The following is a 56,551-nucleotide window of genomic DNA, read 5'->3' as shown; positions in this document are numbered from 1 at the left end:
TCGATGCTGACGAGCAGCACGAGCTGTTCGGCAAACATGAGGTGCTGCGGGACGAGATCCGCTTCGTGTCCGACCGCCGCTCCACCTCAACGACGCCCTCGCCCGGGCCGCCGCCCGCTGGGCCGTGGACCAGGCCATCGCCGCCCGAGCCACGGTCATCTACCTGGAAGACCTGCGGTCGATGGAAGCCAAGGGCATGGGCCACACCCCCAACACCTGCATGTCCCCGACGGTGCGCGGCCAGATCGCCGACCGCATCGGCACCTCGCCGCCGAAGCCGGTATCGCCGTCGTCACCGTCCCGCCCCGCAACACCTCCAGGCACTGCCCCCAGTGCCTCACCGCGCTGCGGCACCGCAAAGTCCCCGACCGCCCCACCACGGCGGGCTGGAAACGGGCCATCTGCCCTGGTCGGGACTGCGGCTGGCAGGGCGAACGCGACCACGGCGCATGGCAGCGCATCGCCGCACGCGGCCTTACCCACCAGGCCAAGACCGTCACCGACCGGGCCACCGGGCAGATGGCAATCCGCACGGTGGTGGACACACTCGAAACGAAAGCGGTCATAACCCCGACCACCCAGGCCAGCCTGGCCGACCGGTCCGAGACCGGCCCCACCCGGCGCCGAAACACACGCCCCGCGGCCTGGCGGGCAAGCGTCCGGATGGACACGCACCAACGGACCGCAGGACACTGCCCCGCGCAGCCCACCGGAACCAGGGCGTGAAGACGATCAGCACACCCTCCCCCAGACTCGGTCCGGGAGTACCCCCATCCGGCCACCGGCCGCGCGGAGCAGCAGTGGGCGCAGGCTTCTACCGGCACACCCACGCCACCCCTCCACGATGGGCAGATCCCACAGAGACGCTCACACGGGCGACCCGCCGCAACCGACGCATGCTCCTCCACGTCCCACAGGACGTGACCGCCACCTCAGCCGACTCGACCACACAGGTGTGGCCGTACTGCGCGCACGGCTCCGGGGCGGACGGCGTCGGCTGTCGTGGCCGCATCGTCGAGCCGCACCCCGTCTGCCTGGCCCATCTCACCGACGCCGACCGCTCCTCCTACCTCGCCGGGTTGCAGCCCGGCGTAGACCTCGATCACCGTGGCACGTCGTTCACCGAAGAACTGCTGAGCGAACTGCTCGCCGCACTCACAGCCCCTGCAACAGACGAGCCTCACTTGGGCAACGCCGTGTTCGACACGGCGCGGTTCAGCGGCGACGCCCACTTCGACGAGGCGAAGATCAGCGGGAACGCGTCGTTCTATGAGACAGAGATCGTCGGTAACGCCTGGTTCTACGGGACGGAAATCGGCGGCGACGCCAGGTTCGACGACGCGGAGATCGGCGGCAACGCCTGGTTTGTCAGTGCCAAGATCAGCGGTGACGCCGACTTCTACCGGGTGCACATCGGCGGTGACGCGCTGTTCCAAAAGGCGCAGATCGCCGGTGAAACCCACGTCGTTGCGACGGAGATCGGCGGCGACCTTTGGCTCTCCGCTGCGACGATCCGGGGGAGTGCCTCGCTTGCCGGGGCGAAGTTCAACGGCAACGTCCTCTTCCACAGCACGGTGTTCGAGCGCACCGCCCAGGTGGGTCCGCTGGTGTGCCGGAACGCTGGATGTGTCGGAGGCGGTGTTCCATGGTGCCGTGACCATCGAGGCGTCGACAGCGGCCCTGCAGTGCAGGCGGACACGGTGGGCTTCCACAGCCGCGCTGCGGCTGCGCCACACGGCTGTGGATCTGAGCGACGCGGTCCTGGAATACCCGGTGAGCATCGCCGCCCGTGTCCGCCCCTTCATCGTGAACGGCCTGGAGATGCCCGAACCCGATCCTACGGATCTTCCGGTGCAGGTCGTATCACTGCGGGGAGTGGACGCGGCTCACCTGGTCCTTACAGATGTCGACCTGACCGACTGCCTCTTCGTCGGGACCATCCACCTTGACCAGTTGCGGCTCGAGGGCCGGTGTCTGTTGGCCACCGCCCCGTCCGGGCCGCGCTGGCACCGGTCTACCGGCAGCTGCGCAAGGCCTTCGAGGACGGCAAGGACGAGCCGGGGGCGGCCGACTTCTACTACGGCGAGATGGAGATGCGCCGTCACGACCCCAGCACTCCGCGCGCCGAGCGGGCCCTGATCGCCGCGTACTGGGCCCTGTCCGGCTACGGGCTGCGGGCCTCCCGTGCCCTGGGCCGGCTGCTGGCGGCCATGACCGTCACCGTGCTGGCGATGATGCTGTGGGGCCTCCCGCAGGACGACCCGAAATCGCAGAGCACCGGCACTCTCACCGGCCGCACCATCGCCATGACCACAGACACCCCCGATCCGGCCCATCCCAATGGGCCGTATGCACAGCGGATGTCGACCGGGCGGTTCGAGAAGTCCATGCGGGTGGTGATCAACTCGGTGGTCTTCCGCTCCTCCGGCCAGGACCTGACCACGGCGGGCACATGCACGGAGACGGCCTCCCGTCTGGTGGAGCCGGCCCTGCTCGGCCTCGCCGTCCTTGCTGTGCGCGGCAGGGTGAAACGGTAGTCGGCGACCGCTGCACCGACTGGGCGCTGGGTTCCGGCACCACAACGGGCTTCCGCCTCATGGAGAAACTCCCGGCGGACGGCTCGGGCCACCGTGGCCGGTGTCACCTGGCGAGATGAGGCGCTCACGATGCAAGAAGGTGCATGGCGCCTTCATACCTCGTCCCCCTGGCAACGAATACCTGGCAAGCAGGACGGTCGGTCGCCGCCAGCCCAGGGAGTGCGTATGACGGGACACCAGCTCGAGGTGATGGGCACCCCGGCCGTCCCCGGTACGGAAGAGACGCTCGCCCGGCTGCTCGCGGACGTCGCGAAGCTCGACGAGGTGCCTCTCGACAGTCATTTCTTCAACGATCTGGGGGCCGACTCCCTGGTCATGGCGCACTTCTGCGCGCGTGTCAGAAAGCGGCCCGACCTGCCGTCGGTGTCGATGCGCGACATCTACCGGTACCCCACCGTCAGCGCGCTGGCGGCGGCGATGGTGGACGGCGCACCTCAGGGCACGGCTCCGGGTACGCCGCCGGTTCCCGCCCCCGACACACGGCCACGGCCACCGGCGGAACCGACGGGCCGTCCCCACTACATGCTCTGCGGCGTCCTGCAAGTGCTGTGCTATCTCGGCTACGCCTGCCTCCTCGCCGTCGTCACCGCCCGCGGCTACGACTGGATCTCGGGCGGGAGCGGCCTGCTGCAGGCCTACCTGCGGTCCGTTGTGTTCGGCGCCACGCTGCTGGTGGTCCTGTGCGCTCTGCCCGTGATCGTGAAGTGGCTGCTGATCGGCCGGTGGAAACCGCAGCGGATTCGCGTCTGGAGTCTGGTCTACGTCCGCTTCTGGCTGGTCAAGACGCTGGTCCGGTCGAGTCCGGTCCTGCTGTTCGCCGGGTCGCCGCTGTACCCGCTCTACCTCAGGGCGCTGGGTGCCCGGATCGGACGGGGGGTGACCTTCCTCTCGCGCAGTATGCCTGTCTGTACCGACCTGCTGACGATCGGCGACAGCACGGTGGTCCGCAAGGACTCGCTGATCAACTGCTACCGCGCACACGACGGTGTGATCGAGACGGGTCCCGTCACCCTGGGCCGGGACGCGGTCGTCAGTGAGGCGACGGTGCTGGACATCGGCACCTGTCTCGGTGACGGATCCCAGCTGGGCCACGCGTCCTCGCTGCACACCGGTCAGGAGGTCCCGGACGGCCGACACTGGCACGGGTCGCCGGCCCAGCCCACGGACGCCGAATTCCAGCCGGTGGAGGCCGCCCGCTGCGGCACCCTGCGGCGAGCGGTCCACGGAGTCCTGCTGATGCTCACCGCGGTGCTGGTGTACGTGCCGCTGGCGGTGGGCTGTCTGGACGTACTGCTCTCCCGCATCCTGGAGGGAGACACGGCGCTGGAGCAGGCGCAGACATCCCCGGCCGGCTGGGCTTTCTACGTGGACGTGCTGGTGGTCACGGCCGTGATCTTTGCCTGCGCCGTGCCCGCCGCCCTCGTCGTCCTGGCCACCGTCCCGCGGCTGCTCGCCCGGTTCGTCACCCCGGGCCGGACGTACCCGCTGTTCGGCTTCCACCATGCCGTGCACCGGGCGATCCTCCTGCTGACCAACAGCAGGTTCCTCACCCGCCTGTTCGGCGACAGCACATGCATCGTGCACTACCTGCGCTGGATCGGTTACGACCTCTCCCGCGTGGAGCAGACCGGGTCGAACTTCGGCACCCGGGTCAAGCACGAGAGCCCCTTCATGAGCGCGGTCGGCACGGGCACCATGGTCGCCGACGGCCTCTCCCTGATGAACGCCGACTACTCCAGCACGTCCTTCCGCCTGTCGCGGACCGCGATCGGAGCGCACAACTTCCTCGGGAACCGGGTCGCCTACCCCACGCGCGGCAGGACCGGTGACAACTGCCTCCTGGCGACCAAGGTGATGGTCCCCGTCGACGGCCCGGTCCGGCACGACGTGGGACTGCTGGGGTCTCCCAGCTTCGAGATCCCGCGGTCGGTGGTGCGGGACAGCACCTTCGACGAGCTGACGAACGGGAACGGGCTGCGCCGCCGCCTGGCCGCCAAGAACCGGCACAACGCCGTCACAATGGCGTGGTTCCTGTTCGCGGGATGGCTGTACTTCTTCTGCATCACCCTGCTCTTCGCGTGCGCCGCGAGCCTCTACCCACAGTGGGGCACGGCAGCCATCGCGCTCGCCAACGCCCTCGCACTGCCGTTCACCGTCCTGTACTTCATCCTGGTCGAGCGGGCCGTGACGGCACTGCACCCTCCGGGACCGCTGTTCTGCTCGATCTACGACCGCCGCTTCTGGCAGCGTGAGCGGTACTGGAAAGTTCCCTCCGAGACGTATGTGCAGGTCCTCAACGGCACGCCGTTCAAGGGATTCGCGTGGCGCCTGCTCGGTGCAAGCGTCGGCACCAGGCTGTTCGACGACGGACTCAGCATCACCGAACGCGGGATGGTCACGATCGGGGACAGCTGCACGTTCAACGTGGGAAGCGTCGTCCAGCCCCACTCGCAGGAGGACGCCACGTTCAAGTCGGACCGCAGCGAGATCGGCTCCGGCTGCACCCTCGGCGTCGGAGCGTTCGTGCACTACGGCGTGCGGATAGGTGACGGTGCCGTGCTGGCGGCGGACTCCTTCCTCATGAAGGGCGAGGTGGTCCCCGACCATGCTCGCTGGGCGGGGAATCCGGCCCGTCCCGCACTCGACGGCGGCGGAGGTGAAGGGTGATGGCGAGGGCGACGGCACTGACCGACGACCGAACCCACGGCGGCGACGCACGGTCCGGCGAGGGACCCACGGCCGACGCCGCCGCACAGGCCGGGGACGCCGCGCCGGCCGTCGGCGGCACACCGGCCGAGGTCAGCTTCACAGCCGTACCGCGGTGGACCCGTGCCCCGGTGCCCGGCACCGCCGAGCATGTCACGCCCGTCCCCGCAGCGGTGACGACGGCCCTGCACCGGCGGGCCCGGGAACTGGGCGTCCCGCTCACGGCGGTGTTCCTGGCCGCGCACGCCAAGGTGCTCGCCACACTCTCCGGCGACCCCGTCGTCCGCACCGGCTACCTGTCCACGGCGGGCACCACGCCCCTCCCCATCCAGTTGACCGTCGGGCCCGGTACATGGCGCCAACTGCTGCTGGCATCCCACCGGGCCGAATCGGGGCTGCTGTCGTCCCGGACCAGCTCGTCGGCCGACGCGCTGTCGCGCACGGGCGGGACCGCACCCTGCCCCGAGGCCGTGTTCGACCCGACCGGACGCGGGCCCGCGGGCGAGAACGGCACCGTTCTCATGGTGACGGCGGCGGAGCAGGACGGCCGACGCGTCGTGCGCCTGCGCTACCGGACCGACCTGCTGGACGTGGACTGCGCGGCCCGGATCGCCGGATACCACCTCGCCGCTCTCGAACAGATCGCCGCCGACCCGGACGCCCCGCACCACCGGCACAGTCTGCTGTCGGCCGAGGAGATCCGGTTCCAGATCGACGGACTCGCCGGTCCGCGCCGGGACCTGCCCGACCGGCGCTGCCACGAACTGTTCGAAGAGCGCGTGCGCAGCCACCCGGACGCCGTCGCCGCCGTGCACCGCGACCGGCAGTGGACGTACGGCGAACTGAACGTGCGGGCCAACCGGCTGGCCCGTGCCCTGCTGGCGCAGGGGCTGCGCCCCGAGGACACGGTCGCGGTGGTGACCGGGCGCGACCTGAACTGGCTGGCCGGCGTGCTCGCCGTCTTCAAAGCAGGCGGCGCCTACCTCCCCGTCGACCCGCACTACCCGCCCGGCCGCATGACCACCATGCTCACCCGCGCCGCCTGCCGGTTCGTGCTCACCGAGCCGGGCGCCACCACGAACCTGGACCAGGCGCTGGACGTACTGCCCGGCACCCGTACGCTGCTCGTCCCGGACATCACCGAGCGGGCCACCGACGGAACCGACCCAGGAGTCGAGGTGCCGGCCGACCGGCTCGCGTACGTGTTCTTCACCTCCGGCTCCACAGGTGAGCCCAAGGGCGCGATGTGCGAGCACGCGGGCCTGCTCAACCACCTGTACGCCAAGATCGACGACCTGGACATCGGTGCGGGCACGGTCGTGGCGCAGACCGCCTCGCAGTGCTTCGACATCTCGCTGTGGCAGCTGCTCGCAGGCCTGCTGACCGGCGGCCGGACCCTGCTGGTCGAACAGGACGCGATCCTCGACGCCGACCGGTTCCTCGACACGATCGTCGAGCGCCGGGTCAACGTCCTCCAGGTCGTGCCCTCGTACCTCGACGTCATCCTGTCCACCCTCGAACGCGCCCCGCGCGACCTGCCGGACCTGCGCTGTGTGTCGGTCACGGGAGAGGCGCTCAAGAGTGAGCTGGCCCAGCGGTGGTTCACCATCGGGCCCGGGATCCGTCTGGTCAACGCCTACGGACTGACCGAGACGTCCGACGACACCAACCACGAGGTGATGGATCGCGCGCCCACCGGCGACCGGGTCCCGCTCGGCCGGCCCGTCAACAACGTGCGCGTGTACGTCGTCGACGACAACCTGATGCTGGTCCCGCTCGGCGCCCCCGGTGCCATCGTCTTTTCCGGTGTCTGCGTCGGCCGAGGGTATGTCAACGACCCCGAGCGCACCCGGCTCGCCTATCCGGACGATCCGTACCGTCCGGGGCAACGGCTCTACCGGGGAGGCGACTTCGGCCGCTGGCTGCCCGACGGGAAGCTCGAGTACCTCGGCCGCAGGGACGTGCAGGTGAAGATCCGCGGGTTCCGCGTCGAGATCGGCGAGATCGAGAACACGCTGCTCCGGGTCCCCGGCGTCCGCGACGGCGCGGTGGTGGTGACGGGGGAGGGGCACGGCAGGCAACTGGCCGCCTTCTACACGAGCGGGGAGACCCTGACCGCCGAGGACGTCCGCGAGCGGCTCGGCGACCTGCTTCCCGAGTACCTGGTCCCGGCCTCCTTCCACCAGGTGGCGCACCTGCCGCTGACGGCCAACGGCAAGACCGACACGAAGGCGCTGGCGGCGCTGGCGGAGGAACTCGGCAGGTCCGGCGACGCCTACCAGGCACCCAGGACGCCGACCGAGCAGCGGCTGGCGGAGAAGTTTGCGACGGTCCTCGGCATGCCGTCCGACCGCATCGGCCGGGGCGACAGCTTCTTCGACCTGGGCGGCACCTCCCTGTCGGCCGTCCGGCTCGCGGTATCCCTGGACCGCCTGATCTCCCTGCGTGACCTCACCCGCCATCCGGTGCTGGCCGAGCTGGCCGGTCTCATCGACACCCGGACATCGGGCCGACCGGAAACACACGCCGAGGTCCGGCGGGTCCTGCGGCCACTGCTGCCCTCGGACGGACTCGCGCGGGCCGCCGTGGCCTGCTTCTGCGACACAGGCCGGACCGACGCGGATTTCCTGCCGCTGGCCGAAGCACTGCGCGGCAGCGGACTGACGGTCCACCTCGCCGAACAGCCGGACGCGGCGCGGGTCGCCGCGGAGACCGGCCGGCTCGGCGCGCCCAGCATCCTTGTGTGGGGCGACGGCTCGGGCGCGGTGCCGGCCGTGGAGACGGCCCGCACCCTGCAGCAGCACGGAGTCGTGGTGCGTGGCGTGTTCCTCTCCGTGCAGTCCTCCTTCGGCCCTCCGCTTGACGCGGAGCGGCTGACAATCCCTGTCACCGTGCTGGTCGGCGCCGACACGCCCGGTGAGGTCGAAGACGACGGCGAGACAACAAGCGAGGCGGCGAAGGCTCGCCGGGCACCGGGCGACTGGCACTTCCTGGCCGAGCACGTAGAAGTGCGGGACGTAGCCGGCGGCGGCCGCCACTTCCTGCGCAGCCGCCCGGCGGAGGCCGCCGAGACCTTGATCCGAGCCGCCTCTCCGTCGGCGGAACCGTAAGTCGCGCATCCCGAGGAGACCACCATGCTGTCCGCACTGTTCCGCAAACACCCGGCCCCCGCCGCGCCGCCACCGTCCGCCGGGAGCACCACGCCTCCGGCCTCCGGCGAGCCGCCGTTCCTCCAGGCCGAGGCCGGCTCGGACGCGGCGGCCTGGGTGGCCGTCCGGCACGACCGACTGCGCGACCTCCTCGTCGAGCACGGCGCTGTCACGGTCCGGGGCCTCGGTCTGCGCACTCCGGCCGACGTCGAGTCGGTCCTCCACCAGATGGCCGACCGTCCGGCGACCGAGCGGGAGGCGTTCGCCGCCCGCGACCGCCACGCGGAGGGCGTCTACTCGTCGTCGGCGTGGCCGCCCAACCAGCCCATGTGCATGCACCACGAGCTCAGTTACGCGCTGGAGTTCCCCGCCCTGATGCTGTTCGCGTGCCTTCAGCCGCCCACCGCGGGCGGTGCCACCGCCGTGGCCGACTCGGCCGCCGTGCTGCAGGCGCTGCCGGCCGAACTCGTCGACCGGTTCGAGCGGGAAGGCTGGCTGCTCACCCGCACCTACACCAACGAGATCGGTGCCACGCTGAGCCAGTCCTTCGGCACCGAGGACCGCGACGCCATCGAGGCGTACTGCCGTGCCAACGCCATCGACTGGTCCTGGCAGCCGGACGGCTCGCTACGGACCCGGCAGCACCGGCGTGCCGTGGTGCGGCACCCGGTCTCCGGTCGGCGCTGCTGGTTCAACCAGATCGCGTTTCTCAACGAGTGGACGCTGGCGCCCGAAGTACGGGAGTTCCTCGTCGAGGAGTACGGCCCCGACGGCCTTCCCTTCAACACCCGCTACGGCAACGGTGACCCCGTGCCCCGGGACGTCGTCGAGCAGATCAACAACGCCTACGACGCGCACACCGTACGCCGGGCCTGGCATTCGGGAGACCTGATGCTCGTGGACAACATCCGCACCGCGCACAGCCGGGACGCGTACGAAGGGCCGCGGAACGTGGTGGTCGCCCTGGCGGACCCGGTGCGTCAGGACCACCTCGCGGCGTCGACCGGGAGGGCAGCGGCATGATCACGGTGCGTCCCGCCCCCGAGAAAGCGGCCCGGGCCGAGGTACCGGCCGTACCGTCCTTCGCGGTCATCCCCGGGGCCCAGGTCAAGAGCGTGCTCGACGGACGTGAGAAGGCTGTGGTGGAGGTGGTCGAGGCGACGTACCGCCTGCACGGGGCAGGCCGTACGGTCAACCCGCCGTCCTCCTTCCTGCGCTTCCCCGACCGGCCGTCGTCGCGGATCATCGCCCTGCCCGCCTCGCTCGGCGGCGAGAGCCGGGTGGACGGCCTGAAGTGGATCTCCAGTTTTCCCGCCAACGTCGAGTCGGGCATCCCCAGGGCGTCGGCCGTGCTCATCCTCAACGACCCCACCACGGGCTACCCCTTCGCGTGCCTGGAGAGCTCGATCATCAGCGCCGCCAGGACCGCCGCGTCCGCCGCTGCGGCGGCCGACCGGCTCAGCAGGGGACGACCGCGCCCCGCCCGCCTGGGGTTCGTCGGGGCCGGTCTGATCGCCCGGTACATCCACACGTACCTGGAGGGCACCGGCTGGTCCTTCGACGCCATCGGTGTGCACGACGTGTCCGCCGACAGCGCGGCGGGATTCCGGACGTACCTGGAGCAGTCAGGAGCCGTCGGACGCGTCACCGTGCACGGCAGCGCGCGGGAGCTGATCCGCCACAGCGACCTGATCGTCTTCGCCACCGTCGCCGACCGGCCGCACATCGACGAGCCGTCGTGGTTCCGCCACAACCCGGTGGTGCTGCACGTGTCACTGCGCGACCTCGCGCCGCAGGTGCTGCTGTCGGCCACCAATGTCGTCGACGACATCGACCACTGCCTCAGGGCCGCCACCTCACCGCACCTCACGGAAAGCCTCACCGGCAACCGCCGCTTCCTGCTCGGCACGCTGGACGACGTGATGGCCGGCCGGGTGACAGTGCCGGCCGACCGGCCGGTGGTGTTCTCGCCGTTCGGCCTCGGCGTGCTCGACCTCGCGGTCGGCAAGTTCGTCTACGAGGAGGTGGCACGCTCCGGCGAACTGCGGATCATCGACAACTTCTTCCACGAACTGCGCCGGTACGGCTGAGGACGGCTCACCACCCGCCTTTCGGCCGGTGTTCCGGTCACGGACTCGGAGGCCATCGTGCCCGTCATATCCGTTCCCCAGGCCTTCAACGAGGAGGATCTGTACATCGACCTGGAGCCGATGTTCGGACACCGGCTGTTCCTCAAGTGCGAGGGTTTCAACTTCGCCGGTTCGATCAAACTGAAAGCCGCGACCGAGATGGTGGAGTCCGCCGAGCGGAGCGGCGTCCTGACACGGGACTCGATCCTGGTGGAGTCCTCGTCGGGCAATCTCGGTGTGGCCCTGAGCGTGATCGCGGCGAGCAAGGGCTACCGTTTCGTCTGTGTGACGGACTCCCGCTGCAATCTCGCCACCCGGCAGATGATGGAAGCCCTCGGCAGCCAGGTGCACATCGTCTCCCACGAACACCCCACCGGCGGCCTCCTGGGAGCGCGACTGGAGTACGTACGCGGCCTGTGCGCCGCGGACGACCGCTATGTGTGGCTGAGCCAGTACACCAACCCTGACAACTGGAAGGCGCACTACTTCAGGACGGCGCCGGCCATCGCCCGCATCTTCCCGCAGCTGGACGTGCTGTTCGTCGGGGTCGGCACCACCGGCACCCTGATGGGGTGCGCACGCTGGTTCCGGTCCTGGAACCGGCCGGTGCGGATCGTCGCCGTGGACAGTGTCGGCTCCGCCATCTTCGGCGACCCGCCAGGCCGCCGTATGATCCCCGGCCTGGGCATGAGCGTCCGGCCGCCGTTGCTCGACGAGGCGTACGTGGACGAGGCGGTGCGCGTCGAGGAGGCCGACACCATCCGTACCTGCCGGAACCTGGCGAAGCGGGGCTTCCTCTTCGGCGGGTCGACCGGCACGGTGGTCAGTGGGGCGATGAGCTGGCTGGCCCGGCACGAGACCCGAAGCCTCACCCCGGTGGCGATCGCCCCGGACCTCGGCGAGCGCTACCTCGACACGATCTACCAGACCAACTGGGTGCAAGCCCTCTACGGTGACCAGGACCTCGTCCCGGAGGCGCCACCCGACCACGGTGTCGCGGGCCGCGAGTCGAGCACGGCGAACGGCCGGGCTCGCTGACAGACATCCGCCCACCCGCCGTGAAAGACATGCGACGAAAGACGGCCGACCCCATGCTCCCCAGGCACCCGGCCGAGGAACCGGCGTGGGCAGCCCCACATCCGGTACTGCTGCCCGAGCTGCTTGTCCCCGCCGTCTGGGCCCGGCCGCTGACGCCACCCCGCTTCGGTCGGCCGCCGCGACTGTGGCTGGCGCGGGTGGAGGCCCTGCGCGACGTCGTTGCCCCGCTTGCCGCATCGGTGCTGGACAGCGGCGAAAGGGCGAGAGCGGCGGCGCTCCAGTCGGCGGCGGACCGGGACGGTTACCGGGTCGCGCACATCGGGCTGCGGCTGCTCCTCGGTGCCTACCTCGGCATCGAGCCCTCGGACGTGCCGCTGGTGCGACAGCCGTGCCCCATGTGCCGGGCCCCGCACGGCCGGCCCGCCGTGCCCGGCGCCGACCTCTGCTTCTCCCTCTCCCGGAGCGGCGGGCTCTGCCTCCTCGCCTTCGCGGCCACCGCGGTCGGCGCGGACATCGAGCAGCTTCCTGCTTCCGATGTCGTCGACGACGTCGGTGCCATGCTGCATCGCCGGGAGGCCGCCGAACTCGCGGCTTGTCCGCCGGAGCGGCGTCCGGCTGCCTTCGCCCGTGCATGGACCCGGAAGGAGGCCTACCTGAAAGGTCTCGGCACCGGACTCGGACGCGACCTCCGCCTCGACCACCTCAGCACCTCACCGCACGCACCCAGCCAGGTGCCGGGCTGGGTGATTCACGACGTCGCGGCCGGTCCGGGTCACGCGGCTGCCGTCGCGGTCGCTGAGGCACCGCCGGCGGAGCGGCCACGGTGACGCCTCCTCACCTCCTCACGCGGGCACCGGGATGATGGCGAGCAGGTCGGAGGTCGGCTGGGGCGAGCCACCCGCGGGTTCGACGGTCACACAGACGGCGGTGGCCTCACCGAGCCGCCCTTCGAGGACCTGTGCCTGAGAGCCGCCCGCGGAGGACAGCAGGCCGGCGGGCCGGTACCGCCCCTCGTACCCGTACCACAGTTCGTAGACCCGGTCGCCAGTGAGGGGCGGCAGGCCCGAGGCGACGAACGCGGTCCGGCTCTGGGCCCGCGAGGCGATCACGCTCGCCGTCGCGCCGTGCGGCAGCCGACTGGTGCTGATCGTGGCGTCCGCGGCGGCCAGGACATCGGCGAGCGCCTCGCTGCCGCCACGGACGTCGGCGACCTGCTCGCGGGCGGTGTCGGCCTCGGAGTGCTGCCACCAGGCGACACCCCCCAGAGCCGCGGCTGCCGCCACGGACGCCGCCAGCGCCAGCACGAGGCCCCGCTGCCGCCGGCGATGTCGCCGCGAGGCGACGGGCCGCTCCTGACGCACGGTCGCGATCCGTTCGAGTACACCGCGGCGCAGGTCGGCGGAGGGTGTCCGAACCTCGACGGCGCCCAGCCGGGCGACGGTCTGCGTCATCTCGTCGGCCTCGCGCCGGCACGCCGCGCAGCACGCCAGGTGGTTCTCGAAGGCGGCTTCCTCGCCGGGAGGCAGAGCGTGCAGTGCGTACGCGCCGACCTCGCTGCAAGGGTCCTCGGAGTAGCTCATGATCCGCCGCCCTCCAGACACTCCCGCAAGCGCTGCAGCCCCTGACGCATCCGCGACTTGATGGTCCCGACGGGAGTGGCCAGGGAATCGGCCACCTCCGCGTAGGTCAGCCCTTCGTAGTAGGCCAGTACCAGGGGCAGCCGCAGGTGCCCGGCCAGCTGGGACAGACAGCGGAAGACGACCCGGTAGTCCTCGCGAACCTCGACCTCCTCGGCCACCGCGTCGAAGGGCCGCTCGTGCTCCAGGGCCGCGGTGCGCAGCTCGCGGGCCCTGCCTGCGGCGACGGACCGCACCCGGTCCACCGCCCTGCGGTGGGCGAGGGTGAGCACCCAGGTGCGGGCGGGGCCCCGCTCCGCGCGGAAGCGGGCGGCGGTACGCCACACCTCCACCATCACGTCCTGGGTCACCTCCTCCGCCTGCGCCTCGTTCCGCAGTACCCGGTAGGCCAGTCCCATCACCGGCGGTGCCAGTGCGTCGTACACGCCGACGAATGCCTGCTCGTCGCCGTCGGCGGCACGGATGAGCAGCTCGTCCACCCGGGCATCGTCCGATGACCGTGTCCGCCGGACCGGCGCGTCGCTTTCCACGTCCGCGTCGTTTCCACGCTTCATGACCGCTCCTCAGCTCTGCTCGACAGTGGCCCCTCCGCGAGGAAGACGCACCTCGCCCGGAGCTGTCCGCCTGACATATTCACCTTCCTGCCGGAGGCGACCGGGAGCACGGCCGTAAAACGGATGAAGAGGGGCGAACGAGGCCCCCACAGGTTGTTCGGAGCTGCCGCCTCCACGGATCGACGCAGGGCCTGCCAGTCGCATGCGAAGGCTCGTTCGAAGCCGTCTGACGGCGAACACGAGCCCGACACATCCCTCGGCGTCCGCTCACCCCCGGGTGCGTTGGGAAGGCCGTCGCCGTCGGCGGCTGCTTCGGTGGGTTCCTGTTTCATCGAGAGTGCTCCCCGTCAGGCGGGGAGACCGACCGTCTCTCGGCAGGCGTTCAGCCTGTCGGCCCGTCCGGCCGCAAGGGTGTTGATCGCGGCGTTGACGTCACGGTCGTGGACGGTCCTGCCTGCCTCGCATGTCCTCTTTGCTGTACGGCACCGCATGGCCTGCGCACGCTGCGACTTCCACACCCCCAAGGACTCCACCAAGGCTCAACTCCTCGAAGCCAAAGCCAACTTGCAGAAGATGCGCGCCGCCATGGCGCTCACCGAGGACGAGCAGGCTGCCGTCGGCGACGGCCGAGCCGCCCTCGACCGCCTCCTGGAACGACTCGCCGACGTCCCCACCTCATCCGGGACGACGCCACGTCAGCTCGACATCCCAGCGACCGCCACCTTCCTGCCGATCGTGGACGTCAAGCAGGGCAGGGAGATCTCGAGGCCGAGCTGATATCGGAATGCGAACACGCCCAGGGGCGTGTCACAGCGAAGGTGGTCACGGACGGCGTCGTAGCCGCCTCGATAACCGTGCTCGGTGATCTCCTCCCACAGCTTCCAGGCGTTGGTGCAGCCTTCCTCCCACCGCCGGTGAAGGTACGGCTTGAACGTATCGAGTCTGGCCGCCCGGTCCTGTCACTGGCTGACCGAGATCCTGAGCAGTTCCGCCAGCCGTCCGCCCGCTCACCCGGCGAGCGCCAGGCCCAAGGAGCTGAGTGCCGACCGCAGCCGCTCGGTCCATCGGCCGTGCCGACGTGTCTGCCCCGGCACCTGTTCACGAACGTCCGCGGGAGGCATCCCGGAGCCGTGCCCGCCGCCTTCGCCGGGCGCGGCATCCGGCGGTAGTTCTGCCGGGTCGGCGAGGGCGGACCTGGCGGGAACAACGCCGAGGGCTTCACGTGGTGTGGTGCAGCCAGCGTTGGAGGGCGGCGTTGATGCTGTCGGGCAGGGCGCTGAGCTGGTCGATGGCGTCGCGGTCGTCGGGGTGGGGTGGGATGCCGGCCGCGGTCAGGGCTGCGTGCAGGTCGAGGCGTCGCTGGTCACGTGGGTCGATGGTGCAGGCGAGGCGGTGGGCGGGGTTCGGCGGCGGGAGCAGGTAGTCCGCGTCCCTTGGCTGTCCGGCGGGCGCCGGCCGGATGGGGGCGGACTCGTCGACGGCGTAGAGGTCGACGAAGGAACGGGGCGCGCTGTGCTCGAAGGCAGTGGTAGTCACGTCGCTCTCCTCACGGGCAGCTTGCAGATGCAGGACCAGAGGCGCTCGGGGGCTGCGGCGGTTGCGGGCGTGGCGGGGTTTCACGCGGATGGCGTCATCGGCGGTTCATCGTCTGGTCCGACCGGAGGGCACCGTTGTCGTGGTGCGTGACGGAGGAGGCCTCTGTTACGCACTTTCGGGTGAGGGGCAGGCTGTTGCCGGCCGGCGCGTCGGGAGACGGGGGCGGGTCCGGCCGGTGCCTGCCGGGCGATGCGGGCCGGTGGGCCATCACCTTGGGAGCATTTGCCGCATAGATGGATATCGAAGGTGAGAGTAACGGTGATGTGGGCGATTCGTAACACAGTGCGCGTGCCGCGTTCACCTGCCGCAGTCGCGGCCAGGGTGTGCATGCGCGGCCGACCGGCCGCCACTCGCACACCGCACCATCACGTCCCCTCCACGCCCGTCCCGGGCCGAGCAAGGGATCGGTGCCCGTACATGCAGGAGGCTTCGTGTCTTCTTCCGTTGCAACCGCCCGCCGACTGTCCGCCGCAGCGCTCGCGGCAGCTGCCGTCCTGGGCGCCACGGCGCTGCCGGCGTCGGCCGCCGGCCACCCCCGCCCGGATGGTGCCAAGGTGGAGATCTCGGCCGTGCAGTACGATTCCCCGGGCTTCGACGACGGCTCCAACCGCTCACTGAACAGGGAATGGGTGGAAATCACCAACAACAGCCGCCGCGAAGTCAACCTGGACGGCTGGACCCTTCAGAGCGAAGACGGTGACACCTACACCTTCGACCGCTACCGCCTCGAAGGCCGCTCAACGGTGCGCATCCACACCGGCTTCGGCCGCGACACCGACACCGACCTCTACCAGGACAGCCGAGACTACGTCTGGGGCAACCGCTCCGACACCGCGACCCTGCGCAGCGACCGCGGCCGCTTCATCGACGACTACACGTGGGGCCACGACCGAGACCGTCACCACCGCGGCGGCGACCACCACCGGCGGTAAACGGGCCGGACAGCTGGCCCAAGAGGTCGCAGGCAACGGGGCAGACCCGGCGACGCGGGTCTGCCCCGTCCCTCTCTGCCGGGTAAGCCGCGGTACAGGGCCTGGCCACTGCAGCCGGCGCCCCGGCCAGTTCGTCGGCGTGCACGTCGTCGGCAAAGCGATCGTGCAGGTGATCTCGCTGGTGGGTGTATCCCAGCGCCATGCATCCTTGTTTTCAAGCAGACGGAGAAGGGCGCCGGACCCTCGGCGGCGTGCTCGGTCGGCTCAGGCGTTGGGACGCTTGCCGTGGTTGGCCTTCTTCTTCTTACGGCCGCGTCGTTTGTTGCCTCGCTTGGCCATGGTGCGTATCTCCCTAATCAGGACTTTTCACGCCTTCGTCAGTCTAGATTCGGCCCGAGGGATCCGCACCAGCGGTGCGGCACCCACCCGCGCAAGCCGCAGCTCCGCCTCACGGCCCTGCCGAGCGCGCCAGAAGCGATCAAGCCAGGGATGTCCCGGCCCCGCGACGGCCACGCGCCGATGCGACCCGAACGCGCCCTTTCGACTGGTTTTGTAGCCGTGCGGGTCCGCGGTATCGAACCACTTCCCAGCGACCTGGTACGCCCGTCCGGCGCTTGAGGACGGACACAGGGTGCCCCGAGGCACAGGTCGCGCTTACGGGGCCCGAACGTCTGGGTCAGATCAGCGGTGCGCGGCCGTACGGCGTCAGACGTACCGGCCCCACCAGCCCATAGTTCTGGCGTTTCGCCACGCCGAAGACCGACGCGTTCGCCACCCGTAGGCGGTTCAGGAGCGTGGTCGCCACCTCCACCTCCACGGTGTTGGCGCCCCGCCGCAGGTACGGGCCCACGTCGACCCGCGGCGTCAACTGGTCCGCCGGAGACAGCCGGTGGCCGTTGACGGTGACGCGGAAGGTGTCGAAGACCTCGCCCAGGTCGAGGTACGCCCCGTACCCGCCCGTCCATGGCGCGCCCAGGTGCACGGTGGTGCGGTAGCGGCCGATGCCCGAGACGTCCTGCAGGCCCGGGACCGAGGGCCACGGGACCAGGGCGTCGAGGACGGACTCGCGGCGTGGCTTCAGGGTCTGGGAGGGGCGGGAGCCCGGTTGCCAGTCCTCGACCGTCAGGGACCACCGCGTCAGCGGCATCGGCTCGGGCAACCCGCCCAGGACGGTCTCGACCGTCCGGCCGTCGTGGAGGGTCGTGCGGTACGTGCCCGGGCGGACGTCGCGGATTTCCAGGCGGCCGCCCGCGCTCCGGAGCACCTCCGCCGCCTCGCTGCCGGCGGCGGACACGTACGGGCGGTCGGACCATGCGCCCGGCCGGACCAGGGCGACGATCGCGGTCGCGCCGGGGTCCGGGGTGACGCGCAGCCGGATCCGCCCGTCCTCCGTACGGGAGTACAAGGGGAGGGGTTCCACCGCGCCGGTCCAGGCGTCGAGGCGGTAGGGCACCGCGTCCCGCCGGCGCGTCGTGAGGGTGACGTTGTGGTCGACCCGGGTGTTGGCCGCGCCCTTGGTCACCGAGTCGACGGCGAAGAAGAAGTAGTCGGCCTCCTCGTCGGCGCGATGGGCGTGGACCAGCCACGAGCGCTGGGCGTACTCCACGTCGCGCCGCAGGCCCAGCGCCGTGATGGCCTCCGGCACGTACGGCCGGTCCGGCACGACGCGGACCTTCGGCAGGGCCAGCAGCTCGGCGAGCAGCGCGCGCAGCCGTTCGTTGTCGCCGGGACCGGCGAGGCCCGGGACGCGCGCGTCCGACCAGTCGCCGATGGCGATGAGCGGCAGGCCGGCCTTCGCGTACCCGATGAGCTTCTCGGCGACGTCGATCTGCATCGTGCGGTCCTTGCCGCTCAGCACGTCGCCCTCGATGACGAGTGCCTTGAACGCCGGGCCCTCCGGGGCGAGCCGCCCGTCGCACACCTTCGCGGACGGCAGGTCGAGCAGCCGGGGGCTGAGGAAGAGGTGGGTCCAGCCCACGGGCACGCCTTCCGCGGTGAACCACGGTGCCCCGAGGCCGGTTCCGGCAGGGCCCTTCTGCCGCAGAATGCCGACGTCGGCCCTGTTGACGCCGGTCTGGAGGATCAGCTGGGTACGGCTCAGGTACCCGGCGATGTCGGGCACATGGCCCCAGTACGGCTGCCGCGGTCCCCACGCCTCGCCGTACCCGCCGCCGCCGTTGTACGGCGAGAACGCGGCGAAGCCCGGCCAGGCCGCACCGGGCGCCTCGGCATAGGCGAAGCCGTGGAAGACGGCCTGGTTGACCCCGGCCGCGTACTGCGTGACGAGCTTGCGCAGCGTGGCGTCCCAGGTCGTGGCGTAGGCGCCGCCCGCGGTCGCGCCCGCCTCGTTGGAGAGGACGCGCTTGCCGCCCATGTCCCGGCCGAGCGCCCGCCTCTACACGGCGGGCTCGGCATCCACGAGACACGCATCAACGGCGAGCCCGTCGGGGACGCCGTGCTCGAGCCCGCCAACACCGACTTCCGCGCTCGCGTGCAGTACGCCACGTACGACGTCACCGACCGGCTGCGGCGCGGCGGCAACACCCTCGCCGTCGCGCTCGGCAACGGCATCTCCAACGTGGTGAGCACCGCCGACCGCTACCGCAAGCTGTACGGCAACATCAGCGACCCCAAGCTCGTCGCCCAGCTGGAGATCACCCTCGACGACGGCACCGTCCGCCGCATCACCAGCGGCACGGACTGGCGCACCACCCTCGGCCCGACGACCTCGTCCAACTGGTACGGCGGCGAGGACTATGACGCCCGCCGGGAGATCCCCGGCTGGGACGAGCCCGGCCGCGACCGCTCCACCTGGCCTTCGGCCGTCGCCCTCGGACGCCCCGGCAGAGCGGAGGAACCGGCCGTCCTCAGCGCCCGCGAGACCGAACCGGTCCGGTGATGGACACCCTGAAGGGCACCGAGGTGGCGGGCGCCGAGGGCAGCCGCGTCTTCGACCTCGGCCGCAACATCGCCGGCTGGCCGGAGATCACCGTCACCGCCCCCGCGGGCACCACCGTGCGCATCCTGCCCGCCGAGAGCCTGAAGGACGGCCACGCCTTCCAGTCCATCAGCAACGTCGGCGCACCCCTGTGGGACAGCTACACCACCAAGGGCGGGGGCCGCGCCGAGACCTGGCACCCGACCTTCAGCTACCACGGCTTCCGCTACCTGGAGTTGCAGGGCCTCCCGGCTGGCGCCACCGTCTCCGTACGCGGCAAGGTCCTGCACACCGACAACGCCTCAGCCGGCAGCTTCACCAACTCCAACAAGCTCATCAACGGCATCCACGGGCTCGTCCGCCGCGCAGTCCAGGGCAACATGATGACCATCCTCACCGACTGCCCCAGCCGCGAGAAGCTCGGCTGGCTGGAGCAGAACCAGCTCGTCTTCCCCACCCTCGCCGCCAACTACGACATGCGGGCGTACCTGAGGAAGATCGTGCGCGACATGGCCTACGCGCAGACACCCGAGGGCCTGATCCCGAGCACCGTCCCCGACTACGTCGAGCTCTCCGGCGGATACCGCAACGACGCCAACTGGGGAGGCGCCTTCGTCCTCGTGCCCTGGCAGCTGTACACCACCTACGGCGACGAGGAGACGCTGCGCACCTACTACCTGCGGATGAAGCAGTACGTGACCTTCCTGGAGCAGAAGGTCTCCGGCGGCATCCTCGACTACGGCCTCGGCGACTGGATCACCCCTGACCGCACCTTCCCGCGCGCGGTGGCAGGCACGTACGGCTACTGGCGCGTCGTCGACGGCCTCAGCCGGATCGCGCAGGTGCTCGGCGAGGACGACGACGCCGCGCTCTACCGGCAGAAGGCGGACACCAGCGCCAAGGCGCTCTCGGACCGGTACTACGACCCGGCCACCGGCACCTTCGGCGGCGGAGGCCACGGAGCGGAGGCGCTCGCCCTCGACATGAGAGCCGTGCCCGAGGGCGAACGGGCCCGGCTGCTCGACCACTTCACGCAGTCGGTCGTGGCCGCGGACCACCATCTGATCCTCGGTGAGATCTCGCTGCCCGCGGCGATCCGCGTGCTGTCCGAGGCGGGTCGCGACGACATCGTGTACAGGATCGCCACACAGACGACCAGCCCCAGCTACGGCTACCAGGTCCTCGCCGGCAACACCACGCTGGGCGAGACCTGGGACGGCGGCCCGGGCCAGTCGCAGAACCACTTCATGCTCGGCGCGATCGACGCCTGGTTCACCGGCCGCCTCGCCGGGATCCAGCAGCGTCCGGGCTCCGTCGGCTACCGCGAACTGCTCATCGCCCCTGCGGTGATGGGCGACCTGACCTCGGCAGCCGGCTCCTACACCAGCCCCTACGGAACGGTCCGCACGAAGTGGTCGCGTGAGGGCTCCGCCTTCCGCCTGGAGACCACCGTCCCGGCCGGGACGACCGCCGAGATACGCGTACCGGTCAGCTCCGGCACGGTCCGCGCCGACGGCGATGCGCGTCTGCTGCGTACGGAGAACGGAACGGCCGTGTACGAAGTCGGTTCCGGTACGTGGACGTTCGTCTCGACGTTCGCGCCGGACGGGAGCTGAACCCACCGCTGCCGGGCATCGCCCGCCGGAGAGGGTCGCGACCGCAGCACCGGGGGCGGGATGGACCGACCGTGCCCGCCCCCTGGCTGCACGTCATCCTTCGAGCGTCATGTACAAACGGGGCCGATTCCACGGCGGGCGCGGCATCCGGTGTGAACTCCAACCGGGGCTTGAGACCACGCTCGCGGAACGCCTCGATAAGTGCGGTGACATCCTGGCCGGCTGGACAGGCGCCAGGGACTGGCGTGCCGAGGAGACGCTTGCGCCGAACTGGAACGTCGCCCCGACCGACGACGTGTGGGCCATTTTCGAGCGCGCACGCGAAAAGGACGATGCGGCGCCGTCGGGGCGTGAGCTGCGACCGTTGCGGTGGGACCTGGTGCCGTCCTGGGCGAAGGACGTGAAGATCGGCGTTCGGATGATCAACGCGCGGGCGGAGACCGTGCACGAGAAACCCGCCTACCGCCACGCGTACGTCAAGCACCGCTGCCTGCCCATGGCTTCTACGAATGGCAGCAGGCCAAGGACCCCGCTTCGGGGCAAGGCCCGCAAGCAGCCGTACTTCATCCATCCTGAGGACATCAGGTGATGGCGCTCGCCGGGCTGTACGCGTACTGGCGCAACCCGGAGGTCAAGCAGGACGACGACCCGGCGGCCTGGCTGATGACCTGCACGATCATCACCACCGAGGCCACCGACACCGCCGGGCGCGGGCACCCTCGCATGCCGCTCGCGCTCACCCCCGACCACTACGACGCCTGGCTCGACCTCCACCACCACGACCCCGAGCAACTGCGCGCCCTGCTCGACCGACCCGCAGACGGTCACCTGGACGCCAGGCCCTAACACCGTGTTACGCCGAGGTGGAAGGAGGAGCACACCGAGCCCGGCCACCGTCCCCTGCGGTGGCCGGGATTTCGTATGCCCCTTGCCAGGAAGGCACGGAAGTCCTGGGAATCCTGGATCAAGTCCTACTTCTTCGTCATCCGGGCACAGGTGCCCACCGCGCCGGTGGTGGGGTTCCAGTTGCATGTGTAGAAGTGCACGTCCTTGACGTCCCCCCACGTCTCGCTGACCGTGGTCCGGTCGGCCCATACCTGGTTCGGGCCGTTGTAGCCGATGATTTCTTCCTGGTAGTCCCACTCGGTGGTGCCCCAATGTGTCGCTGAGCACCGCTGATACGTCACCTTGAGTGCTGCCCCGTACGAGTCGAACCGCTTCACATCCGTGATCGACCCGTCGAAACGGGCGGCGTAGCTGGCGTAGTCACACTGTCCGCCGGGCTGGAAGTAGCCGTACGTACCCTCGCCATAGCTGGCCTCGTTGGCGCTGTACGCCGCCACGCGATAGGTGACCGCGTGGGCTGGCTGCGCCCCAAAGACCACCAGCGTTCCGGCCGCAACTGCCACAGTGGCCTTCGCGGCCGCCTTGCGCAGTCTCATACTGCCTTCCCCCTCAATAGTGATTCCGATGAAGACCTGTAGCCGATTCCGGGATGTCAGTGCCTCCCCGGCGGACTACTTGTTCTTCGGCTGACTGACGTTCGCGTCGGATGCTTGTGGAGGGGCATCCCGACAGCAAGGGTTCGCCTGTGTCCCGGACACCTGGATTCTGTCCGGGCTGGTCAGAAGGCCGTGCGACATCCGTCCGGACAGTTCACCCGCTGGCGGAGGCGCTCATCCAGGAGTGCATGGCCGCGGTGGCGTAGCTGACGCTGGCCAACTTCCTTGCCCAGCCGCTGCCTTTGCGGAGGCCGGGCTCTTGTTCGCCCCGTGAGCCGACTGGCACGCCGGGAATCGCTCGAACGCCGGGTCACCGCCCAACTGGTGAAGTTCCGCAGACGCTTCACGATCTGTCCCGTGTTGATCTCGAAAAGCCGGATCGGGGGTCACTTCGGACGGAGCGTCCTGACGGACTTCGCAGGCTTCCTCACCACACTCGAGGTCTTCGCCCCCAGCCGCTTCCCAATCTGGGCACCGGCACGGACCACGCAGACCGACGACGCCGACGCACGGAAGTTCACCGGGCACCGTCACACCTCAACACGGGAGATCCACGCAACGCGAGTCACGTTTCCGCGGATCGGGGAATTCAGGTCTTGCCTGCCCAACCGAACCGAGGGGACACCGTCGTCGGCATCGACGTCTGGTTCGGCCACGGCACGACGGTCATGCCCGGCGTTCGGATCGGACACGGCGCGATCATCGCCTCCGGAGCCGTGGTCACCAGCGACGTGCCCGACTACGGCCTCGTCGGCGGCAACCCGGCCCGCCTCATCCGCACCCGCTACAACGGCCAGGACATCGCCCGGCTGCTGGCGGTGGCCTGGTGGGACTGGCCCGCGGAGCACATCACCGAGCACGTGCGGACGATCATGTCGGGCAGCATCGCCGACCTGGAAGCCGCCGCCCCGGACACCCCGCACGTGTGACGCGTGTGCGGGAGTGCCCGTGCGGGCGCATCGGCCGGCGTGTGACGTCTCCAGATGGCGGTCTACCGTCGGGCTGCTCGGTGTCGCCGTTGCCCAGCGCGCCGGGCACACGTGCGTTCTACGGCACGGTCTCGCCGCACGAGCCCCCACTCGCCCGCAGCCTTACCCTGCCTTCCGGCAGGCCGCTGGTGCCATGGCTTCCACGCAGCCACCCTCGACCAGGACCGCATCCAGCAATGGTGGGGGGCACACCCAGAGTTCGGCATCGGCGTCTCCTGCGGCTCGGCTTGAGGGGCCTCGCGTTTTCCGGACAGGTGTCTGACCGTTCATTTCACGCGGCGATTCGCAACTTCTCGTACTCGGCGTGAACTTCGCGCGGAGGCCTCCTGTTCCGGGCCGCGTTACGTATGGCCCTGGATATCAGAGAGGTTTGGTAGTGGTCGTCCATCGCGTAACCGATCACTTCCTTCGTGCAGCAGTCGATGACTGTCGCGAGGTACAGCCGGCCTTCCCCGGTCGCGATGCAGGTGATGTCGCCGACGAGCTTTTCGCCGGGCGCATCCGCCATGAAGTCGCGGCCGAAGAGGTCCGGCACCTGGCCGGCCGCGGCCTGCGTGAGGCCGAACCTCCTCGGCCTCGGCTGGCACGGCACCAGGCCCAGTTCACGCATGAGACGGCGGACCAGCGCCGGGCCCGCGGCGACGCCCCAACGGTCCAGCTGGGCCTGGATGCGCCGGTGTCCGTCGGTGCCATTGCGGTCAGCAGCTGGCGGCGAGTAGTCGGTCTCATCGCACATCTCCCGATGCTCTGACGGACCAAGGACGTTCTGACGGTGTGGTCGACTTGACGCCCGGGGCGTAGTCGAAGCCGAGAACGCGGGCGGTGGTGCGCTGTGGGCTGTCGGCCGGGTCCATCGGGGGTCTGCTGGTCATACGAAGTATTGCTCCTGTCGTGCCCTGTCAGGTCAACAAGATGGGCCCGGGGCACATCACGCTGTCATTGAGGGCGTTCGGCAGGTTCACAGACACCTGCTCACTGCATTCCCATCGAGACGACGCTCCGGCCGGGCGGTGCGCCCGGCCGGAGGGTCAGACCAACCAACGGCCGTCGCGCATCAGCTCGCGGTCGCGCAGTTCGTTCTCCTCGCGCCAGGCCTGGATGCGGCGCGGGGTGATGCGGAACCAGCGGTATGGCGTGGCCAGCGCGCGCGGGTCGAAGCCGGTGCGTGCGACGAACCGGTCACCCTGCTGCTGCGGCAGCCCGTCGATCTCGAGGACCTCGACCTCGCCCTCGATCATGATGACGTCGCGGGTGTGGCCCAGCGCCAGCCGGGTGGTCCGGGTGTCGGCCAGGTTCCGGCCGGTCAGGCTGCCGGCCGGGGTGGCCACCAGCAGTGCCTCTCCGTCCCAGTCGAAGGACAGGGGCACCAGGTACGGTGCGCCGTCCGCCGAGGCAGTGGCCACCCAGGCATCCACGTCGTGGGTGAGCCGGTGCTCGGTGTCGCGGCGACGCTGAGCGCGGGGGCGGGGTTCGGCGCTCATCGGTCTTGCAGCAGGCCGAGGAGGTTGCCGTCGGGGTCGACGAGGGTGGCCGCCAGGCGGCCGCCGCCGACGTCGTGCGCGGGCTCCTTCACGGTGGCGCCCGCGGCGGTCACCTCGGCCAGCTTCGCCTCGATGTCCGGCACGTGCCAGTAGGCCAGCGACGAGGTCAGGCCCTGCGGTCCACCGCCCGGCAGCAGCCCGATGTGCTGGCCCTCGGTCTCGAAGCCGACGTAGTAGGGCTCGTCGGTCTGCGGCGGGATGCCGAGCAGGGCGGCGTACACCGCCTTGGCCGTCGCCAGGTCGGACACGGGATGCAGGACCGTCTTGATTCCCTGGGTGGCGGAACCGGTCATGGTCACTCCTGTTGGTCGTGTGTCGATCGTCCCGGTGCGTCTTGTCGGGGCTGATCGCTGTGGTCACAGCCTCTCTCCACCGGGATGCGGTCCACCTCCGTGCTGACCACGGAAACCGCCACGGATAATGAGTCGGTGTCCAGTCCAGTGATCTCGGCTCGGGAAGCCGACGTTCTCGCGCTGCTCGGGGAGCACCTCAGCAACGCGGAGATCGCCGCGCGGTTGTTCATCTCGGTACGCACGGTCGAGTCGCACGTCTCGTCGTTGCTGCGCAAGCTGGAGCTGCCGGATCGGCGGGCGTTGTCCCGGCGCTCGGCCGAACTCGCCCGCGCCCGGCAGCCGCACCCGGCACCCGCCCTCCCGGCGCCGCTGACGGCATTCGTCGGCCGGGTGCGGGAGCGTGGGGAGTTGGCCGACGCGGTCAAGGCGCACCGGCAGGTGACCGCGGTCGGTCCGGGTGGGGTGGGAAAGACGCGGCTCGCGCTGGCGGTGGCGGCGGAGGTGGCCGACGACTTCGCTGACGGGGTGTGGTTCGTCGACCTGGTTCCGGTTACCGATCCGGGACGGGTAGGGGCGGCGGTCGCGGCGGCCGTGGGTGTGGGCGAGCAACCCGGTCGCGGCATCGACGACGCGGTCGTGGCCGCGCTGGCGGACCGCGAGGCGCTGCTGGTGCTGGACAACTGCGAGCAAGTACGTGAGGGGGTGGCGCCGTTCGTGGAGCGACTGCTGCTGGCCTGCCCGCGGTTGCGGGTGCTCGCGACGAGCCGGGCCCGGCTGATGGTGCCGTTCGAGTGGGTCTTCCTGGTCCCGCCGCTGTCGCGGGTGGGCGGCGATGATTCGGATGCGGTGGCCTTGTTCATGGAGCGGGCGGCGGCGGTCGGCCGGTCGCCGGATCCGGCGGTACGCCACGAGGTCGCGGCCCTGTGCGAACGGCTCGACGGCATGGCGCTGGCGATCGAGCTTGCGGCGGCGCGGTGGCCCACGCTCGGTCTCGACGGCCTTGCGGCCGGCCTCTCCGACCAGTTGCGGATTCTGGCCGGCGGCCCTCGCGCCGACGGCAGGCACCGGTCGGTGCGGGCGGTGCTGGATTGGAGCCACGACCTGCTTCAGCCACAGGATCGGGCGCTGCTGCGGCGGGTGTCGGTGTTCGTCGTGCCGTTCACCGCCGAGGCGGCGGCCGAGGTGGCCGGGTTCGCCCCGCTGGGTCCGGCTGCGGTTGCCGATGGGCTCGGCAGGCTTGCCGAACAGAGCCTGCTCGCCGTGACGCAGTCCGCGGCCGGCACCCGGTATCAGCCGCTGGAGACCATTCGCCAGTACGGGATGGAGCACCTCGCCGATGCCGGTGAGCTGACCGATGTCCGGTCCCGCCATATGGATTGGTGCCTGGCGGGCGCGACCGCCCTGACGGGAGCTGACGGCACGGACTGGCGCGCCCGGTTCGACGCGGTGGCGGAGGACCTCCGGGCCGCCCTCGCCTGGGCCGCCGACCAGCCGGAGCAGCGGGTACCCGCCTACCGCCTCGCCCTGTCCCTGGCCGAGCTGACCTTCACCCGCAACCTGCTCGGCGAGGCCCAGCAGCGGTTCGAGCAGGCGGCCGCGCTCGCCGGTGACGCTGACGCTGCCGCCGCGCTGCGGGAGGCCGCCGGGGTGGCCGGGTGTCGCAGGCTCGGCGAGGACATGTTCCGCCTGCACCGCGCCGCCGCACGGGCCGCCCGGCGAGCCGGCGACACCGCCGGTGCCGGCCGTGACCTGGCCGAAGCCGCCACCGTCGCGTACCGCTTCTCCACTTCGTTCACGCGGATTCCCCCCGTGGACGAGGCGACCGCCATGCTCGCGGAGGCACGAGAGCTGTCCGGCGACGACGACCCGGCTGCCGAGGCGGCTGTCGCGCTGGCCGAGGCGGCAGTGATCGCGGATGCTTTCGGCGCGCTCCAGGGGGATGCGGACAACACCGCGCAGGAGACGGTGGGATGTGCCGAACGGGCCGTCGAGCTTGCCCGGCGGGCGGGTGACCCGGTGGCCGAGTCGGCCGCCCTCGACGCGCTCTGCGGCGCCAGGAGTTGGGCCGGAGAGTCCTTCGCCGTCGCGGCTGCCGCCCGGCGCCGGATCGACATCCTGGCTTCGGTACCGCGCACCCCGGCCAGTACGCACGAGTGGATGGACGCCCTCGCGATGGCCGCCGGAAACGCCCTCGGTGTGGGGGAGTTGCCGCAGGCCCGCCGGTGGAGCAGGCAGCTCGCCGACCATCCTCTGCTGGCCGAGGCGGGTCACCACGCCACGTCCTGGCTCCTGGTCGCGGAGGCGTTCGCCGGCCATGCCGACGAGGTACTCACCCGCAGTTCGAGATTCCGCGACGCGTGGGAGCAGAGTGGCCGCCAGCGGTCGCTCTCCCTCGGCGCCGCAGCCGCGTCGGTCGCCATGATCCACGGCCTGCGTGGCGACCACGACGCCCGGGCGACCTGGCTCGCGATCGCCGACCAGGCGGACACCGCAGTGCAGCACCGCCTTGGCTACGGTGCGGTCTTCGACGCCATGGTCCTGCTCCATCACGGGGACGCGGACGCGGCCCTGGAGCGGCTGGCGCCGGAGCCGGATCAGGTGTGGAAGTGGGTCTGCTGGGTCTGGCTGCACTGGTACGTGGCACTCCGGGCGGAGGCGTCGGTGCTCGCCGGGCACCCGGACGCCCGGGACCGGGTCGACGCCGCCCGGAGCGTGGTCGCCGGCAACCCGGTCGCCACCGCCCAGCTGGACCGGGCGGAGGCACTGCTGGACGGCGACCTGCCGCGACAGCTCGCCGCCGCAGCGGCATTCGACGCGTCGGGCTGCCGCTACCAGTCGGCGCGCACGCTGCTGCTCGCCGGGAGCGGTCATGTCGCCGACGGCACGGCGGCACTCGCCACCCTTGGCCTCACGCCCGTGGCCGTCGGGTAGCCGCAGCACAAGGCGCCCGGTACGGCGAGCAGCGCGGGCTGGGGCGTCAGCGGAGCCGATCTCACCCGCTCACCTGGCGCACCCGACCGTTCACCGGGCACGCGCCCTCAGCTCACCGCCTGCTTCACGAGCGCGGCGATCCGCGCCTCCACCTCGGGCGTCACCTCGGTCAGGGCGAAACCGGCGGCCCACATCGCGCCCTCGTCCAGCTTCGCCTGGTCGCTGAACCCGAGCGTCGCGTAGCGCGCCTTGAACTTCGCCGCGCTCTGGAAGAAGCAGACGACCTTGCCGTCCAGCGTGTAGGCGGGCATCCCGTACCAGAGCTTCGGCGCGAGGACCGGGGCGCTGGCCGTGATGACGGCATGGACGCGCTCGGCCATGATCCGGTCCGAGTCCTGCATCTCGGCGATCTTCGCGAGCACGTCCTGCTCCGCCTGCGCCGCCTTGTCCGCGCGCGAGCTGCGGCGCGCGGCCTTCTTCATCTCTTGTGCGTGGTCCTTCATCGCGGCCCGCTCCTCGGCCGTGAATCCCTCGTACGTGCTGCTTTCAGCGCTGGTCATGGTCACCCCTGTAGTCGTGCGTCACGGTCGGCCGATGCCTCTTGTCGGGCCTGATCGCTGTGATCACATCCTCTCCGGCCAAGGTGCGGGCCGCTTCCGTGCTGACCACGGAAACCACCACGGATACCGCGTCGGTGTCGGCCCTGGGCTCGGCTGGTTGTGTACAGAGCCGGCTCGCACAGCTACGACGCAGTGACAAGTACCGGGTCGAAGGACAGACCTACTGCGAGACGCTTGCTCAGCGCCTCTGACCTCCGCTCGTACCGTCCACTGCTGATTGCCGGCGGCAGCGGCTCCCCTTCGTCCGGAGCCCCTGCACGCGCTGCTCCTGGCGCTGCTCGCCGTACTGCTCCCGCTGCTCGCGTCTGCCGGTGTGGACTGGTTGTGGGGGCGTCAGTGGGGAAGTGGTGGGTCGATGTGCCGCAGCATTTGCGCTATGCGGTCCCGAGCTTGCTCCGGTCCGACGAGGTGCTGGGGCTCTGCGAACTCCGGTCGCACCCGGGCATGGTGGCAGCGCCGGGCGTTCTTGGCCAGGGACGCCCGCCGTACCGATGATCGCCACGGGCACGATGGGGACGCCGGCGACGCGCGCCAGGTCGAAGGCTCCGCTGCGGAAGCGGCCGAGGTCCGGCCCGGTGTCACGCGTTCCTTCCGGGAAGACGACCGCGATGCCGTTCGACTCGAGGAACCTGACCGCAGCCAAGAGGCCTCGTGGCCCCCGCCGGCCCGCCGTACCGGGAATCCGCCAACGAGCCGGAGAAGTATCAGCGGTGCCTGCGGGCGAACCAGTGGTCCGCAGCCGCGGCCACCCGTGGCCTGCTGTGTGCCGACAGGGCCGCGAGGAGCGCTGGGGTGTCGGCTGCGAGCGGTGGTTGGCCACGACGACACACGGGCCGTCGGGGGCACGGCCGGCCACGGACAGTCCCCCGAGTGCCGTGACGGTGGACCGTCACAGGGCCCGGCGCACCGCGGAGACGGTGATGTGCAGGCCGCGGAGCACGGGGAGGAGTGGCTACGCAAGACGGTTCCTTCGACGCAAAACGCCCTGCCCCACAGCCCGGCTTCTCGAAGGCGCACCGCCGACTGCACCACGGCAACCGTCAGAGCCTGCACCAGCACGTCCTGCGACTGCTCCACAACCGCACATTGCCGACTACTGCGCCGCGCTGCACCTCGTGCTCACCGACGGGGCGCGCGGCGAGATCTGCAACGGCGGCAGCGGCGTCGAGGTTGCCAACGCCTCGTGCGCCCGGCGCCTGGTCGAGCTGTGCGACGTCGACCCGGCGATGATCCGACACGCCGCCGACCGCAAGGGTCACGACCTGTGGTACTCACGGACTTCGGCTGGATCACGAAGCTGGGCTTCAGCCCGGCGGTCGAGTTCGCGGCCAGTCTTCAGAGCACGCTGGCGCGGTACCGCGACAACCCCTGGCTGATGGTCGGTAGACGCAGGCTGACGAGCGCGCAAAGACCACCGCGGCCGTTTCACAACCTGGCGGGAATGCGCCCACGGCCCGACACGCTGCGGTGTCCGTTGTCTGCTTTCGGTCGTTATGTCACCTTCAATGGTGGTGACCATGGATGAGGAGAGGGCGCATGAGCACGCAGACCCCGGCCGGCTACACCTACGGCTCCACCCCGCCCAGCCCTGTCTCCAGGGACGACCTGGCCAAGCTGGAGGCGAGTGTCCTGTTCACCGCCGAGGACGAGCAGGCGCTGCGCATGGCGGGCGACGTGCTGGAGGACCAGGTCGAGGACATCCTGGACGTCTGGTACGGATTCGTCGCTTCGCACCCCCACCTCGTCGCCTACTTCGCCACCCCGGACGGCACGGTCCTGAACGACTACCTGACGCGGGTCCGCGGACGGTTCGGCCAGTGGATCATGGACACCTGCCGCCGCCCCCACGACGCGGACTGGCTCTCCTACGCGCACGAGATCGGCCTGCGTCACACGAAGGACAAGAAGAACCGGACCGACGCGGTGAACTCCGTACCCTATGTCCCCCTGCGCTACATGGTGGCGTTCATCTACCCGATCACCGCCACGATGCGCCAGTTCCTGGCGAACAAGGGGCACGCCGAGGAGGCAGTGGAACGCATGTACCAGGCATGGTTCAAGTCGGTGACGCTGCAGACCGCCCTCTGGCTCCAGCCCTACGCGGCCGACCAGTGGTGAGACCGTGATCGGATGACGGCTGTCCTGCGTGGTTTCAAAACCTCGAGCGGTTCGTCCACGCCGTAGTGCGGCATGCCCCGCGGTCTTGACCGGGGTTCGACGACTCGGGTCGTATGAGAGGTCACCGTAGGGCGGGCTCGTACCACGAGCTCCAACGAGTATTCACTCGGGCAGTGTTGGCGGCCGCGGAGATGATGAGGTAGGCCGCCCGCCACTCTCGGTGAAGGCCTTGTGGACCGGGGTCCAGGAAGGCATGACGATCCCGCTTTCGAACAGCCTGGTTGGCTTCGAGGAGCCAACCGGTGCCGCTATCAACGAATTAGGGGCCCAAGCAGGCCAAGCCGATCTCGTTGAACCGGTGGATCACGCCCCTGACGGTCCGCGCTCCAGCGGTCGGATCGGACATCACCTCACATCCAACCGCCATGACCGCCAACCCGGCGAACCTATGCGGTCGCGGCATTAGGCGCTCGCGGTCTCGTCCGGGTGGAGGGCGTCGAGGATGAGGGTGAGGCCGAAGGTGAACTCGTCGGCGTAGTCGTAGCCGGGCTTGAGTACGTGCTCGGTGGCCAGTTCGGTGAGGTGAGGGTAGGCGTCGGCGGGCATCTCGCGCAGGATGGCGCCGGCGACCTCGTCCAGCTCCGCCGCGCCTTTGAACGGCAGGCTGAGCTCCTGGAGTACGAAGCCGTACAGGTAGCTGTCGATCAGTGAGACGGCGTGCGCGGTCATCGGGACGGAGAATCCTCCGGCGCGCAACGCTCCGATGACGGCGTCGTGGTGGCGCAGGGTCGCGGGGCCGGGCTGGGAGCGGGAGTCCATCAGGCCGATAGCCCACGGATGGCGCCGGAGGGCGGCACGGGCGGAAAGTGCGCGGTGCCGCATGGCACTTTTCCAGTCGGTGTCGCGCGGCGGAAGGTCGATCTCGCCGAACACCGCGTCCACCATGCCGTCGAGGATGTCCTCCCTGCCCGCCACGTGGTGATAGAGCGACATCGCCTCGACTCCCAGCGGTTCGGCAATGGCCCGCATGGTGAGCGCGGCCGATCCCTTCTCGTCGGCCACCGCCACCGCTGTGCGAATCACGCGCTCGCGACTGAGCGGTGTGCGCGCCGACGCCCCGCGCCGGCCCTTGCCTCTTTCGCGCATCCGCCTCTCCCTTTGCCCCTCTTGACGGCCTTACAGTATAAGGCCAGCTTACCTTACAACATAAGGTCAGCAGGCCGGCGAAGGGGCTGCACCATGGGCACGGATCGTGTGAAGAAGGTCTGCATCGTCGGGGCTTCGGGGAAGCTCGGGCAGTACATGGTCGGGCACGCACTGGAACGCGGCTACGAGGTGGTCGGCGTGTGCCGGGAGCGCAGCGTGCCGAAGCTGGCCGCTTTCGAAGGCCGGATGACCGTCGTCCCCGGACTCACAAACGACCCGGAGGTGATCCGGCAGGCGGTCGCCGGGTGCGACGGGGTGTTGACGGTGCTGGTGCCCTGGGGCGTGCAGCAGTACGCGTCGGGCACGGCGCAGGCGGTGCTCGACCACGCACGGCCGGGCGCGCGCCTGGTCTTCTCCTGCGGCTGGCACATAACGCGCGACGGCAAGGACAAGTACTCGCGGATGTTCACCATGGGTGTCCGGATCGCTGCCGTGCTGGGCAAGCTCGTCCGCGCCGTCGAGATCGACGACCAGGTGGAGGCGTGTCGACGGGTGTTCGCCAGCGACACCCGGTGGACCGTGGTGCGCGGCAGCACCCTGGAGGAGGGCGAGAGCCAGGGCCTGCCCGTGTGGAGCCGGCACGTGGGCGACCCGGTACTGGCCGGCAATCTGACACGCCGGGTGGATTTCGCGCTGTTCATGGTGGAAGCGCTCACCGACGACACGCTCGTCCAGGAGGCCCCGGCGATCGTCGGCTGCCGAACCCCCAGCGCCCTCGCCCACATCGGCGGCCCCCACGACCATGCCTAGCCGGGCCGGACAGGTTGTGCGCCACGAGCGCAGAGAGTGAGGCCCGGTGTAGTCGTTTGCGAGTGGTTCGCCCGACTGGAAACAGCGAACGCGACTCCTGGTGATCAAGGTTGTCGAAGTCAAGATCATGAACAGGGGTCGCGTTCGCGTGCCGTCTTCCCCGATCGACGTCCTCGTGCCCACTGCGAGGACGTCATCCTGCCGTGCCCGCCTGCAGAGCTGCCCGAACTGCGCACTCCGGCTGAAGTGTTGGGCCGGATTCCGGACCCGCGCCGTGTCCGGGGCCGCCGCTACCGCCTCGGCGTTCTGCTCACCTTGTGCCTGGTTGCCGTGCTCAGCGGTGCGACCTCGCTGGCCCGCATCACGCGCTTCGCCGCCGGCAGCAGCCCGGACCCGCGCGGACGCCTCGGACTCGCGGCCTGCACACCGGCCGTCACGACCCTGGGCCGACTCGACCTGCGCGGCGTCGTGGTCACCGCCGACACCATGCACACCCAGCGCGACCATGCCGAGCAGATCATCGCCAAGGACGGCCACTACATCCTGATTGTGAAAGGGAATCAGAAGAACCTGCGCACGCAGATGAAGAAGCTGCCATGGCGCGACATCCCGTGGCGGGACCGCACGATCGACACCGGTCACGGCCGCCGCGAGATCCGCCGTCTTAAGTTCTGCACCGTCCGCCCCGGCCTGCTCTTCCCCCACGCCCTGCAGGCCATCGAGGTCAAGCGCCGCCGGACCAACCGCCGCACCGGCCGCACCAGCACGAAGACGATCTACGCGGTCACCAGCCTCAGTCCCGGGCAGGCCACTCCCGCTCAGCTCGCCGTGCTCATCCGCGGGCACTGGTCCATCGAGGCCCTGCACCATCTGAGGACGTGACGTTCGCCGAGGATGCCTCCCGCGTCCGCACCGGCACCGCACCCCGCGCCATGGCGACCCTGCGCAACCTCGCCATCGGCCTCATGCGCCAAGCCGGCTGGGCGAACCTCGCCGCAGCCACCGACCACCACCGGTCATGGCCCACCCACGCGCTCGAACTACTTCTTCTTGCAACATGAAAGCGCATCAGCCCTGGTCATATAGCCATCGGGGCTGACCCGGATTGTGTGTTCGTAAAATCCGATGCGCACGGTCACCCGGTACCAACCATCGGAATCCTTGGTCGACGACGAGGAGATGGATTGATGGGCGGCTGCTGGAACGATCAAGGTGAGCATTCGAAGTTCCTTCCCGCGGCGTTGCATCATGACTGTGCTCGTCGGCAGCCGTTGGCCTTCGATGGGGGAGACCCAGCCCTGGTACGGGTCTTTGGCGCCACGTACGACACGAGTACTGCCGGATGGCACGGACTGGCCGGGAAGAGGCACCTGGCTGATGAGCAGCTGACTTGTACCGTCGGAACTAAGCGCACTGACGTGGGAGCGCGAGGTCTGCCTGGGTGTGAAGTCGGGGGCCAGGTGCCACATTGCTCTCCAGGTACGTGCCTGCTGGTCGTGACCACGGTCATACACGACCAAGAATCCTGGATCTTCGACCAGGAGTACACCGCGAGTGCGGGAGATTCCGCCGTATGCCCTGTCGGTGGTTTCGTAAAACTGATGTCGCGGATCCGACGTCTTCCGCGTGAGCCGTGTTGGAGCGTTCCACCGATGCCTGACACCGACAATTTCGACAATGTTGTGGGCGGCGGGGGATCGAAGGTAGTCCCGGTAGGCATCGGCTCGATACCCATCATGTCCACTGTCAACGATCAAGTCACGGCCATTTCCGTAGTAGGTGAGTGACATGTGGTCGTTGTGGCCGTGGATGATACGTGCTGGACCGAACCGCAGGGACATGAAGTGCTCATCCTTCAGCAGACGGCCAGAGGTACCCCAGCCCGTCCGCGCGAAAACGAAGCCCCGGGCATAAGTCGCGGACTTACCTCGCCCAGGCTTCCCTTCCCGGCCGCCTGAGGTGAGATAGCGCGTGACCGGAGTTCTGGCATTCGGCGGTGGAACAGAATGACTGTCGCCGAGCGGCACGATCAGTCCATTCGGTTGCGTAGCGTTCTCCAGGAAGGTCGGCATGAGACGGATGCGTTCAGCGATTACTCGGGATGGGACGATTGCACACTCCTGCATGGCGATATAGGCAGTTCGCCACAACCCCAACAAATAGCCGTGGTACTCGACTGCTTGCTCATTGCTGACGCCCTGTTCATCAACCTGCACGTCGATTGCCGAGGTCAGTCTCTTCACTGCGAGGTTCCGTGCGTCGGCGAGCTCGAGCTGGCACCCCGTGACCAGGAGGGCGATATTCTGCACAGTTCCCTGGTTCCAGTGGCCCGCATAGTCTTCGGCGAGGCGTGCGGCATGGACACGCAGCGCCTGGTCGAGCCAGGGCTGGCCACCGATCGCCGCGCGCAGGCAAAGCAAGGCGCTGGTGCGCAATCCGGTTGCGTGGTACTTCCAGACATCCGGGTGGACCGGACCAGCCTCTCCCAGGTTGTCTGTCACGAAATCCTTGGCGATGAGACTGGCGCGCTCCAGCAGCTTCCCGCCGTTGGGCTTCATTCCTTCAGTGACCAATCTCTCGAACCATTTCAGTGAGAATAGGTTCAATCGCGCGGAAGGGTGATTTGTCGGGTCGTAGCGCCAATTCACGTCACCCCGCGGGGCGATGATCCGAGGATATCCATAAATATTCACTTCACCAGCCATGACGGCTGGAGGTGGATTGCGACTGGATACCCCAGCGGAAAATCGACATGTCCCTGCAGGCCACTCCCCTCTCGCGCGCGCAATAATGTTACGTTCATCGATGAATATTGTTGTAGTAAATGCAAGTGCTGCCAAGATCGCGATGCCGAGCATGCGCAGATGCATGTGCAAGCCCAAAAGTCCTCCCGTTCACCAGGGATGCCGGCCAGTCTTTCAACGGCTACATCGGCGTCACCTCTCCCAAACTTGAGAGGCGGCCAAACAATGAGTTTGACCTGTGGGCGGGTTGCCCGGCGCAGACCCGGTCCGCTACCTACCGGTCAAGCCGGAGGTCGTGGTGGAGATCGACGTGGACCAGGAGCGGCTCGAGTTCGGCCGCTACCGACACCGTCCGCGCGTCCGGCGGGTGCGGGGTGACCTCGCGCCCGACCTGGTCGATGAGAGGCAGTGATCGAAAAGTGTGGATTCCCCGCGACCGTGGCCAATTGGCCTTGATCGCATGGCGGAGGCGCGAAGGGGATTCCCTCGGGCGCGTCACCTGTCACGGTAGGGCAGCGGCTCCGTGAGCCCGAAGGGCACCGACGCCTGAGCGGCGCGTGTTGCTTCTGTGCCGTATGCCACATCAGTCGTCTTGTGATGAGATGCAGTCGCGCCCAGAAGTGCAGGTCGCGACGGTACTCCGATGTCTCCCGGAGGATCTGGCCGAGGGGGGGTGTGATGTAGCCCACTCCAGCAAAAATCGACTTGTCGATTTAGATTCCTTCAGCGCGCAGGAGGTTACGGGCGCGTTAACCGAAGAGTCGCCGAAGGCGTGTGCGCCCTGGAGAGGAGTCGCTGTGGCGAGCATCCCCCCGCAGCCTGGTGAGTACGCGCAACTGCGCGTGATCCATCAGTCCATCCCCCGCCAGTACCGGGTCGTGCACGGCCACCGCTGGGCGTTCCGCATGGCCGGCGAGGGCCCGGCCGTGCTGCTGATCCATGGCATCGGTGACTCGTCCGACACCTGGGCCGATCTGATTCCCGCGCTGGCTCGCCACTACACGGTGATCGCTCCCGACCTGCTGGGCCACGGGTCCTCCGACAAGCCCCGCGGCGACTATTCGGTGCCCGCCTATGCCAACGGGATGCGGGACCTGCTGGCGGTGCTGGGCATCGACAAGGTGACACTCGTCGGGCACTCCCTGGGCGGCGGGGTGGCCATGCAGTTCGCCTACCAGTTCCCCGAGCGCACCGAGCGGCTGGCGCTGGTGAGTACCGGCGGGGTGGGCCGCGGCGTCACCCCGGCGTTGCGCGCGGCCTCGCTGCCCGGAGCACATCTGGCCCTGTCCTGGCTGCGGCTTCCGACGGTGCGGACGCAAACCGTCATGGCGATCCGGCTGCTGAAACTGCTCGATACCGGGCTCGGCCAGGACGCCCCGGATCTGCTGCGGCTGGTGGACGCGCTGCCCGACGCCGCCTCGCGTGATGCGTTCATCCGCACGCTGCGCGCAGTGGTCGACTGGCGCGGCCAGGTGGTGACCATGCTCGACCGCTGCTATCTGACTGCCGGTATGCCAACCCTGCTGGTCTGGGGCTCGCGCGACCAGGTGGTGCCTGCCCGGCACGCGGGGGCGGCGCACGCGGCGATGCCCAGCAGCCGCCTGGAGGTCTTCGAGGGCGCGGGCCACTTCCCGTTCCACACCGATCCGCAGCGGTTCCTGGCCGTGCTGGAGGACTTCATCGCCACGACGGAGCCGGTCACCCGAAGCGCGGAGGAATGGCGGGAGCTGCTGCGCTCAGGCAGCCCTGATACGGGGGCGCCTACGCCCCCGAGCGTGGCGGTCCCCGCGGCCGGGCACGAAGGTCAGACCTCTGGGAGGCCGAGGATCACCCGTATCCCGGTCCAGCGCAGGGACGCTCCCTGACAGCTCCGGCTTCCACCCGCTCAACCAGTCGCAGGTGGACCGTCCCCGCCAGCGCGGTCGCGTACCGCACGCTCAACGTCCGTCACTGGGACCGCGTCATCAGTGCCTGGGCCACGGACGACTTCGAGGCCCTCGATGAGGCCCGGGTCAGCGACGCGGTTGTCGACCTCGGCTCCGAATGGGGTCAGTACGAGTACGTCACCAACATCGGCTTCGCCGCATAAGCATGCTGCAGGATTTCAACGGCCCCGGCGCCGAAGGTGATGAGCGGCTCATGAGCTGCTCCCTGCCCATGTGATCAGCGTGGACGTGGCCACCGCCGACGGAGTGACCGCCGTGGCGGGGCAGGTGCTGGAGAACGAGCCGACTGCTGCCCCTGCGCCGCCGGGGCGAGGGACGGGCGATCAATGTCCACCGTGAGGGGCATCGCACCCCAATGCGAGGCGGCGGCGAGTTCGTCCTGGAAATTCGATGGCCTGCAGAGCGTCCGTAGCTACGACCGGTTTATCCGGCCCCTCGTCTCAAGGCCCGGTTGACCGCGCTGTTCCGAGCTCGCTCACCCTGCGAAATCGCGTCCGCGTCGGCGACGGCTGGCTCATCGTCGTCGGCGCGGATCTGGACACGCGGCTGCCTCGCAGGGCTTTCAGCGGATCTTCGCGCCATACACGTGATCAACCGGCATCGTCATCAGAACCCTGCGGTCGGACACCATCACCGACCGGTACTCGTCCCAGTCCGGGTGCTCCCCGGCGGCGGAGCGGTAGTAGTCCACCAGCGCATCGACCTCGGGACCGTGGGGATCGGTTCCCGGTCCGATAAGTTCTGCCGTGCCTTCGGCGGTGGCCCATGCCCAGCCGTCCGGACTGGTGACCTCCAGTGCGGCTCGTGGGTCGCGGCGCAGATTCGCCGTCTTGGCGCGCCCCTCGGTCATCGAGACGTAGAGGATGTCGGCGTCCCGGTTGTAGAAGGGCATGACGGGGGAGAGCTGGGGACGGCCGTCCGACTTGATCGTGGCGAGGACGCCGAGCCGGCTCTCCGCGAGCAGTGCGCGTGGGTCGAAGGGCGAGTGGGTCACGGTCGTCCCCCTGAGGGCTTGCGGAATTGCTCGATCATCGCAGCGTAGCCGTTGCTGCCGTGCCCGTCGGCCATCGCCCGGTCGGTCAGAGTCTTGATGAGCCTCGGCATTTCGATGCTCACCCCATGGAACTTGCTCTCGTCGACGCGTCGCCGATCTGCTGCGGATAGCCGGACAGCCAGCCGGTCGCGGTCCCGATCCCCTGGGTTGCGAAGGGAGTGAACGTCGCGGCGTCCACGCCCGCCGTGCCGAGCAGGGCGGCGCCCTGTAGGAAACCGTGCAGAATGCTCCACATCAGGACCGGCAGGGCCACGTCGTACAGCGACGACAGGGCGTGCTCCTCGTCGAGATACGTGGTCCCGGCGCCCAAGAACACGTCCGTGCGGCAGCATGCCGACCCCGAGGATCTGGTCCCGGATCGGGACGCGCTGAATGCGGCGCTGAGCCTTGCGCCTCCGCGCCACCACATGACCGCGCACCTGCCGTTCGTGTGCGAGGCGCGGGACGCGGTGCTGGAGCGGCTGCTGTTGGGCGGGCACCAGGTGCGCCGCTGCTGGGTGATTTCCACGGCGCCGGAGCGCGCGGCGGGAGCGCTTCCGGCGCCGTTACGGGGCGCGGGTGGTCGTGCTGCGGTGGCCGGAGAGGACGTGCCTGCTGCGGCCCATGCGCGAGCGGCCGCCGCAGTGGCAGCAGTACGTGCGGCAGTGGTTCGACCGGTACGAGCCGGATCCGGCCGACGAGGTGCTGCGCAGCTGGCAGGCAAATCGGCACGTAGATCAGCGATGGCGCCGCCACAACGAATGCATCCACATGGCCAGACCGGTCAGCGAGACAAGCACGGCTCCGCCGACGACGGCCACCAGCAAGGCCACGATCGGCATCACGAACGCCGCGCCGTTGGCGAGTACCAGCACCGACGCTCCCACTCTGTTGCGGGCTGCGCCTGGCGCACACCCTCGTGTGCCCAGGTGACGCTTGATGATTGCACTTCGGTTCCCTGCGGGAGGCCCTGATGGCGGGGAGAGGACCGGCGCTGAAGGATCCGGAGAAGCGGCAGGATGGTGTCCCGCCGAGTGGTGTAGCGGCGATCTCACCAAGGCCAGCCCCATGAGCCTCCGCGCCCGTCATCGCGACCACACCCTGCCTGATGGCGAGTCAGGTGACCATGAGTTTCGGGCCGACTGATGGTGTGCGCGACCTGCATCTTCGCCGTGATCGCGGCTACACCACATGATGGGACGTGACCCTCCGCCCAGCTCGCCACCCGTTTCTGCCCCGCGTCCAAAGCCTTCTGTGACCCCAAAAGAGTTGAGGGAAAGAGCCACAAGCAGGCGGTCCTCGCCCTGGCTAGGAGCGTGGGTCAGTAACAGGTAACTGGTTGGGTGGCCGTGAGCGGTGAGATCAGTCGCGGTCGTCCGGTTGGCGCCTGTGAGGCCGGGATGAGGTTCTGCCCGTCAGGTGGGCGGCCTGGTAGGGCCGTGACGGGGCCGGGGGCCGGCTGATCAGCCGACCACGGTGGCGAGTCCGGCGGTTCCGGCGTGTCGGAAGATCTTGCGGAGGTTGTGGCAGGCGGCCAGCAGGCGCCACTCGCCGCGGGCGCCGTCTTCGCCGCGTAGGAGGAGCTGGCGGCCGTTGTGGCAGGTCATGATCTGGCCGAAGACGGGTTCGACGATGGCCTTGCGGCGGCTGTAGGCGGCCTTGCCGGGCTTGGTCCGCAGCTTGCGGGCCATCCGCTCCTTCAGCGTGGCGTTCGCTGGTATCCGTCCGCGCGGTGCGGGCGGGACCTGCTCGTCGTGTGCCAGGCGTCCGGTGGCCATGAACGTGTCGGTGCCGCAGACGAGTTGACGGTCCATCGCGGCGTTGAGATTGGCCTCGGAGCAGTAGCCGGCGTCGACCAGCGCCTGCTTGGGGTGGCGGCCGGTGTTCGCCGCGGACTGGTCGAGCATGGTGGTGTAGTTCAGCGCGTCCGAGGGGTTGGTCGTCACGTCGGCGGCGGTGATGACCTGGTGCTTCTCGTCCACGACGGCTTGGGCGTTGTATGCCTGGATGTAGGCGCCGTCGCTGTTCTTCATGATCCGCGATTCGGGGTCGGTGAAGTTGGCCTGTGCCTTGGGCTTGGGACGCGCCTTCGCGGCGGCCTTGTCCCCGGCGTCGGTGACGGCCTGCTCGTCGCTGATGCCGCCACGCTCCTGGCGGCGGCGTTCCTTGTCCTGGGCGTGGCGGCGTGCCTTGGCGGCGGCCTCGGCCTCGATCTGCGCGCGAGCGGCCTGCAGTTTGGCCAGGCGCTTCTCCCGGCGGTCCAGCTCGGCGGGCAGGTCGGTGTCCTTGCCGTCGGTGCCGAACATCTGGTCCTCGGCTTCGTCGGTGGCCTGCGCGTCGGCCAGCAGCGCTTGGGCCTGGGTCTCCAGGGCTGCTGTCTCGGCCTCGATCCGCTCCTCCTTGTCGACCAGGCGGCCGTAGCTCATCGCCTTGTGCTTGGAGGCGTTGGCCTGAAGTTTCGTGCCGTCCAGGGCGACGCGGCCCATCTTGACCATGCGGAGCTTCTGCGCGAGGTGCAGCGACTGGGTGAACAGGTCGGCGAGCGCGTCCAGGTGGCGGCGGCGGAACCGTGAGATCGAGCGGAAGTCCGGGGCCTGGTCGGCGGCCAGGAACCGGAACGCGACGTCGTCGGTGCACTTGCGCTCGATCGCCCGCGAGGAGCGGACGCCGGTGGTGTAGCCGTAGATCAGCAGCCGCAGCATCAGCCGGGGATCGTAGGGCGGGTAGCCGCGCTTGTCGGTGTAGTCCGCCAGCACCGGCGAGAGGTCGAGCACCTCGTCGACCAGGTCGGCGACGAACCGGGCGAGGTGGCCCTCGGGCAGCCAGTCGTCCAGCGACGGAGGCAGCAGCAGGACCTGGTGCGGGGCGAAGGCCCGAAACGTCTTGTCCACCGCCGCCGGACGGCCTCCAGACCGCTTCTTCCCGACCGGCTCGACCTCGAACAGTCCATCCCCACCACGCATATCGTGATCATCTCGCATGAAAGATCGCGAAGCGCCGGCGGGTCGCTGCCGGGCCTTCGTGCGTGGCAGTGGTCAGCCTTGCTGGCGGAAGTCCAGCATGTAGAAGACCTTGTCGTAGCGGTGTTCGCCGACGGCGACGAAGTCGGGGAGACGGCCGTATTCGGTGAAGCCCAGCGACCGGTAGAGGTGCAGGGCATTGGTGTTGTCGCCACGGGCGTCCAGGGTGAGGACCTCGATACCCGCCTCCCGGGCGTCAGCGATCAAGGCAGCGGTCAGCGCCCGACCGACGCCACGACCATGGGCAGCAGCATCTACCGCGATCTTCTCCAGATCGGCGTGTGGCCGATGGGTCGGTCGGGCGTAGCGGAGCCAGTACCCCAACCCGACAAGCCGACGGTCGAGGTAAGCGGCACGCAGGGCCGCATCCCCGGCCTGCACCGCAGAGACGACGTCGCCGAGAAGTTCCGCCACCTCATCCCGCGAGGGTGGTTCGACCCAGCCCAGCGCGGCACCTCCACTGACCAGGTCTGCCAGGATCTGGTGGGCCGACTCCGCGAACCGGACCTCCAGCTCCGGATCGGAAGTCAGCTCCATGGCGTCAAGGATGGCGGGCGCAGTGGTCACACCGCTGGTCATGGCCGGATTCATGGCCAGCAGCCTAGGCCAGCCCCAAGGCCCAGCCGAGACCCCTCGCTCCAGCCTCGGCTGCAGCCAACCCGTTACTGACCCATGCTCCTAGTAGGGCTTTGTTAGGTCCTGTGGTGGGGTTCGGGTGCTGGTGCGGGTTGGCCGCATATCGAGCAGGCGCCGGTCCAGGTGGCCAGGAGGGCCTGGAGTTCGCGGAGGACCGCGTAGAGGGTCAGGCCGGCGCAGGGGCTTTTGGGTCGAGCCTGAGCATGGTGCAGAAGGCCTGGGCGAGGGACGCGAGGGTGACGTGGCGGTGCCAGCCGAGGTAGTTGCGGCCCTCGAAGTGGTCCAGGCCCAGACCGTCCTTGAGCTCGCGGTAGTCGTGCTCAACTCGCCATCGGATCTTGGCGATTCGTACCAGTTCGCGCAGTGGGGTGTCGGCGGGAAGCGTCGAGAGCCAGTAGTCGGTTGGCTCGGCGGAGTCGGGTGGCCACTCGACGAGCAGCCAGCAGTCGGGCAGGGAGCCGTCGGCGGCGCGGCGGATGGTGCGGTTGGCCGGTCGGACCCGCAGGGCCAGGAACTGCGAGCGCATCTCGGCGTTCGGGTTGCGTCTGGTGGCCTTGCTGCCCTGGCGCCAGGTGACGGTGCGGGTGGCCGCTCGGCCGACGGCCAGGGCCAGGGCGCGCAGGGTGGTGTGCGGTTGGGGGTAGGCGGACACGGGAGGGCGGCCCTGCCCGGAGTACGGCGGGCGTTGGGGTGTGGCATTGCCGGGGTGCGCGGTCGTGGTGGCTTTGACCGCGACCGCGTAGGTCAGGCCGCGCTCGGTCAGGCCCTCGCGAAAGCCGGTGGCGTCGCCGTATCCGGCGTCGGCGGCGACCGGAAGGTCGGGCAACTCCCAGTTGTCGCGCACCTCGTCGAGCATGTCCAGCGCCAGGCGCCACTTCTCCCGGTGCCGCTCGGTGTCCGGGATTCCCGCCTTGGCGCGGCGGCGCCGGATCGCCTCGGCCATCAGCGCGTCCTCGCCGTACTTGGTGTCGTCCCAGCTCTCGGGCAGGAACAGGCGCCAGTCGACAGCCGATGACGCACGGTCACTGACCAGGTTCACACTGACGCCGACCTGGCAGTTGCCGCGCTTACCCAGGGCGCCGCAGTACATCCGCGCCACCCCCGGTGAGTCGTAGCCGTCCTTGGGGAAGCCGACATCATCGATCGCGTACGCCTCGGGAGAAATGTGCGCGGCAGCCCAACGGGCCAGCCGCTCACGGACCTTGGAGTAGTCCCAGGTGGACGATGAGACGAACTGCTGCAGCTGCTGGTGGTCCACGCCCAGGCGCTCGGCCATCGGCTGCATGGACTTGCGCTTGCCGTCCAGCATCAGCCCGCGCAGATACAGCTCGCCCTTGGCCCGCTGGTCCCGACGCGCCAGCGAACCGAGCATCTCCGCCGCGAACGCCTCCAGGCGCGGGCGGACCGTCTCCATCTCCTCAGGTGTCACACCTGACAGAACATCACAATCTACCTGACGATGATCAATCGGGGTACCTAACAAAGCCCTACTAGCCGCCGCCTCGACGTCCTGTGGGCGCTCATCCGTGATCAACGGACCTTCGCGGCTCAGCCACCTCAGCACGGTCTCGCTGCCGGCTGATGATGCGTCTCAGTCCTTGAAGAGAGGATCGTAAGGCTCGCCCTCAGGCGTGAAGATGAGGACGAAGTCCTTTCCGACCCCGAGCGCAATCTCCCGCAAGCGGGCCAAGACGTCCCCTTCAGTGGGAAGGACAAGGCCAAGGGCCGCGGCGGCACGGTCCCGTCGGGCCACGAGGTCTGGCATGTCCTCCAAGTACTCGGCCGCGAGCTGACGACTTTCCTCTGTGGTGAACGTGTGGCAGTCGCGCCACCATGGGGTGACCAGCAGGAGCCGTAGGAGTTCGGGCAGGCCGATCGCAACCAGCGCCGCACCTCCTTCGGAGTCCGCGTACAAGACAGGACGTTCCTCGCCACCTTCGCCGCAGAAGAAGAAGGTGCCCCCGGCGCCGTCGCCGGCGAATCCCTCCAGCACGGCGCCCGAGGCGAGGTGGACATCCTCGACATGGTCGCCTCGGTCCAGGTCGAAATCGCCCGGCCAAGCGAGGAAACGGGCAGCTTCGTCGTGCTCGCGGAGGGCAGCGATCAGCGATTGCATGCGCGGAACCTTACGCCCACCCGTTGACGAACATCATTGGGAATCAGTCACACCGGGGTGGGGCGTGTCCGGCGGATCAAGGACGGACCGGGAGGCGGCGAGCCGGGAAAGAACCGTCAGCCGGGATGAAGCCGCTCGTCGCCAGGATCTCTCGTGTCGGAGAACCCCCGGCAGGTCGCGTACGTCCCGCCCTTGAGTGGCCATTCGGCGCGGACGGCTGGGCGGCTCAAGGTCGTCAGTTCTGGCGCGCCTTCTCGGCGGCCATGGGTAGTTCCAGGCGGGGCCCGTGGAAGCGTTCGCGCAGGAGCCGGTCGTGCGTCACCACGACCAGCGTGCCGGTGTAGCGGGTCAGGGCTGCCTCGATCTCCTCCACCAAGGCGGGGGCCAGATGGTTCGTCGGTTCGTCGAGCAGCAGCAGATCGAGTGGGCCGGCCGTCACGAGCCGGGCCAGTTCGAGCTTGCGGCGCTGCCCCACGGACAGCGCCCGTACGGGGACAGCGAGGTCGACGGCGTGGAACAGGCCGAGCGCAAGCAGTTCGTCGGCGTGCTCGTCGGGCTGCCCCGCCCTGTCGGCAGCGAATGCCGCGAGCAGCGTTCGGTCATCGAAGGCGGTATCGAGCGCGCTCTGCTGACGTAGGAATCCGACCCGCCGCGGTCGGCGAACGATACCGGCGTCAGGCGTCAATTCCCCTGCCAGCAGTTGGAGAAGGGTGCTTTTGCCGACACCGTTGGGGCCGGTGACGAGTAGTCGGTCGCCAGAGGCGAGTTTCAGGGACGGGACGTACAACCGCCCTTTGACCAGGACGCCTTCCAGGTGCGTTGCCGTTGATGTTTCCTCGACGGTTGACGTGCCTTCGACGCGGCCTGTGAACCGCAGCGGTTGCGGAGGCGGCGCCACGGGGTGCTCCGTGAGCCGTTGCAACCGCTCGCGTGCGTTACGGATGCGGCTTTGTGCGCCGTGGGCCCGCGAGCGCGCTCGGAAAGCGCCGGCGCCGCTGAAGGCCCACGGCCCCTTGCGGGGGATCTCGGCCAGCAATCCGATACTGGAGTCGGCGAGGCGTTCCTGTCGGGCGACCTCATTGCGCCATTGCTCGTGATCCCACGCCCAACGGGCCCGAGCCGCCGCCTTGGCGGCGAGGAAGCCGGCGTATCCGTTTCCGTAGCGCCGTACCGTGTGCTGATCGTGGTCCACTTCCAGCACGGTGGAGGTGACGCGATTCAGGAACGCCCGATCGTGCGTGGCCACGATCACTGTGCCTCGATGGCGGCGCAGATGGCCTTCGAGCCAGGCCACGGCCTCGTCGTCCAGATTGTTGGTCGGCTCGTCGAGCAGCAGCAGTTCGGGGGCGGAGGCCAGGGTCGCGGCGAGCGCGAGCCGGGAGCGCTGCCCTCCGGAGAGGGTGCTCAGCGGACGTGTGCGATCCAGTGGCGCGTGCTCGCCAAGTCGGCGCAGGCTCACCTCGACACGGCGATCCGCTTCGTGTCCACCCCGTGCCTCGAACTCGGCCACCAGGGCGGCGTAGTGCTCGAACTCGGCGGGGCCGGCCGTGCCCAGCGCCGTCTCCGTGGTCCGGATACGGCGTTCCAGGGCGCGCAGTTCGCCGAGCATGTGGTCCACGGCATCGCCCACGCGCGCCGAATCGGGCAGATCGAGAGTCTGGCGAAGGTGGCCGATGCCGCCTGGTGCTGTGACGGTCAGGCTGCCGTTGTCGACCGGCTCCTGCCCTGCGAGCAGCCGCAGAAGCGTGGACTTCCCAGAGCCGTTGTCCCCGACGATCCCGACCTTCTCGCCCGGCCGGGCAGTGAGAGACACGCGGTCCAGCACAATGCGGTCGCCATAGCGCTTGGTCACTTCGGCAAGAGCAAGCTGAGACGTGGTGAGAGGAGGAGCAGTCACGGTGGTGCCGGCAGGAGCAGGATGCAAGAGCAGTCCTTTGCTAGGCGAACAGGATCGTGCGGCAAGCAGAAGGAGCACCAGCTGCTCTCCGACGAACCAGAAACTAGACGATACGTTCCGTCTCGTCAACCCCGCTGCACGGAGCCTCCGGCACAGAGGTCCGTCTGTTGCAGATCACCGACATCGATCCGGCGGCCCAGACGGTCCGGCTCGGCAAGCGACCCCATTCCTTCCCGCTGGACCCGGCCTCCTGGACCGTGCTGCAACGCTGCCTGGCCCACCGCGAGGCATGGCCGGCGGCCAACCCGCACGTGATGGTCACCAAAGGAACGAAGGCTGGGCGAAGCCCGGCCCCAACTGCCCGGCTCTCCCACGTTCTTGACGGCTGCGCATACCCGCCCCGGACGATCCGCAGCACCCACCTCCTCAACCTGGTGAACCCCATGGACCCCGAGCTCGTCGCCGCAGCCTTCGGCATGGACCCGCAGGCCACCCTGATCTACCTCGCCAACCACGTCGACCACGGGCGCCTGCCCGGCCCGCGAACACCGGACAGCCCTCCCCGTTGATCCAATCGGTGCCAGACTCGACCACCATGAGCGACTGGTTCCTGCAACAAGAGAACGGCGTCCGATTCGAGTGGGGCCCCACCGGTGCCCAGCAGATGGCGCAGGACGTCGCCTGCCTGGTGGTGGTCGACGTGCTGTCGTTCACGACGTCGGTGACCGTCGCCGTCGAAGCAGGGATCCAGGTCTTTCCCTATGCCTGGCGCGACGAGACGGCGGCAGCGTTTGCCCAGAACAAGACGGCGGCGCTGGCCATGGGGCGGCGAGCCGCCACCTCGACGTCACCGTGGTCGCTGTCTCCGGCAGCCCTCCGGCAAGCCCCGTTCATCCCTCGACTCGTGCTGCCTTCACCCAACGGATCCGCCATCGCCGCGGCGGCAGGCGATTCGACGGTGGTGGCGGGTTGTCTGCGTAACGCCACCGCTGTCGGACGATGGCTGGCCCGGCACGGCTACGGAACTGCGGAACGTCCCGTCGTGGTGATCGCTGCTGGTGAGCGGTGGCCGGACGGAAACCTGCGACCTGCGCTGGAGGACTTGCTGGGTGCCGGGGCGATCATCGCCGAACTGGAGTCACGAGGAGTTGGCCCGCTGTCCTACGAGGCGGCTGCAGCGCGGGCTTGCTTCATGCAGACCGCCGATGTCATGAGTGCCGTGGCCGCCTGTTCCTCGGGCATTGAACTGGCCCGGAGCGGCTTCGCCGACGACGTGGCCATCGCCACGGAGCTCGACGCCAGCGCGATCGTGCCCGTCCTCACCGACGGAGCCTTCAACCACGGCGCCGACGGCACAGGGTCGCCGCCGAACCTGTGAAGTTTCGGCAGCACCTTGCACGAGTTCTCCGGAACAAGGGCGTTTTGGCGATGCCGACGTTGGTTGTGAGGATCGTGCTCGACTTCAGCAGGCCCTCGGCGAACCGACCTGGGTGAGGAAGCTCTCGGATGAGGACCGGCGCGGACTGACCGCGCTGTTCTGGTCGAACGTCAACCTGTACGGAACGCTCCGCCTCGACAGGGACAAACATCGACCTGCCGCTGCTCGTCACCGGGCTCGGCAGAAATTCGATTTGCTCCCGCCCGCGCACGGAAACGCTGAGCAGGACTCTTCGTGGGCGCGGGCCCCGGCACGACGTGGTCAGGCCGAGGGCAGGGTCTGCTCCGTCCAGATGGACTTGCCGTCGCGGCTGTAGCGCGTCCCCCACCGCAGGACCAGCTGGGCCACGATGAACAGCCCGCGCCCTCCCTCGTCGTCGTCCGCGCTGTGACGCAGATGCGGGGCCGTGTGCCCCGTGTCCGCCACCTCGCAGACGAGGGTGCTGTCGCGGATGAGCCGCAGGTGGAGCGGGCCCTCCGCATGCTTCACGGCATTTGTGACCAGCTCGCTGACGATCAGCTCGGTGGTGAACACGAGTTCGTCCAGTCCCCAGTCGCTCAGTCGGCCGGCGACCATCTCTCGCGCCTGGCCGGCTGCGATCGGGTCGGCCGGCAGGCTCCAGGCGGCGACCCTGCGGCTGTCGAGCTCGCGGGTACGAACCAGCAGCAAAGCCGTGTCGTCAGTGGTCGTACTGCCGGGAAGGAGCTCGGCGATGACACGGTCGCAGAGATCCTCCAGGGAACTCGAGTCCTCGCCGAGGACCCTCGCCAGTGTGTCCAGCCCCTTGCCGATGTCCCGCTCACGCGACTCGACCAGGCCGTCCGTGAAGAGGGCCAGCAGGCTGCCCGCCGGGAGTTCGACCTCGAGGAACTCGAAGGGCAGCCCGCCGAGCCCCAGGGGCGGGCCGGCCGGCAGATCCGGGAAGCTGACACGTCCGCCCGGCTCCACGACCGCGGGCGGCAAGTGGCCCGCGCGGGCCATCGTGCAGCGCCGTGACACGGGGTCGTAGGTCGCGTAGAGGCAGGTGGCCCCGGTGGCGACGTCGTCGTCGACGGCTGCTCCGAGGGGGTCCGCACCGGCCCCCGCCGACTGTCCCACCAGATCGTCGAGCCGTTTGAGGAGTTCGTCGGGGGGCACGTCCATGGGCGCGAGCGCCCGCACCGTCGTACGCAGCCGTCCCATGGTGGCCGCCGCGTGAAGACCATGGCCCACCACGTCCCCCACCACGAGCCCCACACGCGTTCCGGACAGCGGGATGACGTCGAACCAGTCGCCGCCGACGCCGCTGAGATCGTCCGTGGGCAGATAGCGATGAGCCACTTCGACCGCCGAGTTCGGTGGCAGATACTGCGGCAGGAGCTGCCGCTGGAGAGCCAGGGCTGCGGCGCGTTCGCGCGTGTAGCGGCGGGCGTTGTCGATGGACACCGCGGCCCGGGCGGCCAGCTCGTCCGCCACCGCGACGGCAGCACGGTCGAAGATTCCCGACCCGCTGTGGCGGATGAAGGTGACGAGACCCAGGGCCGTGCCACCGGCGCGCAACGGCACGACCAGGGTGTCGTCCTCGAGCACCAGCCCGCCCGAGGCAAGGCTGCGGTGCTGCGGCGAGCCGTTCGCGTACTCCACCGGATGCGGGTGACGGTTCAGCGCCCCGGCGGAGTGCGTCGGGCCAGAGCGGGAGGAGGCGCGGATCAGCTCGACCCCCGTCGGGCCCGTAACGCCCGGCACCTCGCCTTCCAGCACCGCCGGAGCGAGGTCGACCTCGACGGCGTCGGCGAACTCGGGCACCGCCACCGCGGCCAACTCGTCGGTCGTGGCGATCACGTCCAGCGTGGTGCCGACCCGGCGGCCGGCCTCGACCAGCAGATTCAGTTGCCGCTGCGCCTCGTAGCGATCGGAGATGTCGAACGCGTCCTCGCACACCCCGAGCACTTGGCCGTCCGAGTCCTGCAGCCGGTAATAGGAACAGGACCACAGGTGGACCCTCCCGGGGTCGCTGGGCTGCTCTCCGAGAAAGTGCAGATCGAGGATCGGCTCCCCGGTCTCCAGCACCTGGCGCATGACCGCATCCAGCGATTGCGGATAGCCCGGTGTCACGACTCTGCCCCTGGGGTACAGCTCGTCGGCCAGCCCGCTCCGGAGTTCCGCGAGCGGCCGCCCGAGCTCCTTCTCGGAAGCGGCGTTGCACCAGACGAGACGGCGCTCGGTGTCATAGATGGCGAAGCCCAGAGGCGACTGGGTGGCCAGACCGTCCAGCATGGCCAGCCGGGACTCCCATTCCACGAACTGCTCACGGCCGGCCGCCACGACGACGCGCTGTGCCGCCCCGGTTCCGGCAAGGTGACAAACCGCGGTGACGAGTTGCAGACGGTGACCGTCACGGTGGACGGCGATCTGCAGGTCGCGCTTCGGGAAAGACAGGGCCGGCGCGTCGGCGGGGCTCGCGGCGAGCGGCTCGGCCGATGGGGGATCGGATGCTGCCGTGGACGTCAGGAATGCGCCGACGGGCCGTCCGATGATCTCCGTCGGGCGATAACCGAGGAGCTCCTGCGCGGCAGGACTCCAGCCGATGACGATGTCCTGGCAGTCAACCACAAATGTGGCAGCCTTCGTCACGTCCAGCGGGCCACGGAAGTCGGTGTCCCCGCTCGCCTTCCCTGGGTAGCTCATGACGCCCTCACCGGCCCGATTCATCAGGTCCAGAGTCCGCCTGATGCTCACGCTGCGCAAACGATCGGATCGGGTCGTGCGTCCGCAGGCGGCACGAACTGGCCCACACCCTGCCCGTCAGCCGTCCGGCCGTCTCCCAGCAGGTTCCCCAGGCCAGCCGCGCTGCCCGTACCCCTTACGTCATCCGGTTCGGTGTGGATGCCGGACGACTTGGACGAAGACGCCAAGCCGACGGCTCGCGTATGAGTTGCCCGCTCTGCCGTCTGCCGGCCACCGCGTCTACTTCATCACCGCGGCCGAACTGGCGGCGAAGTGCCACAAGGCCGCCATCGAAGGCCGCTGGGCAAGCGTCATGCGGTTCTTCGCGGGCCCCCGCCTGCTGGTGATCGATGAACTCGGCTACCTCCCGCTGCCCGGCGACGGCGCCTCGGCCCTGTTCCAGGTGATCAACCAGCGGTATGTCAACTGCCTGCGCTGAGAAGCCGTATCTCAACCGATCATGGAACGTGCGGGTCGAACAGGTTTCCCGCCGGGGTGATCTTCCCGTTGTACGCGCATGAAGACAGGGCCTCTCGGTAGCTCGGGGATGCGAATCTAACCGAGCAATGCCGGGAGGCCCTGGTGTCGTTGTTGTACGCGTCCGAGCCCGTCCAGTTCAACTCGGCTGCACCATCGTGTGATTGCCTCGCGCACGTGTACGGCAACGCGGCCGATCATCCCGATCGGGTGCGCCGGTATCCGTCGGACATGACGGACGCGGAGTGGGCGGAGGTCCGGCCTTTGCTGCCGGTGCCGGCCTGGCTGCAGGGCAGAGGCGGGCAGCCCGAGGGCTATTGCCACCGCCAGATGCTGGACGCGATCCGCTATTTGGTCGCGGGCGGGATCTCGTGGCGGGCGATGCCCGCGGACTTCCCCGCATGGGGCCGGGTTTACGCCTTCTTCCGCCGCTGGCGCGAGCACGGGCTGATCGCCGAGTTCCATGACCGGCTGCGTGGGACGGTCCGTGAGCGCGAGGGCCGTGAGGCCGAGCCCACGGCGGGGATCATCGACGCGCAGTCGGTGCGGGCCGCCGCGACGGTGCCGGCCTCCTCACGCGGCTACGACGGCGGGAAGAAGGTGCCCGGGCGAAAGCGGCACATCGTGACCGACTGCCTCGGCCTGCTCCTGGTCGTCGCGGTCACCGCCGCGAACATCGGCGACCGGGACGCCGCGGCGGGCCTGCTGCAGCGGCTGCGCCGTCTGCACCGCGACATCACCCTCGTCTGGGCCGACGGCGGCTACACCGGCGGCCTCGTTGGCTGGTGCCGGGACAAACTCGCCCTGACCTTGGAGATCGTCAAGCGCACCGACGACATGACAGGGTTCGTGGTGCTCCCCAGACGCTGGGTGGCAGAGCGCACGTTCGCGTGGTTGATGAACTCCCGCCGTCTGGCCCGTGATTACGAGACTCTGCCCGCTTCCAGCGAGGCGATGATCCGGTGGTCGATGGTTACGCGGATGGGCCGGCGTCTGGCACGTCCACGGGCCGCCGGCCGGCGCTGAACATCCCCGACGTCTCCTGCAGGAGCCACCCCCGCTCTGCCAAGCGCCTGGCCTTCGAGCGCACCCCCTCGACCTTCGCCGGCGTCGTCCCCAGGCCCAGCCCCACCGCGATCTCCTTGGCCTTCGCCGGCCCCCTGCCCGCTGACCGCCGCTCCTCCAGCACGCCCAGAATCCGCTGGTAGTCCGGTGCCAGCACCGACACCGTCAGCCCGTCCCGCCAGGGCGGCACCGTCGAGCCCGGCACCGGCACCGGTGAGCACGCCGTTTCCTGCTCCGCCTCGGTCACGGCAGTCGCCTCGGCCGCGGACGCGGCCAGGGCCTCGACCAACTCCTCCCGCGCGATCACTCGCCGGTCCAGCTCGATCTCCGCGGCCTCCAACACCTCAGCCAACCGCGCGGCTTCCTCCCGCAGACCCTCCACCCGCACGCGGGCAGCCGCCTCCCGCTCCTCCAGCATTCCCAGCACCGACGCCACCGCGCACCCCTCGGTCATGAAGCGGACACAAGACGCCGCATGCCTCCCTCACCCCGAGCGAAACCATGCCTGACCAGCAGAAATCAAGGGATCGCGTTCGGTTGAGATACGGCTTCTAAGGCACCGGGCTTGCACAACGGACATCACTGGCGGTGATGCTGCGTTTGCGTCCACCCCCCGCCCCGGCGCGTGCGCTCCGATGGTGGGGCGGGGGCCGTTGACTGGGCCCCGCGTCGCCACAACTCCCAGTGGCCGCACTCGGCGCAGGTGCGGGAGGTGTACGCCGGATCGACGCACACCACCGGCACCCCCGCCCGGCGGGCCTTGTACGCGATGAACGCGCCCAGCTGGTGGAAGGACCAGCTGGAGTGGGTGGCCCGTTGGGGCTTGCGAAGCCGTACCCGCTCGCGGATGCCGGTCAGATCTTCCAGGGCGATCCCGCGACCGGTGCGTTCTGCCTCGGCCACCACATGCTTGGCGATCTTGTGGTTGATGTCCCGCGCCTCCTTGCGCCTGCGCCTCTTCAGACGGCGCCTGGCGGACGGGGTGTTCTTCTTCTGCAGCTTGGTGTGCAGCGTGCGTTCCCGCACCCGTGCGCGGTTGAGCTCGCGTCCGGCCATGATCCCGCCGTCACTGGTGGTGGCGATGTTCACGATGCCCAGGTCGAGGCCCAGGAAGTCCGCCGGATCGGCGTTCCGGGGCTGCTCGGGTACCTCGCAGGTGGCCAGCAGGAACCACCTGCCGTCCCGGCGGACGAGATCGGACTCGCCCGGCGGTACAGGGCCAGGGTGGCCAGCTGCTCGGGGGCGGCGGCGAACGCCACGTCCCTGATCCGACCGGCCACCGTCCAGATCGACGTTGAGCTGACGGTTTCCCATGCGGCTGAGGCGGTGACGTTCTCGGTTGCCGGACCACACGGGCAGGGGCGCGGTTCCGTTGTGCCGTGCGTAGGCGCTCTTGGACTTGAAGCGTGTGATCCCGGCGGTCTCCCCGAGGATCTTTGCCGCGGTGAGAACTCCGCAGCCGGGAATCTCCAAGAGAGCCGGGGCAAGCCGGTTGATGAGGGCGGTGATCTCGGCTTCCAGCTCCCGGACGGTCGTGGTGAGCTCTCGGCAGCAGGCCAGCAGTTGCCTGGCCAGGCGCGCGCCGTGGCGCGGCAGGCCGACGCGGAGTGCGACCGGCGCGCCGACGCCACTGACCGCGGTCTACTGGTCGTGCGGGACGGTGATGACCGGGCAGTGTGCGTGGTGCAGTACGCCCTGACTGACGGAGCCCAGCAGCATGCCGGTGAAGCCGCCGTGCCCGCGTGTGCCCACGACCAGGCCGAGGGCGTCTTCGGACACCTTGGTGAGGACCTGTACCGGGTGGCCTCTCACGACCTCGTGGTGCAGTTCCACCTCCGGATGGGCCGGGGTACGCACCGTAACCGTCTCCGACAGGAGCCTGTGGCACTCCTGGACGGCCGCGTCCTCATCGAGGACCCCGAGCCGTGGAGGGTGCCACACGTACAGGGCCCGCAGGGCCGCGCCGCGCAGGGCGGCCTCCTCGAAGGCGAAGTCGACGGCGGCCGCGGATTGAGGGCTGCCGTCGACCCCTACCACGAAGTACGGCTGCGGCTGGGCGCTGTGTTCCGGCTCCGGTACGACGACCACGGGGCAGGGCGCGTGGGCGATGAGCGGGAGGGCGACGGCGGCGGAGGTGAAGAGCTCCCGGACAGCGCTCAGCTGCCAGGAACCGAGCACGACCTCTGTGGCGTTTTGCGCCTGCTCGCGCAGCACCCACGCCGGATGCCCCTCCGCCAGCAGCCCGGTCACCCGCACCTGCGGATGCCGGGACTCGACGAAGGCGACCGCCTCCTTCAGCACCCGATCCCCCGTCACGTGCAGCGCCTCGTTCCACTCCTCCCAGGACGGCCGCCCGCCCGTCGGGCGGTACCCGGGGGTCGGCACGTTCTGCGCGAGGACCAGCAGCAGGGGCAGGCGGCGCCGGTTCGCCTCGTCGGCGGCCCAGGCGAGCGCCGTGCGTTTGCCGGGATCGGGGTCGACGCCGGCCACGATGGGTTTACGTCCTTGTGCATGCGTCATCGCCGACTCCGGTGGTTTCTTATCGGCATGTCGACCCCGGTACCGGCCGGTGCAGGCGCCGGTCACCGCGGCCGACTCTGTCTTCTCCGGCGCGACGGTGCGTCTACAGGCCCTGGGCGAGCAGGAGTTCGTGGGCGAGTCGTGCGCCGTGTGCCGCTTCCTCGGGCGGAACGTCCTCCGACGGGATGTTCTCCAAGCCACGGGCGAGTGCCCGGACGGCCTCGGCCAGGGTCGCGACCTGTTCTTCCAGCCGGCTCAGTCGGGCCTCCGGCCCGGGCGCGGCATCGGGTTGAGGGGAACGGTTCTGCGTCATGTCGTGCTCCCTGACGAGGTGATGACGGGCCCGGGCCGTTACTCGGCGGGGCGATCAGGCTGTAGGGCATCTGTCGTCACGCCGGTGATGTGCAACACGTTGGTTCTTCAACCGGACGCTCCCGTGCCGGAGTGCTCGTCGTTGACTTTGTGCCGGTCAACGAGCTGCGCCTGATGACTGAGCGGCGCAAGGAAGTTGCCACTCTGAGTGACCGTCAGGTTCTGGTTCCCGCCTTGCCGGGGCGTCGCCATGCTGGTACCTGGCTCGTGCGTAGAGTTCGGTCAGGCAGGCGATTGGAGGAGGAGTGCGCGGATGTCGTGCGGAAGTTGCTCCAGTGCCGCCTCCAGTTGCCCGGGCGAGACGTGTTCGCGTACGACGGCGGTGACCGCGGGAACGATCCGGGGCACTTCTTCGGCAGTGACCTTGGCCTCCTGGACGAAGCGGTTCACGTAGCCTTCGCGGTCGTACTTGATCGGTACGGTGCTGGGGTCCCAGCCGTCGTAGTAGGCGCCCCGCAGCAGGTCGGGGAGTTGCGCGGCGAAGTGGGCGGCCACGTCGATGGTGACCCGGTCGCGGAGCGTGTGCAGCCAGGTGCGCAGCACCCGGTGGGCGAGGTGGCGGTCCTCGGTGCCCAGGGCTTCGGACACCGCTTTCAGCCAGATGTTGGCGGTGTGGATGGCGTGCTCGAAGTCGGGTGGATGTGTGGGAGGCATCGGTCTTGCCCTTCCGGTCTTCCGTGGCGCCCATGCCCTTCTGGGATTGCCGCGCCTCCGGGTGGGCGATGTTCGGCACTGGGAACGGTCGGCTCGATCAGAAGTGGCGAGGGCGCGGGTGGCACCTGCCCGGTGACGTACCGCATGCGCATCACGAGGTGCACGCGGTGGCTTCTCTTTCCTGCCCTAGGTTCCATGCTAGGGCGGACGTAACCGGTTGGCAGCCGCGCCACAGCACGGCGTCACGTGGTTTGGCAGACGGGACCGGCCAACGTTTATCGACGGCTTTGGGTAGCACTTGGTGATCAAGCGGCTCGGCAATATCGACGACAACCGGCAACGCTTGTGCCTCCCCATGCCATCCGCCGACCACTGGCGGACGCGCTCGCCGCGCAATCCGGCGCGGGTGGGCGGGGGCCGGTGGCACTGCGGCCTGGCGGCGTGGACCCGTCTGTACGGCTGGGCGGTGTCCGTGGGCGTGATGGCCCGCAGTCCGGTGGTGACACGGGCGGTGCGGGGCCGCTTTGGGGGCCAGGTCCACGTGGCCGAAGCGCGGAGCGCGCACGCGAGGACGAGTAACGCGCACTGGCTGACGCCCCGGGCGTTCCAGCTGTGGGTGGCGGCGCTGCAGTCTGGTTCGGTGCTGGCCGTCACTTCTCTGTGTTGCGAGCTGGCAGCCGTCTCCCCGTGCCCGGGCGCCGAAGCGCTGTCCGGTGCCATCGAGGAGGCTCGTGCCTGGCTGGAACAGCAGGCCAAGGCGCGCCGGAACCTGTTCGACCAACTGCAGCAGGCCGCGCAGGTCCACGGGACGGTCCAGGTGCGGGCGATGCTGGCGCAGGCCGAGGTGTCGGCGGGTGCCGACCGCAGCAAGGAGGAGGACAGTCATCCTGGCTGCGGGCACGTTCCTGGAGGAACAGAAGCGGAAGGCCGGCTGGGAGCACCGGGACGCGGCTGCCCCCGTGCGCGGACCGAAGATCTACCGCAGCCGCACCTCCCCTCCCGCCACGCCGCCGCTGCTGCGCCGGGTCCGATCCGGCCCGGGCGCCCACCGCCGCGGGCGGGATCTCCTGAGCGACCTGCGGCGC

Annotated in this window: 51 protein-coding genes and 6 pseudogenes (1 of these 57 running past the window's edge); 30 read left to right on the top strand and 27 right to left on the bottom strand. The window is 69.5% G+C overall.

What is annotated here, in order from left to right; translation table 11 throughout:
• The first annotated feature begins 3 nt into the window (after window positions 1–3).
• The 9 genes from ACKTSN_RS01520 (at window position 4) to ACKTSN_RS01480 (ending at window position 12,446) form a co-directional block, all read left to right on the top strand.
• Complete coding sequence (locus tag ACKTSN_RS01520) at window positions 4–726, top strand: zinc ribbon domain-containing protein (protein ID WP_409467398.1); 723 nt, start codon at window positions 4–6, stop codon at window positions 724–726.
• A 170-nt stretch (window positions 727–896) separates the two neighbouring features.
• Window positions 897–1,949, top strand: coding sequence for a pentapeptide repeat-containing protein (locus tag ACKTSN_RS01515; RefSeq protein ID WP_409467397.1), 1,053 nt, complete (start codon window positions 897–899; stop codon window positions 1,947–1,949).
• A 21-nt stretch (window positions 1,950–1,970) separates the two neighbouring features.
• Window positions 1,971–2,537, top strand: a complete 567-nt coding sequence (locus ACKTSN_RS01510) for a hypothetical protein (RefSeq protein ID WP_409467396.1) — start codon at window positions 1,971–1,973, stop codon at window positions 2,535–2,537.
• Window positions 2,538–2,762: 225 nt separating this feature from the next.
• Entirely contained in the window at window positions 2,763–5,264 is a 2,502-nt protein-coding gene (locus ACKTSN_RS01505; RefSeq protein ID WP_409467395.1) for a Pls/PosA family non-ribosomal peptide synthetase, read from the top strand.
• Entirely contained in the window at window positions 5,264–8,413 is a 3,150-nt protein-coding gene (locus tag ACKTSN_RS01500; protein WP_409467394.1) for a non-ribosomal peptide synthetase, read from the top strand. Before ACKTSN_RS01505 ends, ACKTSN_RS01500 begins: the two co-directional genes overlap by 1 nt.
• A 24-nt stretch (window positions 8,414–8,437) precedes the next feature.
• Complete coding sequence (locus tag ACKTSN_RS01495; RefSeq protein WP_409467393.1) at window positions 8,438–9,475, top strand: TauD/TfdA family dioxygenase; 1,038 nt, start codon at window positions 8,438–8,440, stop codon at window positions 9,473–9,475.
• Window positions 9,472–10,542 (top strand): 2,3-diaminopropionate biosynthesis protein SbnB, encoded by a 1,071-nt coding sequence (gene sbnB, locus ACKTSN_RS01490; protein WP_409467392.1) that lies wholly within the window; start codon window positions 9,472–9,474, stop codon window positions 10,540–10,542. Before ACKTSN_RS01495 ends, sbnB begins: the two co-directional genes overlap by 4 nt.
• Window positions 10,543–10,599: 57 nt before the next feature.
• Window positions 10,600–11,619, top strand: coding sequence for a 2,3-diaminopropionate biosynthesis protein SbnA (sbnA, locus tag ACKTSN_RS01485; protein ID WP_409467391.1), 1,020 nt, complete (start codon window positions 10,600–10,602; stop codon window positions 11,617–11,619).
• 29 nt (window positions 11,620–11,648) lie between these two features.
• Window positions 11,649–12,446, top strand: a complete 798-nt coding sequence (locus ACKTSN_RS01480; protein ID WP_409467390.1) for a 4'-phosphopantetheinyl transferase family protein — start codon at window positions 11,649–11,651, stop codon at window positions 12,444–12,446.
• A gap of 15 nt (window positions 12,447–12,461) precedes the next feature.
• On the opposite strand, the gene ACKTSN_RS01475 is transcribed toward ACKTSN_RS01480, so the two are convergent.
• Both ACKTSN_RS01475 and sigK read right to left on the bottom strand, forming a co-directional pair.
• Entirely contained in the window at window positions 12,462–13,199 is a 738-nt protein-coding gene (locus ACKTSN_RS01475; RefSeq protein ID WP_409467389.1) for an anti-sigma factor domain-containing protein, read from the bottom strand.
• On the bottom strand, window positions 13,196–13,810 hold the full coding sequence (gene sigK / locus ACKTSN_RS01470; protein WP_409467388.1) for an ECF RNA polymerase sigma factor SigK: 615 nt from the start codon (window positions 13,808–13,810) through the stop codon (window positions 13,196–13,198). Before sigK ends, ACKTSN_RS01475 begins: the two co-directional genes overlap by 4 nt.
• Window positions 13,811–14,299: 489 nt before the next feature.
• Between sigK and ACKTSN_RS01465 the strand changes: the two genes are divergently transcribed.
• Complete coding sequence (locus ACKTSN_RS01465) at window positions 14,300–14,587, top strand: hypothetical protein (protein WP_409467387.1); 288 nt, start codon at window positions 14,300–14,302, stop codon at window positions 14,585–14,587.
• A gap of 441 nt (window positions 14,588–15,028) precedes the next feature.
• Here the strand turns inward: ACKTSN_RS01465 and ACKTSN_RS01460 are convergent, their stop codons facing one another.
• A complete protein-coding gene (locus tag ACKTSN_RS01460; protein ID WP_409467386.1) occupies window positions 15,029–15,346 on the bottom strand; it encodes a hypothetical protein in 318 nt (105 codons plus the stop codon).
• 491 nt (window positions 15,347–15,837) lie between these two features.
• On the opposite strand from ACKTSN_RS01460, the gene ACKTSN_RS01455 reads away from it, so the two are divergent.
• Window positions 15,838–16,338 (top strand): lamin tail domain-containing protein, encoded by a 501-nt coding sequence (locus ACKTSN_RS01455; protein ID WP_409467385.1) that lies wholly within the window; start codon window positions 15,838–15,840, stop codon window positions 16,336–16,338.
• A gap of 264 nt (window positions 16,339–16,602) precedes the next feature.
• Here ACKTSN_RS01455 and ACKTSN_RS01450 read toward each other — a convergent pair whose 3' ends face one another.
• A complete protein-coding gene (locus tag ACKTSN_RS01450; RefSeq protein ID WP_099504217.1) occupies window positions 16,603–16,677 on the bottom strand; it encodes a 50S ribosomal protein bL37 in 75 nt (24 codons plus the stop codon).
• Between the two features lie 337 nt (window positions 16,678–17,014).
• A complete protein-coding gene (locus ACKTSN_RS01445; RefSeq protein WP_409467384.1) occupies window positions 17,015–18,712 on the bottom strand; it encodes a glycosyl hydrolase in 1,698 nt (565 codons plus the stop codon).
• Between the two features lie 81 nt (window positions 18,713–18,793).
• Here ACKTSN_RS01445 and ACKTSN_RS01440 point away from each other — a divergent pair, with 81 nt between their 5' ends.
• The 3 genes and pseudogenes from ACKTSN_RS01440 (at window position 18,794) to ACKTSN_RS01430 (ending at window position 21,738) form a co-directional block, all read left to right on the top strand.
• A complete protein-coding gene (locus ACKTSN_RS01440; protein ID WP_409467383.1) occupies window positions 18,794–19,237 on the top strand; it encodes an alpha-L-rhamnosidase N-terminal domain-containing protein in 444 nt (147 codons plus the stop codon).
• Window positions 19,237–20,892, top strand: coding sequence for an alpha-L-rhamnosidase (locus ACKTSN_RS01435; protein ID WP_409467382.1), 1,656 nt, complete (start codon window positions 19,237–19,239; stop codon window positions 20,890–20,892). The genes ACKTSN_RS01440 and ACKTSN_RS01435 overlap by 1 nt, the downstream gene beginning before the upstream one ends.
• Window positions 20,795–21,738, top strand: a pseudogene (locus tag ACKTSN_RS01430) (SOS response-associated peptidase). The gene ACKTSN_RS01435 and the pseudogene ACKTSN_RS01430 overlap by 98 nt, the downstream one beginning before the upstream one ends.
• 125 nt (window positions 21,739–21,863) lie before the next feature.
• Here the strand turns inward: ACKTSN_RS01430 and ACKTSN_RS01425 are convergent.
• On the bottom strand, window positions 21,864–22,334 hold the full coding sequence (locus ACKTSN_RS01425; RefSeq protein ID WP_409467381.1) for a hypothetical protein: 471 nt from the start codon (window positions 22,332–22,334) through the stop codon (window positions 21,864–21,866).
• Between the two features lie 665 nt (window positions 22,335–22,999).
• On the opposite strand from ACKTSN_RS01425, the pseudogene ACKTSN_RS01420 reads away from it, so the two are divergent.
• Together ACKTSN_RS01420 and ACKTSN_RS01415 are read left to right on the top strand one after the other, a co-directional pair.
• Window positions 23,000–23,323 (top strand): annotated as a pseudogene (locus ACKTSN_RS01420) (CatB-related O-acetyltransferase); the annotation flags it as partial.
• A 54-nt stretch (window positions 23,324–23,377) separates the two neighbouring features.
• Window positions 23,378–23,611: pseudogene (locus ACKTSN_RS01415) on the top strand (bifunctional DNA primase/polymerase); the annotation flags it as partial.
• Window positions 23,612–23,654: 43 nt separating this feature from the next.
• On the opposite strand, the gene ACKTSN_RS01410 reads toward ACKTSN_RS01415, so the two are convergent.
• The 3 genes from ACKTSN_RS01410 to ACKTSN_RS01400 form a co-directional block, all read right to left on the bottom strand.
• On the bottom strand, window positions 23,655–24,119 hold the full coding sequence (locus ACKTSN_RS01410) for a DDE-type integrase/transposase/recombinase (RefSeq protein WP_409467380.1): 465 nt from the start codon (window positions 24,117–24,119) through the stop codon (window positions 23,655–23,657).
• Between the two features lie 292 nt (window positions 24,120–24,411).
• A complete protein-coding gene (locus ACKTSN_RS01405) occupies window positions 24,412–24,864 on the bottom strand; it encodes a pyridoxamine 5'-phosphate oxidase family protein (RefSeq protein ID WP_409467379.1) in 453 nt (150 codons plus the stop codon).
• Window positions 24,861–25,217, bottom strand: a complete 357-nt coding sequence (locus ACKTSN_RS01400; RefSeq protein WP_409467378.1) for a VOC family protein — start codon at window positions 25,215–25,217, stop codon at window positions 24,861–24,863. The genes ACKTSN_RS01405 and ACKTSN_RS01400 overlap by 4 nt, the downstream gene beginning before the upstream one ends.
• Before the next feature lie 135 nt (window positions 25,218–25,352).
• On the opposite strand from ACKTSN_RS01400, the gene ACKTSN_RS01395 reads away from it, so the two are divergent.
• The gene (locus ACKTSN_RS01395) at window positions 25,353–28,148 is read left to right on the top strand and encodes an ATP-binding protein (protein WP_409467377.1); all 2,796 of its coding nucleotides are present in this window, start codon (window positions 25,353–25,355) and stop codon (window positions 28,146–28,148) included.
• Between the two features lie 107 nt (window positions 28,149–28,255).
• On the opposite strand, the gene ACKTSN_RS01390 is transcribed toward ACKTSN_RS01395, so the two are convergent.
• Window positions 28,256–28,708: an iron chaperone gene (locus ACKTSN_RS01390; RefSeq protein WP_409467376.1), complete on the bottom strand. Its 453-nt coding sequence runs from the start codon at window positions 28,706–28,708 to the stop codon at window positions 28,256–28,258.
• 98 nt (window positions 28,709–28,806) lie between these two features.
• Here ACKTSN_RS01390 and ACKTSN_RS01385 point away from each other — a divergent pair, with 98 nt between their 5' ends.
• Window positions 28,807–28,959: a hypothetical protein gene (locus ACKTSN_RS01385; RefSeq protein ID WP_409475115.1), complete on the top strand. Its 153-nt coding sequence runs from the start codon at window positions 28,807–28,809 to the stop codon at window positions 28,957–28,959.
• On the opposite strand, the gene ACKTSN_RS01380 is transcribed toward ACKTSN_RS01385, so the two are convergent.
• A complete protein-coding gene (locus tag ACKTSN_RS01380; protein WP_409474703.1) occupies window positions 28,947–29,588 on the bottom strand; it encodes a lysophospholipid acyltransferase family protein in 642 nt (213 codons plus the stop codon). The genes ACKTSN_RS01385 and ACKTSN_RS01380 overlap by 13 nt on opposite strands.
• Window positions 29,589–30,304: 716 nt before the next feature.
• Here ACKTSN_RS01380 and ACKTSN_RS01375 point away from each other — a divergent pair.
• Window positions 30,305–30,886 (top strand): protoglobin domain-containing protein, encoded by a 582-nt coding sequence (locus ACKTSN_RS01375; RefSeq protein WP_409467375.1) that lies wholly within the window; start codon window positions 30,305–30,307, stop codon window positions 30,884–30,886.
• Window positions 30,887–31,348: 462 nt separating this feature from the next.
• On the opposite strand, the gene ACKTSN_RS01370 is transcribed toward ACKTSN_RS01375, so the two are convergent.
• Window positions 31,349–32,032: a TetR/AcrR family transcriptional regulator gene (locus ACKTSN_RS01370; RefSeq protein ID WP_409467374.1), complete on the bottom strand. Its 684-nt coding sequence runs from the start codon at window positions 32,030–32,032 to the stop codon at window positions 31,349–31,351.
• A 93-nt stretch (window positions 32,033–32,125) separates the two neighbouring features.
• Here ACKTSN_RS01370 and ACKTSN_RS01365 point away from each other — a divergent pair, with 93 nt between their 5' ends.
• The 3 genes from ACKTSN_RS01365 to ACKTSN_RS01355 all read left to right on the top strand — a co-directional run bounded on the left by ACKTSN_RS01365 (window position 32,126) and on the right by ACKTSN_RS01355 (window position 33,903).
• A complete protein-coding gene (locus ACKTSN_RS01365; protein WP_409467373.1) occupies window positions 32,126–32,842 on the top strand; it encodes an NAD(P)-dependent oxidoreductase in 717 nt (238 codons plus the stop codon).
• 249 nt (window positions 32,843–33,091) lie between these two features.
• Window positions 33,092–33,724 carry an ISAs1 family transposase gene (locus tag ACKTSN_RS01360; RefSeq protein WP_409467372.1) on the top strand — a complete coding sequence of 211 codons (633 nt, stop codon included), beginning with the start codon at window positions 33,092–33,094 and terminating at the stop codon, window positions 33,722–33,724.
• On the top strand, window positions 33,721–33,903 hold the full coding sequence (locus tag ACKTSN_RS01355; RefSeq protein ID WP_409467371.1) for a hypothetical protein: 183 nt from the start codon (window positions 33,721–33,723) through the stop codon (window positions 33,901–33,903). Before ACKTSN_RS01360 ends, ACKTSN_RS01355 begins: the two co-directional genes overlap by 4 nt.
• On the opposite strand, the gene ACKTSN_RS01350 is transcribed toward ACKTSN_RS01355, so the two are convergent.
• The gene (locus tag ACKTSN_RS01350) at window positions 33,883–35,712 is read right to left on the bottom strand and encodes a heparinase II/III domain-containing protein (RefSeq protein WP_409467370.1); all 1,830 of its coding nucleotides are present in this window, start codon (window positions 35,710–35,712) and stop codon (window positions 33,883–33,885) included. The two genes, ACKTSN_RS01355 and ACKTSN_RS01350, sit on opposite strands and share 21 nt — an antisense overlap.
• A 112-nt stretch (window positions 35,713–35,824) precedes the next feature.
• Here ACKTSN_RS01350 and ACKTSN_RS01345 point away from each other — a divergent pair, with 112 nt between their 5' ends.
• The 3 genes and pseudogenes from ACKTSN_RS01345 to ACKTSN_RS01335 form a co-directional block, all read left to right on the top strand.
• On the top strand, window positions 35,825–35,998 hold the full coding sequence (locus ACKTSN_RS01345) for a hypothetical protein (RefSeq protein ID WP_409467369.1): 174 nt from the start codon (window positions 35,825–35,827) through the stop codon (window positions 35,996–35,998).
• Between the two features lie 424 nt (window positions 35,999–36,422).
• Window positions 36,423–37,451, top strand: coding sequence for an alpha/beta fold hydrolase (locus tag ACKTSN_RS01340; RefSeq protein ID WP_409474702.1), 1,029 nt, complete (start codon window positions 36,423–36,425; stop codon window positions 37,449–37,451).
• Window positions 37,420–37,675: pseudogene (locus ACKTSN_RS01335) on the top strand (transcriptional regulator); the annotation flags it as partial. The gene ACKTSN_RS01340 and the pseudogene ACKTSN_RS01335, both read left to right, overlap by 32 nt.
• Window positions 37,676–38,094: 419 nt before the next feature.
• Here ACKTSN_RS01335 and ACKTSN_RS01330 read toward each other — a convergent pair.
• The 8 genes and pseudogenes from ACKTSN_RS01330 to abc-f all read right to left on the bottom strand — a co-directional run bounded on the left by ACKTSN_RS01330 (window position 38,095) and on the right by abc-f (window position 46,234).
• Window positions 38,095–38,526, bottom strand: coding sequence for a PPOX class F420-dependent oxidoreductase (locus ACKTSN_RS01330; RefSeq protein WP_409467368.1), 432 nt, complete (start codon window positions 38,524–38,526; stop codon window positions 38,095–38,097).
• Window positions 38,523–38,821 (bottom strand): annotated as a pseudogene (locus ACKTSN_RS01325) (hypothetical protein). The gene ACKTSN_RS01330 and the pseudogene ACKTSN_RS01325 overlap by 4 nt, the downstream one beginning before the upstream one ends.
• A 481-nt stretch (window positions 38,822–39,302) precedes the next feature.
• Window positions 39,303–39,440 (bottom strand): hypothetical protein, encoded by a 138-nt coding sequence (locus ACKTSN_RS01320; RefSeq protein WP_409467367.1) that lies wholly within the window; start codon window positions 39,438–39,440, stop codon window positions 39,303–39,305.
• Window positions 39,441–40,028: 588 nt separating this feature from the next.
• On the bottom strand, window positions 40,029–41,456 hold the full coding sequence (locus ACKTSN_RS01315) for an IS1182 family transposase (protein WP_431197160.1): 1,428 nt from the start codon (window positions 41,454–41,456) through the stop codon (window positions 40,029–40,031).
• A 144-nt stretch (window positions 41,457–41,600) separates the two neighbouring features.
• Complete coding sequence (locus tag ACKTSN_RS01310; protein WP_409474700.1) at window positions 41,601–42,164, bottom strand: GNAT family N-acetyltransferase; 564 nt, start codon at window positions 42,162–42,164, stop codon at window positions 41,601–41,603.
• A 223-nt stretch (window positions 42,165–42,387) separates the two neighbouring features.
• Complete coding sequence (locus tag ACKTSN_RS01305; protein ID WP_409467247.1) at window positions 42,388–43,650, bottom strand: IS701 family transposase; 1,263 nt, start codon at window positions 43,648–43,650, stop codon at window positions 42,388–42,390.
• A 162-nt stretch (window positions 43,651–43,812) separates the two neighbouring features.
• Entirely contained in the window at window positions 43,813–44,337 is a 525-nt protein-coding gene (locus ACKTSN_RS01300; RefSeq protein ID WP_409467366.1) for a hypothetical protein, read from the bottom strand.
• Window positions 44,338–44,572: 235 nt separating this feature from the next.
• The gene (abc-f, locus tag ACKTSN_RS01295) at window positions 44,573–46,234 is read right to left on the bottom strand and encodes a ribosomal protection-like ABC-F family protein (protein WP_409467365.1); all 1,662 of its coding nucleotides are present in this window, start codon (window positions 46,232–46,234) and stop codon (window positions 44,573–44,575) included.
• Window positions 46,235–46,401: 167 nt separating this feature from the next.
• On the opposite strand from abc-f, the gene ACKTSN_RS01290 reads away from it, so the two are divergent.
• Window positions 46,402–46,803 carry a hypothetical protein gene (locus tag ACKTSN_RS01290; protein ID WP_409467364.1) on the top strand — a complete coding sequence of 134 codons (402 nt, stop codon included), beginning with the start codon at window positions 46,402–46,404 and terminating at the stop codon, window positions 46,801–46,803.
• Window positions 46,804–46,829: 26 nt separating this feature from the next.
• A complete protein-coding gene (locus ACKTSN_RS01285) occupies window positions 46,830–47,612 on the top strand; it encodes a 2-phosphosulfolactate phosphatase (RefSeq protein WP_409467363.1) in 783 nt (260 codons plus the stop codon).
• Between the two features lie 321 nt (window positions 47,613–47,933).
• On the opposite strand, the gene ACKTSN_RS01280 is transcribed toward ACKTSN_RS01285, so the two are convergent.
• Entirely contained in the window at window positions 47,934–50,339 is a 2,406-nt protein-coding gene (locus ACKTSN_RS01280) for a SpoIIE family protein phosphatase (RefSeq protein WP_409467362.1), read from the bottom strand.
• Window positions 50,340–50,586: 247 nt separating this feature from the next.
• Here ACKTSN_RS01280 and ACKTSN_RS01275 point away from each other — a divergent pair, with 247 nt between their 5' ends.
• Window positions 50,587–50,817 (top strand): ATP-binding protein, encoded by a 231-nt coding sequence (locus ACKTSN_RS01275; RefSeq protein WP_409467361.1) that lies wholly within the window; start codon window positions 50,587–50,589, stop codon window positions 50,815–50,817.
• A 215-nt stretch (window positions 50,818–51,032) separates the two neighbouring features.
• Window positions 51,033–51,881 (top strand): IS5 family transposase, encoded by an 849-nt coding sequence (locus ACKTSN_RS01270; protein ID WP_409467250.1) that lies wholly within the window; start codon window positions 51,033–51,035, stop codon window positions 51,879–51,881.
• Here the strand turns inward: ACKTSN_RS01270 and ACKTSN_RS01265 are convergent.
• The 5 genes and pseudogenes from ACKTSN_RS01265 to ACKTSN_RS01245 all read right to left on the bottom strand — a co-directional run bounded on the left by ACKTSN_RS01265 (window position 51,829) and on the right by ACKTSN_RS01245 (window position 55,466).
• On the bottom strand, window positions 51,829–52,374 hold the full coding sequence (locus tag ACKTSN_RS01265; RefSeq protein WP_409467249.1) for a hypothetical protein: 546 nt from the start codon (window positions 52,372–52,374) through the stop codon (window positions 51,829–51,831). The genes ACKTSN_RS01270 and ACKTSN_RS01265 overlap by 53 nt on opposite strands.
• 125 nt (window positions 52,375–52,499) lie before the next feature.
• Window positions 52,500–53,408: pseudogene (locus ACKTSN_RS01260) on the bottom strand (RNA-guided endonuclease TnpB family protein); the annotation flags it as partial.
• A 153-nt stretch (window positions 53,409–53,561) separates the two neighbouring features.
• Window positions 53,562–54,440 carry a universal stress protein gene (locus ACKTSN_RS01255; RefSeq protein ID WP_409467360.1) on the bottom strand — a complete coding sequence of 293 codons (879 nt, stop codon included), beginning with the start codon at window positions 54,438–54,440 and terminating at the stop codon, window positions 53,562–53,564.
• 103 nt (window positions 54,441–54,543) lie between these two features.
• Window positions 54,544–54,753: a hypothetical protein gene (locus ACKTSN_RS01250; protein WP_409467359.1), complete on the bottom strand. Its 210-nt coding sequence runs from the start codon at window positions 54,751–54,753 to the stop codon at window positions 54,544–54,546.
• A 281-nt stretch (window positions 54,754–55,034) separates the two neighbouring features.
• The gene (locus ACKTSN_RS01245) at window positions 55,035–55,466 is read right to left on the bottom strand and encodes a DUF2267 domain-containing protein (protein ID WP_409467358.1); all 432 of its coding nucleotides are present in this window, start codon (window positions 55,464–55,466) and stop codon (window positions 55,035–55,037) included.
• Between the two features lie 301 nt (window positions 55,467–55,767).
• On the opposite strand from ACKTSN_RS01245, the gene ACKTSN_RS01240 reads away from it, so the two are divergent.
• Window positions 55,768–56,551: the 5' portion of a hypothetical protein gene (locus ACKTSN_RS01240; protein WP_409467357.1), read on the top strand. It continues 50 nt past the right edge of the window; only the first 784 of its 834 coding nucleotides appear in the window; the start codon lies at window positions 55,768–55,770; its stop codon lies off the right edge, out of view.

Source organism: Streptomyces flavusporus, assembly GCF_046267975.1.
Lineage (GTDB): Bacteria > Actinomycetota > Actinomycetes > Streptomycetales > Streptomycetaceae > Streptomyces > Streptomyces flavusporus.
This window is presented reverse-complemented; position numbering and strand designations above follow the sequence as displayed.

Bases quoted from the DNA above. Each gene is read 5' to 3' on its own strand.
- ACKTSN_RS01520 (WP_409467398.1), top strand. From the start codon at position 4: ATGCTGACGAGCAGCACGAGCTGTTCGGCAAACATGAGGTGCTGCGGG.
- ACKTSN_RS01515 (WP_409467397.1), top strand. From the start codon at position 897: ATGCTCCTCCACGTCCCACAGGACGTGACCGCCACCTCAGCCGACTCG.
- ACKTSN_RS01505 (WP_409467395.1), top strand. From the start codon at position 2,763: ATGACGGGACACCAGCTCGAGGTGATGGGCACCCCGGCCGTCCCCGGT.
- ACKTSN_RS01500 (WP_409467394.1), top strand. From the start codon at position 5,264: ATGGCGAGGGCGACGGCACTGACCGACGACCGAACCCACGGCGGCGAC.
- ACKTSN_RS01495 (WP_409467393.1), top strand. From the start codon at position 8,438: ATGCTGTCCGCACTGTTCCGCAAACACCCGGCCCCCGCCGCGCCGCCA.
- sbnB (WP_409467392.1), top strand. From the start codon at position 9,472: ATGATCACGGTGCGTCCCGCCCCCGAGAAAGCGGCCCGGGCCGAGGTA.
- ACKTSN_RS01480 (WP_409467390.1), top strand. From the start codon at position 11,649: ATGCGACGAAAGACGGCCGACCCCATGCTCCCCAGGCACCCGGCCGAG.
- ACKTSN_RS01475 (WP_409467389.1), bottom strand. From the start codon at position 13,199: ATGAGCTACTCCGAGGACCCTTGCAGCGAGGTCGGCGCGTACGCACTG.
- sigK (WP_409467388.1), bottom strand. From the start codon at position 13,810: ATGAAGCGTGGAAACGACGCGGACGTGGAAAGCGACGCGCCGGTCCGG.
- ACKTSN_RS01465 (WP_409467387.1), top strand. From the start codon at position 14,300: ATGGCCTGCGCACGCTGCGACTTCCACACCCCCAAGGACTCCACCAAG.
- ACKTSN_RS01445 (WP_409467384.1), bottom strand. From the start codon at position 18,712: ATGGGCGGCAAGCGCGTCCTCTCCAACGAGGCGGGCGCGACCGCGGGC.
- ACKTSN_RS01435 (WP_409467382.1), top strand. From the start codon at position 19,237: ATGGACACCCTGAAGGGCACCGAGGTGGCGGGCGCCGAGGGCAGCCGC.
- ACKTSN_RS01425 (WP_409467381.1), bottom strand. From the start codon at position 22,334: ATGAGACTGCGCAAGGCGGCCGCGAAGGCCACTGTGGCAGTTGCGGCC.
- ACKTSN_RS01410 (WP_409467380.1), bottom strand. From the start codon at position 24,119: ATGTGCGATGAGACCGACTACTCGCCGCCAGCTGCTGACCGCAATGGC.
- ACKTSN_RS01405 (WP_409467379.1), bottom strand. From the start codon at position 24,864: ATGAGCGCCGAACCCCGCCCCCGCGCTCAGCGTCGCCGCGACACCGAG.
- ACKTSN_RS01400 (WP_409467378.1), bottom strand. From the start codon at position 25,217: ATGACCGGTTCCGCCACCCAGGGAATCAAGACGGTCCTGCATCCCGTG.
- ACKTSN_RS01390 (WP_409467376.1), bottom strand. From the start codon at position 28,708: ATGACCAGCGCTGAAAGCAGCACGTACGAGGGATTCACGGCCGAGGAG.
- ACKTSN_RS01375 (WP_409467375.1), top strand. From the start codon at position 30,305: ATGAGCACGCAGACCCCGGCCGGCTACACCTACGGCTCCACCCCGCCC.
- ACKTSN_RS01370 (WP_409467374.1), bottom strand. From the start codon at position 32,032: ATGCGCGAAAGAGGCAAGGGCCGGCGCGGGGCGTCGGCGCGCACACCG.
- ACKTSN_RS01365 (WP_409467373.1), top strand. From the start codon at position 32,126: ATGGGCACGGATCGTGTGAAGAAGGTCTGCATCGTCGGGGCTTCGGGG.
- ACKTSN_RS01350 (WP_409467370.1), bottom strand. From the start codon at position 35,712: ATGCATCTGCGCATGCTCGGCATCGCGATCTTGGCAGCACTTGCATTT.
- ACKTSN_RS01310 (WP_409474700.1), bottom strand. From the start codon at position 42,164: ATGACCAGCGGTGTGACCACTGCGCCCGCCATCCTTGACGCCATGGAG.
- ACKTSN_RS01300 (WP_409467366.1), bottom strand. From the start codon at position 44,337: ATGCAATCGCTGATCGCTGCCCTCCGCGAGCACGACGAAGCTGCCCGT.
- ACKTSN_RS01285 (WP_409467363.1), top strand. From the start codon at position 46,830: ATGAGCGACTGGTTCCTGCAACAAGAGAACGGCGTCCGATTCGAGTGG.
- ACKTSN_RS01280 (WP_409467362.1), bottom strand. From the start codon at position 50,339: ATGAGCTACCCAGGGAAGGCGAGCGGGGACACCGACTTCCGTGGCCCG.
- ACKTSN_RS01265 (WP_409467249.1), bottom strand. From the start codon at position 52,374: ATGACCGAGGGGTGCGCGGTGGCGTCGGTGCTGGGAATGCTGGAGGAG.
- ACKTSN_RS01255 (WP_409467360.1), bottom strand. From the start codon at position 54,440: ATGACGCATGCACAAGGACGTAAACCCATCGTGGCCGGCGTCGACCCC.
- ACKTSN_RS01250 (WP_409467359.1), bottom strand. From the start codon at position 54,753: ATGACGCAGAACCGTTCCCCTCAACCCGATGCCGCGCCCGGGCCGGAG.
- ACKTSN_RS01245 (WP_409467358.1), bottom strand. From the start codon at position 55,466: ATGCCTCCCACACATCCACCCGACTTCGAGCACGCCATCCACACCGCC.